47 protein-coding genes (1 of these 47 cut by a window edge) are annotated in these 54230 nt (G+C 65.9%); 37 read left to right on the plus strand and 10 right to left on the minus strand.

The window, feature by feature from the left end; all coding sequences use genetic code 11:
• From H1D44_RS12420 to etfB, 18 genes are all read left to right on the plus strand, one after another.
• Nucleotides 1-392: the end of a molybdopterin molybdotransferase MoeA gene (locus tag H1D44_RS12420; protein WP_181515176.1), read on the plus strand. Its footprint begins 850 nt before the window's first position; 392 of the gene's 1242 nt are visible here — the last part of the coding sequence; the start codon falls outside the window, past its left edge; it ends in the stop codon at nucleotides 390-392.
• The gene (locus tag H1D44_RS12425) at nucleotides 352-1095 is read left to right on the plus strand and encodes a Crp/Fnr family transcriptional regulator (protein ID WP_181515177.1); all 744 of its coding nucleotides are present in this window, start codon (nucleotides 352-354) and stop codon (nucleotides 1093-1095) included. Before H1D44_RS12420 ends, H1D44_RS12425 begins: the two co-directional genes overlap by 41 nt.
• A gap of 43 nt (nucleotides 1096-1138) precedes the next feature.
• On the plus strand, nucleotides 1139-1558 hold the full coding sequence (locus H1D44_RS12430) for a putative zinc-binding protein (RefSeq protein WP_181515178.1): 420 nt from the start codon (nucleotides 1139-1141) through the stop codon (nucleotides 1556-1558).
• Nucleotides 1555-2541: a GTP 3',8-cyclase MoaA gene (moaA, locus tag H1D44_RS12435; RefSeq protein WP_181515179.1), complete on the plus strand. Its 987-nt coding sequence runs from the start codon at nucleotides 1555-1557 to the stop codon at nucleotides 2539-2541. The genes H1D44_RS12430 and moaA overlap by 4 nt, the downstream gene beginning before the upstream one ends.
• Nucleotides 2542-2641: 100 nt before the next feature.
• Complete coding sequence (locus H1D44_RS12440; RefSeq protein WP_181515180.1) at nucleotides 2642-3679, plus strand: GlxA family transcriptional regulator; 1038 nt, start codon at nucleotides 2642-2644, stop codon at nucleotides 3677-3679.
• Nucleotides 3680-3945: 266 nt separating this feature from the next.
• Entirely contained in the window at nucleotides 3946-5247 is a 1302-nt protein-coding gene (gene glyA, locus H1D44_RS12445; RefSeq protein WP_181515181.1) for a serine hydroxymethyltransferase, read from the plus strand.
• Between the two features lie 50 nt (nucleotides 5248-5297).
• On the plus strand, nucleotides 5298-6548 hold the full coding sequence (locus tag H1D44_RS12450) for a sarcosine oxidase subunit beta family protein (protein WP_181515182.1): 1251 nt from the start codon (nucleotides 5298-5300) through the stop codon (nucleotides 6546-6548).
• A gap of 180 nt (nucleotides 6549-6728) precedes the next feature.
• Nucleotides 6729-7121: a sarcosine oxidase subunit delta gene (locus H1D44_RS12455; protein ID WP_181515183.1), complete on the plus strand. Its 393-nt coding sequence runs from the start codon at nucleotides 6729-6731 to the stop codon at nucleotides 7119-7121.
• Nucleotides 7118-10180 (plus strand): sarcosine oxidase subunit alpha family protein, encoded by a 3063-nt coding sequence (locus H1D44_RS12460; RefSeq protein WP_220128074.1) that lies wholly within the window; start codon nucleotides 7118-7120, stop codon nucleotides 10178-10180. Before H1D44_RS12455 ends, H1D44_RS12460 begins: the two co-directional genes overlap by 4 nt.
• The gene (locus tag H1D44_RS12465) at nucleotides 10173-10841 is read left to right on the plus strand and encodes a sarcosine oxidase subunit gamma (RefSeq protein ID WP_181515184.1); all 669 of its coding nucleotides are present in this window, start codon (nucleotides 10173-10175) and stop codon (nucleotides 10839-10841) included. Before H1D44_RS12460 ends, H1D44_RS12465 begins: the two co-directional genes overlap by 8 nt.
• A 46-nt stretch (nucleotides 10842-10887) precedes the next feature.
• Entirely contained in the window at nucleotides 10888-11751 is an 864-nt protein-coding gene (purU, locus tag H1D44_RS12470) for a formyltetrahydrofolate deformylase (protein ID WP_181515185.1), read from the plus strand.
• A 244-nt stretch (nucleotides 11752-11995) separates the two neighbouring features.
• Nucleotides 11996-13153 (plus strand): choline metabolism transcriptional regulator GbdR, encoded by a 1158-nt coding sequence (gene gbdR / locus H1D44_RS12475; RefSeq protein WP_181515186.1) that lies wholly within the window; start codon nucleotides 11996-11998, stop codon nucleotides 13151-13153.
• 181 nt (nucleotides 13154-13334) lie between these two features.
• Complete coding sequence (locus tag H1D44_RS12480) at nucleotides 13335-14312, plus strand: dipeptidase (RefSeq protein ID WP_181515187.1); 978 nt, start codon at nucleotides 13335-13337, stop codon at nucleotides 14310-14312.
• A 208-nt stretch (nucleotides 14313-14520) separates the two neighbouring features.
• Nucleotides 14521-15066 (plus strand): DUF5943 domain-containing protein, encoded by a 546-nt coding sequence (locus H1D44_RS12485; protein ID WP_181515188.1) that lies wholly within the window; start codon nucleotides 14521-14523, stop codon nucleotides 15064-15066.
• A 10-nt stretch (nucleotides 15067-15076) separates the two neighbouring features.
• Nucleotides 15077-17149 (plus strand): dimethylglycine demethylation protein DgcA, encoded by a 2073-nt coding sequence (dgcA, locus tag H1D44_RS12490; protein ID WP_181515189.1) that lies wholly within the window; start codon nucleotides 15077-15079, stop codon nucleotides 17147-17149.
• Between the two features lie 63 nt (nucleotides 17150-17212).
• Entirely contained in the window at nucleotides 17213-19252 is a 2040-nt protein-coding gene (locus tag H1D44_RS12495) for a (Fe-S)-binding protein (protein WP_181515220.1), read from the plus strand.
• The gene (gene etfA / locus H1D44_RS12500) at nucleotides 19249-20535 is read left to right on the plus strand and encodes an electron transfer flavoprotein subunit alpha (protein ID WP_181515190.1); all 1287 of its coding nucleotides are present in this window, start codon (nucleotides 19249-19251) and stop codon (nucleotides 20533-20535) included. Before H1D44_RS12495 ends, etfA begins: the two co-directional genes overlap by 4 nt.
• On the plus strand, nucleotides 20525-21328 hold the full coding sequence (gene etfB, locus H1D44_RS12505; RefSeq protein ID WP_181515191.1) for an electron transfer flavoprotein subunit beta: 804 nt from the start codon (nucleotides 20525-20527) through the stop codon (nucleotides 21326-21328). The genes etfA and etfB overlap by 11 nt, the downstream gene beginning before the upstream one ends.
• Nucleotides 21329-21573: 245 nt before the next feature.
• Here the strand turns inward: etfB and H1D44_RS12510 are convergent, their stop codons facing one another.
• Nucleotides 21574-23148 (minus strand): BCCT family transporter, encoded by a 1575-nt coding sequence (locus H1D44_RS12510; RefSeq protein WP_181515192.1) that lies wholly within the window; start codon nucleotides 23146-23148, stop codon nucleotides 21574-21576.
• Nucleotides 23149-23396: 248 nt separating this feature from the next.
• Between H1D44_RS12510 and fdhA the strand changes: the two genes are divergently transcribed.
• Both fdhA and H1D44_RS12520 read left to right on the plus strand, forming a co-directional pair.
• Nucleotides 23397-24590 carry a formaldehyde dehydrogenase, glutathione-independent gene (fdhA, locus tag H1D44_RS12515; RefSeq protein ID WP_181515193.1) on the plus strand — a complete coding sequence of 398 codons (1194 nt, stop codon included), beginning with the start codon at nucleotides 23397-23399 and terminating at the stop codon, nucleotides 24588-24590.
• A gap of 145 nt (nucleotides 24591-24735) precedes the next feature.
• Nucleotides 24736-24897, plus strand: coding sequence for a hypothetical protein (locus tag H1D44_RS12520; protein ID WP_238984506.1), 162 nt, complete (start codon nucleotides 24736-24738; stop codon nucleotides 24895-24897).
• A 178-nt stretch (nucleotides 24898-25075) separates the two neighbouring features.
• Here H1D44_RS12520 and H1D44_RS12525 read toward each other — a convergent pair whose 3' ends face one another.
• Nucleotides 25076-26359, minus strand: a complete 1284-nt coding sequence (locus tag H1D44_RS12525) for an aromatic ring-hydroxylating oxygenase subunit alpha (RefSeq protein WP_181515194.1) — start codon at nucleotides 26357-26359, stop codon at nucleotides 25076-25078.
• 323 nt (nucleotides 26360-26682) lie between these two features.
• Between H1D44_RS12525 and H1D44_RS12530 the strand changes: the two genes are divergently transcribed.
• Both H1D44_RS12530 and H1D44_RS12535 read left to right on the plus strand, forming a co-directional pair.
• On the plus strand, nucleotides 26683-27789 hold the full coding sequence (locus tag H1D44_RS12530; RefSeq protein WP_181515195.1) for an FAD-binding oxidoreductase: 1107 nt from the start codon (nucleotides 26683-26685) through the stop codon (nucleotides 27787-27789).
• 72 nt (nucleotides 27790-27861) lie between these two features.
• Complete coding sequence (locus tag H1D44_RS12535) at nucleotides 27862-29919, plus strand: prolyl oligopeptidase family serine peptidase (RefSeq protein WP_181515196.1); 2058 nt, start codon at nucleotides 27862-27864, stop codon at nucleotides 29917-29919.
• A gap of 2 nt (nucleotides 29920-29921) precedes the next feature.
• Here H1D44_RS12535 and H1D44_RS12540 read toward each other — a convergent pair whose 3' ends face one another.
• Entirely contained in the window at nucleotides 29922-30383 is a 462-nt protein-coding gene (locus H1D44_RS12540) for a thioesterase family protein (protein ID WP_181515197.1), read from the minus strand.
• Between the two features lie 217 nt (nucleotides 30384-30600).
• Here H1D44_RS12540 and H1D44_RS12545 point away from each other — a divergent pair, with 217 nt between their 5' ends.
• The 6 genes from H1D44_RS12545 to H1D44_RS12570 all read left to right on the plus strand — a co-directional run bounded on the left by H1D44_RS12545 (nucleotide 30601) and on the right by H1D44_RS12570 (nucleotide 37201).
• Nucleotides 30601-32181, plus strand: a complete 1581-nt coding sequence (locus H1D44_RS12545; protein WP_181515198.1) for an ABC transporter substrate-binding protein — start codon at nucleotides 30601-30603, stop codon at nucleotides 32179-32181.
• A 203-nt stretch (nucleotides 32182-32384) separates the two neighbouring features.
• Complete coding sequence (locus H1D44_RS12550) at nucleotides 32385-33365, plus strand: ABC transporter permease (RefSeq protein ID WP_181515199.1); 981 nt, start codon at nucleotides 32385-32387, stop codon at nucleotides 33363-33365.
• The gene (locus H1D44_RS12555) at nucleotides 33362-34330 is read left to right on the plus strand and encodes an ABC transporter permease (protein WP_181515200.1); all 969 of its coding nucleotides are present in this window, start codon (nucleotides 33362-33364) and stop codon (nucleotides 34328-34330) included. Before H1D44_RS12550 ends, H1D44_RS12555 begins: the two co-directional genes overlap by 4 nt.
• Before the next feature lie 52 nt (nucleotides 34331-34382).
• The gene (locus tag H1D44_RS12560; RefSeq protein WP_238984505.1) at nucleotides 34383-35393 is read left to right on the plus strand and encodes an ABC transporter ATP-binding protein; all 1011 of its coding nucleotides are present in this window, start codon (nucleotides 34383-34385) and stop codon (nucleotides 35391-35393) included.
• Complete coding sequence (locus H1D44_RS12565; protein ID WP_220128075.1) at nucleotides 35383-36429, plus strand: ABC transporter ATP-binding protein; 1047 nt, start codon at nucleotides 35383-35385, stop codon at nucleotides 36427-36429. Before H1D44_RS12560 ends, H1D44_RS12565 begins: the two co-directional genes overlap by 11 nt.
• Before the next feature lie 13 nt (nucleotides 36430-36442).
• Nucleotides 36443-37201 (plus strand): sulfite exporter TauE/SafE family protein, encoded by a 759-nt coding sequence (locus H1D44_RS12570; RefSeq protein WP_181515201.1) that lies wholly within the window; start codon nucleotides 36443-36445, stop codon nucleotides 37199-37201.
• Between the two features lie 9 nt (nucleotides 37202-37210).
• Here H1D44_RS12570 and H1D44_RS12575 read toward each other — a convergent pair whose 3' ends face one another.
• Genes H1D44_RS12575 through H1D44_RS12585 form a run of 3 tightly spaced genes read right to left on the minus strand, consistent with a single transcriptional unit; the run spans nucleotide 37211 to nucleotide 39973 of the window.
• Nucleotides 37211-37999, minus strand: coding sequence for a heme ABC transporter ATP-binding protein (locus H1D44_RS12575; RefSeq protein WP_181515202.1), 789 nt, complete (start codon nucleotides 37997-37999; stop codon nucleotides 37211-37213).
• Nucleotides 37992-39050 carry a FecCD family ABC transporter permease gene (locus H1D44_RS12580; protein WP_181515203.1) on the minus strand — a complete coding sequence of 353 codons (1059 nt, stop codon included), beginning with the start codon at nucleotides 39048-39050 and terminating at the stop codon, nucleotides 37992-37994. The genes H1D44_RS12575 and H1D44_RS12580 overlap by 8 nt, the downstream gene beginning before the upstream one ends.
• Entirely contained in the window at nucleotides 39050-39973 is a 924-nt protein-coding gene (locus H1D44_RS12585) for a heme/hemin ABC transporter substrate-binding protein (RefSeq protein ID WP_181515204.1), read from the minus strand. The genes H1D44_RS12580 and H1D44_RS12585 overlap by 1 nt, the downstream gene beginning before the upstream one ends.
• Before the next feature lie 201 nt (nucleotides 39974-40174).
• Between H1D44_RS12585 and H1D44_RS12590 the strand changes: the two genes are divergently transcribed.
• The 5 genes from H1D44_RS12590 to H1D44_RS12610 all read left to right on the plus strand — a co-directional run bounded on the left by H1D44_RS12590 (nucleotide 40175) and on the right by H1D44_RS12610 (nucleotide 45431).
• On the plus strand, nucleotides 40175-42229 hold the full coding sequence (locus H1D44_RS12590; protein ID WP_181515205.1) for a TonB-dependent receptor plug domain-containing protein: 2055 nt from the start codon (nucleotides 40175-40177) through the stop codon (nucleotides 42227-42229).
• 13 nt (nucleotides 42230-42242) lie between these two features.
• Nucleotides 42243-43652, plus strand: a complete 1410-nt coding sequence (gene hutW / locus H1D44_RS12595) for a heme anaerobic degradation radical SAM methyltransferase ChuW/HutW (protein ID WP_181515206.1) — start codon at nucleotides 42243-42245, stop codon at nucleotides 43650-43652.
• Between the two features lie 38 nt (nucleotides 43653-43690).
• Nucleotides 43691-44233, plus strand: coding sequence for a heme utilization cystosolic carrier protein HutX (gene hutX, locus H1D44_RS12600; RefSeq protein WP_181515207.1), 543 nt, complete (start codon nucleotides 43691-43693; stop codon nucleotides 44231-44233).
• Nucleotides 44230-44865 carry an NAD(P)H-binding protein gene (locus tag H1D44_RS12605; RefSeq protein ID WP_181515208.1) on the plus strand — a complete coding sequence of 212 codons (636 nt, stop codon included), beginning with the start codon at nucleotides 44230-44232 and terminating at the stop codon, nucleotides 44863-44865. The genes hutX and H1D44_RS12605 overlap by 4 nt, the downstream gene beginning before the upstream one ends.
• A gap of 146 nt (nucleotides 44866-45011) precedes the next feature.
• Nucleotides 45012-45431 carry a hypothetical protein gene (locus tag H1D44_RS12610; RefSeq protein ID WP_181515209.1) on the plus strand — a complete coding sequence of 140 codons (420 nt, stop codon included), beginning with the start codon at nucleotides 45012-45014 and terminating at the stop codon, nucleotides 45429-45431.
• Between the two features lie 88 nt (nucleotides 45432-45519).
• Here the strand turns inward: H1D44_RS12610 and H1D44_RS12615 are convergent, their stop codons facing one another.
• On the minus strand, nucleotides 45520-47712 hold the full coding sequence (locus H1D44_RS12615) for a TonB-dependent receptor domain-containing protein (RefSeq protein ID WP_181515210.1): 2193 nt from the start codon (nucleotides 47710-47712) through the stop codon (nucleotides 45520-45522).
• Between the two features lie 155 nt (nucleotides 47713-47867).
• Nucleotides 47868-48776: a LysR family transcriptional regulator gene (locus H1D44_RS12620; protein WP_181515211.1), complete on the minus strand. Its 909-nt coding sequence runs from the start codon at nucleotides 48774-48776 to the stop codon at nucleotides 47868-47870.
• 260 nt (nucleotides 48777-49036) lie between these two features.
• On the opposite strand from H1D44_RS12620, the gene H1D44_RS12625 reads away from it, so the two are divergent.
• Genes H1D44_RS12625 through H1D44_RS12640 form a run of 4 tightly spaced genes read left to right on the plus strand, consistent with a single transcriptional unit; the run spans nucleotide 49037 to nucleotide 52888 of the window.
• Entirely contained in the window at nucleotides 49037-49915 is an 879-nt protein-coding gene (locus H1D44_RS12625) for an ABC transporter substrate-binding protein (RefSeq protein WP_220128079.1), read from the plus strand.
• On the plus strand, nucleotides 49915-50937 hold the full coding sequence (locus H1D44_RS12630) for a FecCD family ABC transporter permease (RefSeq protein ID WP_238984504.1): 1023 nt from the start codon (nucleotides 49915-49917) through the stop codon (nucleotides 50935-50937). The genes H1D44_RS12625 and H1D44_RS12630 overlap by 1 nt, the downstream gene beginning before the upstream one ends.
• Before the next feature lie 17 nt (nucleotides 50938-50954).
• The gene (locus H1D44_RS12635) at nucleotides 50955-52100 is read left to right on the plus strand and encodes a FecCD family ABC transporter permease (protein WP_181515213.1); all 1146 of its coding nucleotides are present in this window, start codon (nucleotides 50955-50957) and stop codon (nucleotides 52098-52100) included.
• Nucleotides 52097-52888: an ABC transporter ATP-binding protein gene (locus H1D44_RS12640; protein ID WP_181515214.1), complete on the plus strand. Its 792-nt coding sequence runs from the start codon at nucleotides 52097-52099 to the stop codon at nucleotides 52886-52888. The genes H1D44_RS12635 and H1D44_RS12640 overlap by 4 nt, the downstream gene beginning before the upstream one ends.
• Before the next feature lie 205 nt (nucleotides 52889-53093).
• Here the strand turns inward: H1D44_RS12640 and H1D44_RS21190 are convergent, their stop codons facing one another.
• A complete protein-coding gene (locus tag H1D44_RS21190; RefSeq protein ID WP_275299091.1) occupies nucleotides 53094-53216 on the minus strand; it encodes a hypothetical protein in 123 nt (40 codons plus the stop codon).
• Nucleotides 53217-53282: 66 nt separating this feature from the next.
• The gene (locus tag H1D44_RS12645) at nucleotides 53283-54206 is read right to left on the minus strand and encodes a type VI immunity family protein (RefSeq protein ID WP_181515215.1); all 924 of its coding nucleotides are present in this window, start codon (nucleotides 54204-54206) and stop codon (nucleotides 53283-53285) included.
• Nucleotides 54207-54230 lie beyond the last annotated feature (24 nt).

Here is a 54230-nt window from a genome sequence, read left to right on the forward strand (position 1 = left end):
AGCCGTTCGCTTTCGGCTACCTGGATGACGGTTCACCTGAAGGTGTCCCGCTGATTGGCCTGCCGGGAAATCCGGTGGCCTCTCTGGTGGGTTGGCACATGCTGGCGAGACCCTTCGTCCAGGGCTGCCAGGGCCGCACCGTCGGACCATTACAACAATATCGCGTCCGCGCCGGTTTCTCACGGCGGGGGAGCCCGGGACGGCGTGAGCTGCTGCGCGTCACGCTCGATTGGCAGGGCGACCATCCGGTTGCCATGCTTGCCGGCGGACAGGGCTCTCATATGCTGCATGGGGCGAGCCAGGCGCACGGCTATCTGATGGTGGCCGCCGATACCGAAGTGGAGGAAGGTCATGAATACCCCTATCTACCCGCCGGGCAGTTCGTCGACTGACCTGCTGTTCAAGCCCAAGCAGCTGCGCGAGCTCATCCACGGCGTGCCCTGGCTGGGTGAGCTGGATGAAGACGAGGTCACTGCATTACTGCAGGACTCCGAGCTGCGCTCGCTGAAGACCCGGGAATGGCTGTTTCGCCAGGAGACACCGGCACACTGGCTGTATATCGTCATCAACGGCGCAGTGCGCCTGGCGCGCAGCGCCGGCGACGGCCGCCTGGCCACGATTCGCTGCGTCGAGCGCGGGGGCACCCTGGGCGAGCTGAGCATGGTGTCGAGCGCCGGCGTCTACCTCTACTCCGCCGAGGCACTGCGGCGTACTCATGCGCTGGCGGTCCCGGCCCAGCGCTGTCGCGAGATCATGGATCGCCAGCCGGCCTGCCGCGCCGAATTCATGAGCCGGCTGGCGCTCGAGCTCACCGAGCGCCTCGAGGATCTGGCCCTGCTGACACAGGCCGATGCCATGTCGCGGCTGGTCAGCTACATCCTGCGCCAGCTACCTTCGGGCCGCAGCCGCACGCCGCGAGTGGTGCGGCTGTCGATCCCCAAGCGCTGGCTCGCCGCTCAGCTGGCGATGACGCCGGAGACCCTATCGCGGCTACTGGCCAAGCTGCGTGACGGCGGAGTGATCAGCATCGACCGTCAGCGCCTCACGGTGCTCGACGAGCAGAAACTGCGCGACGCCATGCTGGCCGACGACTGAGGTCATCGGCGCGGGGTCGCGCATTGTACTGAAGGGAGGATGCATGTCCCGAACCGCGAACAAGCCTCGCACCCTGGTCTACTCCTGCTCCGGCTGCTCCGACGTGGCGCAGCTGGCCAACGACGTGGCCGTGCTCCTCGATCACACCGGCGTGGCCGAGATGTCGTGCATCTCGGGGGTGGGCGGCGGTGTGCCCGGCCTGGTGCGGACCGCACGCTCGGGGCGGCCGATCGTCGCCATCGACGGCTGCCAGATGCACTGCGTGACCCACTGCCTGGCCCGGGCCGGGGTGAGCGCCAGCGAACACGTCAAGCTCTACGAGCAGGGCTTTCGCAAGCGTCGTGGCCAGAGCTACGACGACGACACCGTCAACGAGGTGGCCGAACAGGTCGGCGAATTGATCGCCCGCCTGCCGATGAATGCCGAGTCTCACGTAGAAGCCCACGCGGAGAAGACCCCATGAGCCTGATCGACGGCTTCGGCCGCAGCGTGCGCTACGTCCGCCTCTCCGTCACCGACCGCTGCGACTTCCGCTGCGTCTACTGCATGGCCGAGGAGATGACCTTCCTGCCCCGGGCCAAGCTGCTGACGCTGGAGGAGATCGCCACGCTGTCGCGGGCTTTCGTCGAGCTCGGCGTGGAGAAGATCCGCCTCACCGGCGGCGAGCCGCTGGTACGTCGCGGCATCGAGGATTTGGTCAGCAAGCTAGGCGCGCTGCCGGGCCTGCGCGACTTCGGCATGACCACCAACGGCGCCGGCCTGGTCAAGCACGCCCGCGCGCTGTACCAGGGCGGGCTCAAGCGGCTCAACGTCAGCCTCGATTCGCTCGACCCGGCGCGCTTCCGCGCCCTGACCCGCACCGGTGATCTCGCCAGGGTCATCGACGGCATCCGCGCCGCCCGGGATGCCGGCTTTACGCGCATCAAGCTCAACGCGGTGATCCTCAAGGGGCGCAACGACGACGAAGTGCTCGACCTGGTCGAGTTTGCTCGCGCCGAAGGCGTCGACATCAGCTTCATCGAGGAGATGCCGCTGGGCCAGAACATGAGCCACGACCGCGGCGAGACCTTCTGCTCCAGCGACGACGTGCGCGGAGCCATCGAGGCGCGCCACGCCCTGCTGCCCACCACCGAAACCACCCTCGGGCCGTCGCGCTACTATCGCATGACCGACAGCGACTCGCGCATCGGCTTCATCTCGCCCCACAGCCACAATTTCTGCGCCGCCTGCAACCGCGTGCGGGTCACCGCCGAAGGCCGCCTGCTGCTGTGCCTGGGCAATGAGCACTCGGTCGACCTGCGCGCGGTGATGCGCCGCCACCCTGGCGATCTCGAACGGCTCAAGGCCGCCATCGTCGATGCCATGCAGAACAAGCCCGAGCGTCACCACTTCACCACCGACGGCGACGTGCAGGTGGTGCGCTTCATGAACATGACGGGGGGCTGACGGCGGCTTGCCACGTCGCATCGTTCCGCTGACTTGACCGGCACGGGCGTCAGGGGCAATGTCGGGGCAGAGTATCGCATCCTGCCCAAAGGTCGTTCCCATGCTCCCGGTCGCCTCGCACGAGCCCCTCTCGGTCGGCTTCGTCCTGTTGAACCGCTTCACCCTGCTGCCGTTTGCGGCCTTCGTCGACTGCCTGCGCCTGGCGGCTGACGAGGGGGACCGCAGCCGCCAGCTGCGCTGCCACTGGACCTTCATGACCAGCACGGGGGAGCAGGCCACGTCCAGCTGCGGCGCGGCCATCTCGCCCTGCGAGCCTTTCCGCGATCCGGCGAGCTTCGATTACATCGTGGTGATCGGCGGGGTGCAGGACGAGCGCGACCGGGTGGACTCCACGGCGCTGGCCTATCTGCGTCGCTCGGCGGATACCGGGGTGCCGCTGGTCGGGCTGTGCACCGGCGTCTTTGCGCTGATTCAGGCGGGGCTGATGAAGGGGCGCCGCTGCTGCGTGAGCTGGTATCACCACCGCGACATGATCCAGCGCTTTCCTGCCATCGAGCCCGTCGCTGATCGCCTGTTCATCGACGACGGCGACCGCCTCACCTGCGCCGGCGGCGCGGCGGGAGCGGACCTGGCCGCCTATCTGATCGAGCGTCACCTGGGCAAGGCCTGGGCGATGAAGAGCCTGCACATCATGCTGCTTGACGAGGCGCGCACGGGGGGGCATCCCCAGCCTCAGCCGGTGGTGTTCGGCAAGATCGAGGACCGCCTGGTGCGCAAGGCCATTGCGCTGCTCGAGCAGCACCTGGGGGAGATGATCTCCATGGAGGTGCTTGCCGAGCGGGTCGGTACTTCACGGCGCAACCTGGAGCGCCGCTTCAAGGAGACGCTCGGCGTCAGCCCGCAGAAGTTCTCCCGCGACCTGCGCCTGCGCTACGGCGTGTGGCTGCTGCACTACACCGGCAAGAGCATTACCGAAATCGGCGAGCGCTGCGGCTTCGCCGATACGGCCCACTTCTCACGCCACTTTCGTAGCGCCTTCGGCATGACGCCGTCGGAAATGCGCAAGAGCGTAAGCGAGCCGGGAGGCGCCCGGGTCGATCCCTTCTTCCTGCACGTCGAGGGCCGTCCGGCGCTCTGAGCCGGCCTGCTCCACCCGTCCGCTTCATGCGGCTTTGAGCTCTCTTCCCTGGCGCGCTTCATCAGCTCGAATCAATATGCCTGGGCTGCCGGCTCGACTCGGACATTCAGCAAGCCTGTCGCATTCGTTCAATCTTTCCTGCTTCCGGTTGCCTTTAATCCATGCATAAGGATTTCAAATTTTTCACCGGGTCAGGTAGCCGATAGATTCGAGGCAATACCTGCCGATACCCGACAACAGATACCAGACAACAACAGGAGTCAGTCATGAATCAGGTTGGTCTCGCCGCATTCGATTCTCAGGTTGCCGCCGCCATTGCCGACGAAGTGTCCCGCCAGGAGGCCCATGTCGAGCTGATTGCCTCCGAGAACTACGCCAGCCGGGCGGTGATGGAGGCCCAGGGCACCCAGCTGACCAACAAGTACGCCGAGGGCTACCCGGGCAAGCGCTACTACGGTGGCTGCGAGCACGTCGACGTGGTCGAGAAGCTGGCCATCGACCGCGCCTGTGACCTGTTCGGCGCCGACTACGCCAACGTCCAGCCCCACTCCGGCGCCCAGGCCAATGCCGCGGCCTTCATGGCCCTGGTCAAACCGGGCGATACCGTGCTGGGCATGAGCCTGGCCCACGGCGGCCACCTGACCCACGGGGCGGCGCCCAACTTCTCCGGCAAGCACTACCACGCCGTGCAGTACGGCTTGAATCCGGAGACCGGCGAGATCGACTACGAGGAGGTCGAGCGGCTGGCGCGCAGCCACAAGCCCAAGCTGATCATCGCCGGCTTCTCCGCCTACGCCCGCGTCGTCGACTGGCGCCGCTTCCGTGACATTGCCGACGAGGTGGGTGCCTGGTTCATGGTCGACATGGCCCACGTGGCCGGCCTGATCGCCGCCGGCCTCTACCCGAGCCCGCTGCCCCACGCCCACGTGGTCACCACCACCACGCACAAGACCCTGCGCGGCCCCCGCGGCGGCCTGATCCTCTCCGCTCACGGCGACGCTGACCTTTACAAGAAGCTCAACGGCGCGGTCTTCCCCGGCCAGCAGGGGGGGCCGCTGATGCACGTGATCGCGGCCAAGGCGGTGGCCTTCAAGGAGGCCATGAGCCAGGCCTTCGTTCGGTATCAGCAGCGGGTGATCGACAACGCCCGGGCCATGGCCGGTGTGTTTATTGAGCGCGGCTATGACGTGGTCTCCGGCGGCACCGACGATCACCTTTTCCTGGTCTCGCTGATCAAGCAGGGCGTGACCGGTAAGGACGCTGATGCGGCGCTGGGCCGCGCTCATATCACCGTCAACAAGAACGCCGTGCCCAACGATCCCCAGAGCCCCTTCGTCACCTCCGGCCTGCGCATCGGCACTCCGGCGGTGACCTCCCGCGGCTTCGATGCGACCGAGTGCGCCGAGCTGGCGGGCTGGATCTGCGACATCCTCGATGTGCTGGCCGAGCAGCGCAATACCGACGCCGTGGAGGCCGAGGTGCGCGAGAAGGTCGCCGCGCTCTGCGAGCGCCATCCGGTGTACGGGGTCGCCACCGCCGCCCCGGCCCACGAAACCGCCACCGCCTGAACGCCTAGGGTAACGGCCCCGCCCGCCGGGGCCGGTCGAGGAGAGACGAGATGCAACGCTATTCAGGATTCGGGCTGGCCAAGCACGCGCTCAGCCACCACGAGAACTGGGAGCGCCAGTGGCGCAACCCCACGCCCAAGAAGCAGTACGACGTGATCATCGTCGGCGGCGGCGGCCACGGCCTGGCCACCGCCTACTACCTGGCCAAGGAGCACGGCATCACCAACGTGGCGGTGGTGGAGAAGGGCTGGCTGGGTGGCGGCAATACCGCCCGCAACACCACCATCGTACGCTCCAACTACCTGTGGGACGAAGCCGCGGCTCTCTATGAGCACGCCATGAAACTGTGGGAAGGGCTCTCCCAGGACCTCAACTACAACGTCATGTTCTCCCAGCGGGGCGTCATGAACCTGGCCCACACCCTGCAGGACATGCGCGACGTCCAGCGCCGGGTCAACGCCAACCGCCTGAACGGCATCGACAGCGTGGTGCTCACCCCCGAGGAGATCCAGGAGATCGTGCCGATCATGGACTGCTCGAAGAACGCCCGCTACCCGATCCTCGGTGCCTCCTGGCAGCCGCGGGCGGGCGTGGCGCGCCACGACGCCGTGGCCTGGGGCTATGCCCGGGCCGCCGACGCACTCGGCGTCGACCTGCTGCAGAACACCGAGGTCACCGGCTTCAAGATTCGCGACGGCCGCGTCTACGGCGTGCACACCAACCGCGGCGACATCGAGGCCAAGACCGTGGGCTGCGTGGCGGCGGGCAACTCCGGCGTGCTGGCCAAGATGGCCGGTTTCCGCCTCCCGCTGGAGTCCCACCCGCTGCAGGCGCTGGTCTCCGAGCCGCTCAAGCCGGTGCTCGATACGGTGGTGATGTCCAACCACGTGCACGGCTACATCAGCCAGACCGACAAGGGCGACCTGGTGATCGGCGCCGGCATCGACGGCTACAACGGCTACGGCCAGCGCGGCAGCTACCCCACCGTGGAGCACACCCTGCAGGCCATCGTCGAGATGTTCCCGATCTTCTCGCGGGTACGCATGAACCGCCAGTGGGGCGGCATCGTCGACACCTGCCCGGACGCCTGCCCGATCCTCTCCGCCACGCCGGTGAAGGGGCTCTTCTTCAACTGCGGCTGGGGCACCGGCGGCTTCAAGGCCACCCCGGGGTCGGGCCACGTGTTCGCCTGGACCCTGGCCAAGAATCAGGCCCATCCTCTCGCGGCCCCGTTCTCCATCGACCGTTTCCATACCGGGGCACTGGTCGACGAGCACGGCGCGGCCGGCGTGGCGCATTGATAACTCAGTGAGGACAGGCGCTTCGCGATGAGCGCCGGGGACAAGGCGAAGCGAGGGTTTTTTGCCATGGATGGCAAAAATAGCGCCCAGGGATGGGTTCACAGCGCCCTCGCGCAGGCTTGTCGCCGGAGAAGCTCATCGGATGCCGGATTGTGAAAGTCTCTCCAAGGGAGAACCACCATGTTTCTTATCTACTGCCCCCACTGCGAGGAGCTCCGCGAGGAAGAGGAGTTCCACCCCAAGGGCCAGGCGCATATCGTACGCCCCGCGGATCCCGAGGCCTGCTCCGACGAGGAGTGGGGCGACTACCTCTTCTTCCGTGACAACCCCCGCGGCATCCACCACGAACTGTGGGTGCACGCCGTCGGCTGTCGCAAGTTCTTCAACGTCACGCGCAATACCGTGAGCTACGAGATCCTCGAAACCTACAAGATCGGCGAGCCGCCCCGCATCACCGCCGAGAGCCTGGCGAGTGACGAAGTCCAGGGTAAGGTGCAGGTCGCCAGCAGCGGACAACAGACCGTGGGCGCCACCAATGCCACGGTAGAAACGGTCAAGGGGGAGAAGGCATGAGCAAGTCCGTGACACAGCCGAATCGTCTCCAAGAGGGCGGGCGTATCGATCGCTCGCGCAAGCTCGGCTTCACCTTCAACGGCCAGCACTATCAGGGCCATGCCGGCGACACCCTGGCCTCGGCGCTGCTGGCCAACGGCGTGGATATCGTCAACCGCAGCTTCAAGTACTCGCGCCCGCGCGGCATCGTCGCCGCCGGCGCCGAGGAGCCCAATGCGCTGGTTCAGCTGGGCAGCACCGAGGCGGCCCAGGTGCCCAACGTGCGCGCCACCCAGCAGGCGCTGTTCGACGGGCTCGTCGCGCGCAGCACCAACGGCTGGCCCAACGTGCAGCGCGACGTCATGAGTTTGGTGGGCAAGCTGGGCGGTCGCTTCATGCCGCCGGGCTTCTACTACAAGACCTTCATGGCGCCGGCCTCCATGTGGATGACCTACGAGAAGTACATCCGCAAGGGCGCAGGGCTCGGCCGTAGCCCCATGGAGCGCGACCCGGACAGCTACGATCATCTCAACCAGCACTGCGACCTGCTGGTGATCGGCGCCGGCCCCGCCGGCCTGGCGGCGGCGCTGACCGCGGCCCGCAGCGGCGCCCGGGTGATCCTGGCCGACGAGCAGGAGGAGATGGGCGGTTCGCTGCTCGACAGTCGCGAACTGCTCGACAGCCAGCCCGCCGCCCAGTGGGCCGAGCAGGTGCTGGCGGAGCTCGCCGGGCTCGACAACGTCACTCTGCTGGCCCGCACCACCGCCAACGGCTATCACGACCACCACTTCGTGACCTTGCACGAGCGGCGTACCGAGCATCTCGGCGAGACCTCGCCGAGCGTGGACGGCTACCGCCCCTCCCGCTCGCGCATGCACCGTGCGCGTGCCGGTCAGGTGCTGCTGGCCACCGGCGCCCACGAGCGGCCGCTGGTCTACGCCGGCAACGACGTGCCGGGCAACCTGTTGGCCGGCGCGGTGTCCACCTACATTCGCCGCTACGGCGTGGTGCCGGGCAACAAGCTGGTGCTCTCCACTACCAACGACCACGCCTACCGCGCCGCCCTGGACTGGGACGACGCCGGCCGCGAAGTGGTGGCCATCGTCGATGCGCGTCAGGCGCCGGACGGCGAGCTGGTGGAGCAGGCCCGCGCCCGCGGGTTCCGCATCATCGAAGGCGCGGCGGTGATCGAGGCCAAGGGGGGCTCTCGCGTCAGCGGCGCTCGCGTGGCCAGCATCGATGCCCAAGCGTTCAAGGTAACCGGCCAGGCCGAGACCCTGGCCTGCGACACCATCGCCAGCTCCGGCGGCTACAGCCCGGTGATCCATCTGGCCTCCCACACCGGCGCCCGGCCCACCTGGAACGACGAGATCCTCGGCTTCGTGCCCAGCCTGGTGAAGGGCGTGCACGCCGCCGGCAGCGCCCGGGGGATCCATGATACGGCCGAAGGTCTGGCCGACGGCGTGGCCGCGGCGACGAAGGCGCTGACCGCGCTGGGCCGCACGCCTCAGGCCGTCGAGCTGCCCCAGGTCGACGCCCGCCGCGAGGGCAAGGCCTGTGCGCTCTATCAGGTGCCTCACGAAAAGCCCACCCTGCGCGCACCCAAGCAGTTCGTCGACCTGCAAAACGACGTCACCGCGGCGGCCATCGAACTGGCCACCCGCGAGGGCTTCGAGTCCATCGAGCACGTCAAGCGCTATACCGCCATGGGCTTCGGCACCGACCAGGGCAAGCTCGGCAACATCAACGGCATGGCCATCGCCGCGCGCTGCCTGAACAAGTCGATCCCCGAGGTGGGGACCACGGTGTTCCGGCCCAACTACACGCCGGTGACCTTCGGCGCCATCGTTGGCCGCCACTGCCGTGAGCTGTTCGACCCCAAGCGCTACACCGCCCTGCACCAGTGGCACGTGGAGAACGGCGCCGAGTTCGAGGACGTGGGCCAGTGGAAGCGCCCCTGGTACTTTCCACAAGTACGCCCCGACGCCGCGAACGGCGAACGCGAGAGCATGGCGGAGGCGGTGGCCCGCGAGTGCCTGGCGGTGCGCGAGAAGGTCGGCATCCTCGATGCCTCGACCTTGGGCAAGATCGACATCCAGGGCCCCGATGCCCGCGAGTTCCTCAACCGCATCTACACCAACAAGTGGGCCAAGCTCGCCGTCGGTCGCGCCCGCTACGGGCTGATGTGCAAGGACGACGGTATGCTGATGGACGACGGCACCACCAGCTGCCTGGGCGAGAACCACTTCCTCATGACCACCACCACCGGCGGTGCCGCCGGGGTCATGGAGTGGCTGGAGCTGTGGCACCAGACCGAGTGGCCCGAGCTCAACGTGACCTTCACCTCGGTGACCGACCACTGGGCGACCATGACGATCACCGGCCCCGAGGCGCGTAATCTGCTGGCGGAAGTGACCGACATAGACTTGGCCAAGGAGAGCTTCAAGTTTATGGACTGGCGCGAGGGCAAGGTGGCCGAGGTGCCGGCGCGGGTCTTCCGCATCTCCTTCACCGGCGAGCTCGCCTACGAGATCAACGTCCAGGCCAACTATGCCCTGCACGTGTGGAAGACGCTGTTCAAGCACGGCGAGAAGTACGGCCTGACGCCCTACGGCACCGAGACGATGCATGTATTGAGGGCGGAGAAGGGGTTCATCATCGCCGGCCAGGACAGCGACGGCTCGGTAACCCCGGAGGATCTCGGCATGCAGTGGGCGGTCGGCTACGACAAGCCCTACTCCTGGGTGGGCAAGCGCTCGCTGTCGCGCTCCGATACCCGACGCGTCGACCGCAAGCAGCTGGTGGGCCTCAAGCCGAAGGACCCGGCGGTGGTGCTGGAGGAGGGCGCCCAGATCGTCTTCGATCCGGATCACGCCATCCCCATGCCCATGGTGGGCCACGTGACCTCCAGCTACTACAGCCCGACCCTGGGCAGCGGTTTCGCCCTGGCCGTGGTCAAGGGCGGCCACTCGCGAATGGGCGAGACGGTCTACCTGCCCATGGCCGACGGCAAGACCCATGCCGCCGAAATCGTCAGCCCGATCTTTGTCGATCCCAAGGGAGAGCGTCAGAATGTCTGAGCAAACTGCCACCTGGTTCAACCACTACGACGTCCGCCCCCAGTCCGAGGTGCCGGCGGAGTCCCCGCTGGCCTGGTCCTACCGCAAGACCGGCCGCCCGGCCGTCAGCCAGCAGAGCCGCGTGGTGCTGCGCGAGCGCGCGATGCTGGGCCACCTGATCCTGCGCGGCGGCGCCATCGTCCTCGACGAGGCGGTGCGCCGGGTTCTCGGCTTCGGTCTGCCGGGGCGTCCCAACACCCTGACCCAGGATGACGATGGTCAGCGCTCGATCCAGTGGCTCTCCCCCGACGAGTGGCTGGTGATCGTCCCCGGCGGCGAGGAGTTCGCGCTGGAGGGCCGGCTGCGCGAGGCGCTGGGCGACGCCCGCGATACCGCTGTCAAAAACTATGCCATCGTCAACGTCAGCGGCGGTCAGACCCTGATAGAGCTCGAGGGCGAGTGCGCCCGGGAACTCCTGATGAAGTCGACGCCCTACGACGTGCATCCGGAGGCCTTTCCGGTGGGCAAGGGCGTGACGACGGTGTTCGCCAAGGCCAACCTGATCCTGCGCCGACCCAGTGAGCAGCGCTGGGAGCTGGTGCTGCGGCGCAGCTTCGCCGACTACTGCTATCGTTGGATTCTGGATGCGGGCGCGGAGTACGCCATCGGCGTCGACGCGTGAGGAGTACGGGGTCGGCAGTCGCCGGCCCCGTTTTGGGAGAGATGACATGGCAGACAACAATCGCTGGATCCTCGCGGCCCAGTGCCCGAGCCGGCTCGGCACTGTGGACGTGGTCACGCGCTTTCTCAAGGAGCGCCGCTGCTATATCACCGAGCAGCACTCCTTTGATGACCGCCTGAGCGGGCGCTTCTTCATCCGCACCGAGTTTCGCCCCGAGGAGGATGGATTCGACCAGGCGGCGTTCGAGGCCGAGTTCGCGGGTCGGGCCACCGAGTTCGACATGGCTTTCGAGCTCACCGCCCCGGGCAAGCGCGTGCCGGTGGTGATCATGGTCTCCAAGGCCGATCACTGCCTCAACGACCTGCTCTATCGCTACCGCATCGGCCAGCTGCCCATCGACATTCGCGCCATCGTCTCCAACCACCCGGACCTGGCCTCCCTGGCGGAGTGGCACGGCATCCCCTATCATCACTTTGCCATCACGCCGGACACCAAGCCCGAGCAGGAGGGGAGGGTGTGGGCGGTGGTCGAGGAGACAGGCGCCGAGCTGGTGATCCTGGCCCGCTACATGCAAGTGCTCTCCAGCGAGCTGTGCGCGAAGCTCAGCGGCCGGGCGATCAACATCCACCACTCCCTGCTGCCGGGCTTCAAGGGCGCCAAACCCTATCACCAGGCCTACGACAAGGGGGTGAAGCTGGTCGGCGCCACCGCCCATTACATCAACGACGACCTGGACGAGGGGCCGATCATCACCCAGGGCGTCGAACCGGTGAGCCACGCCGACTACCCGGAGGACCTCGTCGCCAAGGGCCGCGACATCGAGTGCCTGACCCTGGCCCGGGCCGTGGCCCTGCACGTGGAGCGCCGCGTCTTCCTTCACGCCAAGCGCACCGTTGTTTTCGATCGGTAGCCTTCCCACTTGCCTGGAGACGACCCGCAGCAACCTCGTTCGCGACATGCGCCGACCGTCGGGATGGCGGTCATGGCCTACATGAACGATTTTACGTATCCGAGAGCGACAACATCGAATATCTTGGCAGGCAGGCTTGCCTGATTGCGACGTCTGTCATTGGCGTATCCCCGACCCTGAGCACAGCACCCTGACGGTTAATATTGCCGATAATTACAACGATATGCGGCATCGGAGTATGACCATGTCAACACTGCCCCCGACCTCGTTCACCTCCCACGCCCTGCGCAAGGAGCCGGCGCCGCAAACGCTGGGGTTCCTGCTGCTGGAAAACTTCACCCTGTTCTCACTGGCTTCGGCCATCGAGCCGCTGCGCATGGCCAACCAGTTGGCCGGACGCGAACTGTATCGCTGGTTCACACTGAGCGTGGACGGCGGGCCGATCGCGGCCAGCGACGGGCTGCGGGTCACGCCGGATGGCGCCATTACCATGCCGCTGGCGCTGGACATGATCATCGTCTGCGGCGGCGTGGGGCCAGCCCGTAGCGTACAACGCGAGCACGTGACGTGGCTGCAGTCCCAGGCGCGCCTGTCGCGTCGGCTGGGTGGCATCTGCACCGGCAGTTGGGCGCTGGCCAAGGCCGGGCTGCTGGATGGCTACGAGACCAGCGTGCACTGGGAGTGTCTGGCGGCGATGCGCGAGTCGTTCCCCCGCGCGGTGCTGACCACCCGGCTGTTCACCATCGACCGCGACCGCGCCACCGCTTCAGGCGGCACCGCTCCGCTCGACATGATGCTGACCCTGATCGAGCGCGAACACGGGCGCGAGCTCTCGGCGGGCATTTCAGAGATGTTCATCTGCGACCGGGTGCGCGGCGAGAACGACCATCAGCGCGTGCCGCTCAAGCACGTGCTGGGCACCACCCAGCCCAAGCTGCTGGAGATCGTGGCGCTGATGGAGGCCAACCTGGAGGAGCCCATCGAGCTCGCCGAGTTGGCCGACTACGTCGGCGTCTCCCGCCGACAGCTCGAGCGGCTGTTCCAGAAGTACCTGCACTGCTCGCCGTCGCGCTACTACCTCAAGCTGCGTTTGACCCGGGCCCGCCAGCTGCTCAAGCAGACCTCGATGCCGATCATCGAGGTGGCCTCGGCCTGCGGCTTCGTCTCTACGCCTCACTTCTCCAAGTGCTACCGGGAATTCTTCGGCCTGCCGCCACGGGAGGAACGGCTGGGCATGAGCCCGCTGCGTCAGTCGCCGCTGCCCGAGCCGCCGGCCGAGAGCCTGCTGCTGCAGCCGGTCGCCCTCGAGCCCATGGCCGAGCAGCCCGTCTCGGCGGCGCTGATGGCGCTCGACAACGCCCGCGGCGAGCCCACCTACGCCAGCGTGCGGCTCAAGCACTGAGGTGGCAGGCGGGAGACGTCATGGCGTCTGCGTGCGCTGCGGGATGTGGCATTTGAGCCGTTCGTCGCAGTCGCGACAGAGGTGACGTTTTTGGAATTCTCGCCGTCGCTTCCAGAAGTCGGGACTCACCGTGCCGGCGCTATGCTCCCTTCAAGTCAAACCAATCGGGAGCACGCCCCTCATGACGCCCCAAGACCTGCACGACGATGCCATCGTCATCGACGGCCTGATCATCGCCAAGTGGAACCGCGAACTGTTCGAGGACATGCGTCGCGGCGGACTCACGGCCGCCAACTGCACCGTCTCGGTGTGGGAGGGCTTCCAGGCCACCGTCGACAACATCGTCAAGTCGAACCAGCTGATGGCCGAGTGCAGCGACCTGGTGCGCCCGGTGCGCACCACTGCCGACATCACCCGGGCCAAGGAGGAGGGCAAGACGGGCATTATCTACGGTTTCCAGAACGCCCACGCCTTCGAGGACCAGATCGGCTACGTCGAGGTCTTCAAGCAGCTCGGCGTGGGCATCGTGCAGATGTGCTACAACACCCAGAACCTGGTGGGCACCGGCTGCTACGAGCGCGACGGCGGGCTCTCCGGCTTCGGTCGTGAGATCGTCACCGAGATGAACCGTGTCGGCATCATGTGCGACCTCTCCCACGTCGGTTCGAAGACCTCCGAAGAGGTGATTCTCGAATCGAAGAAGCCGGTCTGCTACTCCCACTGCCTGCCGTCCGGGCTCAAGGAGCACCCACGCAACAAGTCCGACGAGGAGCTGCGCTTCATCGCCGAGCACGGCGGCTTCGTCGGCGTGACCATGTTCACTCCCTTCCTGCGCGCCGGGGTCGACGCCACCGTCGACGACTACGTCGAGGCCATCGAGTACGTGATGAACATCGTCGGCGAGGATGCCATCGGCATCGGCACCGACTTCACCCAGGGCCACGGCAAGGACTTCTTCGAGTGGCTGACCCACGACAAGGGCTACGCCCGTCGCCTGACCAGCTTCGGCAAGATCATCAATCCCGAGGGCATCCGCACCATCGGTGAGTTCCCCAACCTGACCGAGGCGCTGCTGCGCCGCGGCTTCAGCGAGACCCAGGTGCGCAAGATCATGGGCGAAAACTGGGTACGCATATTGAAAGACGTTTGGGGCGCCTGACGATAGCGGCTGAGGCGACTCCTCAGCGAGGAGCGCCGGGGGCAGGCCGAAGAGGAGGTCCGATTCCAGGGATGGAATCGGTAGCGTACAGGGAAGTATTCACAGCGCCTCCTCGCAGGCCTGCCGCCGGACCAGCTCCGAGCGGTGCTGCCAAAGACGATGCTCTTGCCCGCAATGCCATAACAAACAAGATTTGAGGAAACCAACCGTGACCAAGATGGCCCCCGAACTGCCCATCGAGGTGGATAGCGAAACCGGCGTGTGGACCACCGACGCCCTGCCGATGCTGTACGTACCGCGGCACTTCTTTATCAACAACCACACGGCCGTCGCCGAAGCGCTGGGTGTGGATAAGTATGCTGAGATTCTCTACCGCGCCGGCTACAAGAGCGCCTGGCACTGGTGCGAGAAGGAGGCCGAACTGCACGGCCTGGTGGGCGTCGAGGTGTTCGAGCACTACATGCTGCGTCTCTCCCAGCGCGGCTGGGGCAAGTTCGTCACCGAGGCCATCGATCTCGATGCCGGTACCGCCCGCGTGCGCCTGGAGCACAGCGCCTTCGTCTATCAGCTGGGCAAGACGGGGCAGAAGGAGGAGTACATGTTCACCGGCTGGTTCGCCGGCGCCATGGACCAGATCCTCGCCGCCCGCGGCAGCAGCCTGCGCACCGTCGCCGAACAGACCCAGAGTGCGGCCGAGCCCGGCTGCGAGGTGGGCATCTTCACCGTCCAGCCGCTTACCGACGCCCAGGGCTGAGGAGGTTTCCATGGCATTCGACGCGATCTTCGAGCCGATCCAGATCGGCAAGCTGACCATCCGCAACCGCGTGGTCAGCACCGCCCACGCCGAGGTGCATGCCACCGACGGCGGCATGACCACCGCACGCTACGTCAAGTACTACGAGGAGAAGGCCAAGGGCGGCTGCGGCCTGGCCATCTGTGGCGGCTCCTCGGTGGTCTCCATCGACAGCCCCCAGGGCTGGTGGAGCTCGGTGAACCTCTCCACCGACCGCATCATTCCACACTTCCAGAATCTCGCTGATGCCGTGCACAAGCACGGCGGCAAGATCATGATCCAGATTACCCACATGGGACGGCGCTCGCGCTGGGACGGCTTCGACTGGCCGACCCTGGTGTCGCCCTCGGGCATTCGCGAGCCGGTGCACCGCTCCACCTGCAAGACCATCGAGGAGGAGGAGATCTGGCGCATCGTCGGCGACTTCGCCCAGGCCGCGCGGCGAGCCAAGGAGGGCGGACTTGATGGCGTCGAGCTTTCCGCCGTGCACCAGCACCTGATCGACCAGTTCTGGAGCCCGCGGGTCAACAAGCGTACCGACCAATGGGGCGGCAGCTTCGAGAACCGCATGCGCTTCGGCATGGAGGTGCTCAAGGCGGTGCGTGCCGAGGTGGGTGACGACTTCGTCGTCGGCATGCGCATCTGCGGCGACGAGTTCCATCCGGACGGCCTGACCCACGAGGACATGAAGCAGATCGCCGCCTACTACGACGCCACCGGCCAAGTGGATTTCTTCGGCGTGATCGGCTCCGGCTGCGATACCCACAACACCCTGGCCAACGTCATTCCCAACATGTCCTTCCCGCCGGAGCCCTTCCTGCACCTGGCGGCGGGCATCAAGGAAGTGGTCAAGGTGCCGGTGATCCACGCCCAGAATATCAAGGATCCCAACCAGGCCCAGCGTATCCTCGAAGGGGGCTACGTCGACCTGGTGGGCATGACCCGGGCGCACATCGCCGACCCGCACCTGATCGCCAAGATCAAGATGGGCCAGATCGACCAGATCAAGCAGTGCGTGGGCGCCAACTATTGCATCGACCGCCAGTATCAGGGCCTCGACGTGCTGTGCATCCAGAACGCCGCGACCTCGCGGGAGTACATGGGCCTGCCGCACATCATCGAGAAGTCCGAGGGGCCGAAGCGCAAGGTGGTGGTGGTGGGCGGCGGCCCCGGCGGCATGGAGGCGGCCAAGGTGGCGGCCGAGCGTGGCCACGACGTGACCCTGTTCGAAGCCGCGGACCAGCTCGGCGGCCAGATCACCATCGCCGCCCAGGCGCCGCAGCGCGACCAGATTGCCGGTATCACGCGCTGGTACCAGCTGGAGCTGGCGCGTCTCAAGGTGGACCTGCGCCTCGGCACCCGCGCCGACGAGGCCACCATCGAGGACCTGCGCCCGGACGTCGTGGTACTGGCCACCGGCGGCCAGCCCTTCCTCAGCCAGTACCCGGAGTGGGGCTACTCGGAGAACCCCGAGGAGAGCCTGGTGGTCAGCACCTGGGACGTGCTCTCCGGCAAGGTGGCGCCGGGCAAGAACGTGCTGATCTATGACGCCATCTGCGAGTTCTCCGGCGTCTCGGCGGCGGATTATCTGGCCGACAAGGGTGCCAAGGTCGAGATCGTCACCGACGACATCAAGCCCGGCGCGGCGGTGGGCGGCACCACCTTCCCGACCTACTACCGCAGTCTCTACGAGAAGGAGGTGATCATGACCTCCGACCTGATGCTGCACAAGGTCTACCGCGAGGGCGACGCCCTGGTGGCGGTGCTCGAGAACGAGTACACCGGGGCCATGGAGGAGCGGGTGGTCGATCAGGTGGTGGTGGAGAACGGCGTACGCCCGGACGAAGCGCTCTATTACGCGCTGAAGGAGCGCTCACGCAACCGTGGTCAGGTGGATCTTGAGGCGCTCTACGCTGCCGCGGCGCAGCCCTCTTTGAGTGAGCAGGGCGAGGGTTACCTGCTGTTCCGCCTGGGCGACTGCACCGCGCCGCGCAATACCCATGCGGCCATCTATGACGCCCTGCGGTTATGCAAAGACCTTTGAAAGCTATTGCGCTCGGCCAGCCCTGATACCAAAGCCAACGGCTTATGAGACGAGGTGAGCGAGATGCTCGAGAGCCTGCTGCCAATACTAATCTTCTCCGCCCTGGCGCTGGCCGTGATCGGTGCCGTGCGGCGCATTCGCCTGTGGCGTCAGGGTCGACCCGCCCGGGTCGATCTGCTGCGCGGGCTCGCTGCCATGCCGCGGCGCTATCTGGTCGATCTGCACCACGTGGTGGCGCGTGACAAGGTCATGTCCAACACCCACGTGGCCACCGCCGGCGGTTTCGTCGCGGCGGCCGTGCTGATGATCCTGGTACATGGCCTGGGGCTCGGCTCTTCAGAAAGAATGGGGCCAATCCTCGGCGGGCTGTTGCTGCTGGCCAGCGCCGCCATGTTCGTCGGTAGCCTGTTCGTCGCCAAACGGCGGCGCGACCCGCCGGCGCGGCTCTCCAAGGGCCCCTGGATGCGACTGCCGAAGAGCCTGATGGCGTTCTCGGCGAGCGTGTTCCTGCTCACCCTGCCGACGCTGGGCATCCTGCCTGCCGGAACGGGCAGCGTGATCCTCGCCCTGGCGCTGGCCGCGGCGCTGGTGTGGGGCCTGGGCGAGATGTTCTTCGGCATGACCTGGGGCGGGCCGATGAAGCACGCCTTCGCCGGCGCCCTGCATCTGGCCTTCCATCGCCGACCCGAGCGTTTTTCCACGAAGGGGGGCGAGGGCAACCGCTCCACCGGGCTCAAGGCGCTGAACCTGGACGATGCCAAGGCGCCCCTGGGCGTCGAGACGCCCAGCGACTTCACCTGGAACCAGCTGCTCGGCTTCGATGCCTGCGTGCAGTGTGGACGCTGCGAGGCGATGTGTCCGGCCTTTGCCGCCGGTCAGCCGCTCAACCCCAAGAAGCTGATTCAGGACATGGTCGTGGGCATGGCCGGCGGCAGCGATGCCGGCTATGCCGGAAGACCCTACCCCGGCAAGCCGATCGGTGAGCATGCGGGTTCTCCCCATGGGCCCATCGTGGCGCGCGAAGGCACCGCCCTGGTCGATGCCGAGACGCTGTGGTCCTGTACCACCTGCCGTGCCTGCGTCGAGGAGTGCCCGATGATGATCGAGCACGTCGATGCCATCGTCGACATGCGTCGCTTCCTGACCCTGGAGCAGGGCAATACCCCGGGCAAGGGCGCCGAGGTGCTCGACAACCTGATCGCCACCGACAACCCCGGCGGCTTCGACCCCGGCTCGCGCATGCACTGGGCGGCGGACCTCGACCTGCCGCTGATGCGCGACCTGGGGCAGGTCGACGTGCTGCTGTGGCTGGGCGACGGGGTCTTCGACATGCGCAATCAGCGCACGCTCAGGGCGCTGGTGAAGGTGCTGCGTGCGGCCGGCGTCGACTTCGCCGTGCTCGGCAACGAGGAGCGCGACAGCGGCGACGTGGCGCGCCGCCTGGGCGACGAGGCGACCTTCCAGTCGCTGGCCAAGCGCAATATCGCCACGCTGTCGCAGTACCGCTTCCAGTGCATCGTCACCTGCGACCCGCACAGTTTCCATGTCCTCAAGAACGAATACGGCGAGCTGGGCGGCCCCGATGTCAATGCAAACTGGGAAGTGCGCCACCACAGTACCTACATCGCCGAGCTGTTCGAGGCGGGCCGGCTGCACTTCCTGCCCTGGAAGGGTGGCAGCGTCACCTATCACGACCCCTGCTACCTGGGTCGCTACAACGGCGAATACGAAGCCCCGCGCAACGTGCTCAAGGCACTGGGCATCGAGGTGGCCGAGATGCAGCGTTCGGGGTTCCGCTCGCGCTGCTGCGGCGGTGGCGGCGGCGCGCCAATCATCGACATCCCCGGCAAGCAGCGGATTCCCGACATGCGCATGAATGACGTCAAGGAGGCCGGCGCCGAGTTGGTGGCGGTGGGCTGTCCGCAGTGCACCGCCATGCTCGAGGGGGTGGTCGACACTACCGCCGAGGTGCGCGACATCGCCGAGCTGGTGGCCGATGCCCTGGTGGAGCCCCCCGCTGACGCAGGCAGCGGCCGAGATGGCGACCGCGCTTCCCAACCTGCCGCCGAGGCTCGGCCCGTGGCGAAGGAGGTCACCTCATGAGCGAGAACATCCGCCGCGATCCACGCCGCGAGTGGATCGCCCGCAATCGCCTGCATCCCGATCACCAGAGCGTGCTGGCAGAGCTTGGCGAGGGCTCGTCCGCCGCGACGGAGTGGATGGGCCCCAACGGCGTGATCCGCAAGAACCCCCATGCGGTCGGCTTCATCGGACCCAACGGCATCAGGCGCATCGACCGCAGCGGTGCCCAGCAGGCTGCCGCGGCGGGACGTGGCGCCGGTGCCGGTCGCCAGGCCGCCGCCGACCAGCGGCGGCAGGTCACCATCGAGGCCCCGGCCTTCCTGGTTGCGGTGGTGCCCGACATGCCCGGCGGGCGTCTCTCCAGCCACGACCGCGACCTGCTGGGCCTGGCCCGGCAGCTGGCCGATGCCGACCCGGAGCGCCCCGGCGCCGTGTTGAGCGTGGTGTTCGGCGAGCACCGGGAGGACGCCTTCGGCGAGGCGGGCATCGACCGCCTGCTGCATCTCGAGGGTGACGCCTACGCCGGCTTCGCCCCGGAGGCGTGCCTGGCGGCACTCACCGTCGTCGAAGGCGAGTTCGCCCCGCGCCACTGGCTGCTGCCCGACTCCAGGCTGGGCGGCGCCGACCTGGGGCGGCGCCTGGCGGCGCGCCTGGGCGAACGGCCTGCCGCTGGCATCTGGCAGGTCGAGCCTGACGTTGCCTGTACGCTGGGCTGGCGCTGTACCGGGCGCGGTGCCGCCGGCACCCAGGATATCCAGCGCCCCCTGCCGCATGTGGCGCTGGCGCTGGCCGAGTGCGCCGAACCCGTCTCCGAGACTTGTCATGCGGCGCGTCCGTCGGCCTTGTCGCAGTCGCTGCCGCCCCTGCTGGGGCGTATCGAGGACCTGGGCCAGGTGGCCGTCGACCCGGCCGGGCTAGCGCTCTCCGAGGCCGAGTTCATTCTTTCCGCCGGCAACGGCGTCAAGGACTGGGAGGGCTTCCACCAGGCCGCCGAGGTGCTGGGCGCAACCGAGGGCGCCTCGCGGGTCGCGGTGGACGATGGCTACATGCCACGTGACCGGCAGGTGGGCGCCACCGGCACCTGGGTCACCGCGCGGGTCTACGTGGCGGTGGGCATCAGCGGTGCCATCCAGCACCTGCAGGGCATCCAGAGCTGCGACAAGGTGGTGGCCATCAACCTCGACCCGGGATGCGACATGATCAAGCGCGCCGACCTGGCGGTAATCGGCGACTCGGCGAGCATTCTCGCCGCGCTGGTCGAGATGGTCCAACGGCAACGAGAGGAGAAGCGCGATGCGGCCTGAAGCGCAAAGAGAGTCGGTGCTCGATGTGGCGGTGCTGCTCTCCGTGGGCCGCCACCCCGTGACCGGGCGCGCCCGGCGCGCCGATCAGGACGCCCGTGGCGTGGAGCTGGCCCTGGCCCTCGACAGGGCGCACCTCACCCTGCTGCATGCGGGGCCGCGTGACGAGGAGAGCGAGGGCGCCCTGCGCGGCTATCTGGGCATGGGCATCCCCGCCTTGACCCTGATCGAGCAGCCGCCTGGCGCCGATGTGATCCCCGCCCTGGCCGCCAGGCTGAATGAAGCAGGGGCGCAGCTGGTGATCGCCGGCGAGCGCGCCGAGCAGGGCGAGGGCTCTGGCATGCTGCCCTACCTGCTGGCCGAGCGCCTTGGCTGGCCGCTGGTCGGCGGTCTGGCCGCCGTGGAGAAGGTCGAGAACGGCGTGGCCACGCTGCTCCAGGCCCTGCCGCGCGGCCAGCGCCGCCGACTGCAGGTACGGCTGCCGGCCATCGTCACCGTCGACGCCGCCGCTGCAGCGGCCCGCCAGAGCGCCTTCGGCCCAGCCCGGCGAGGCGAGATCGAGGCCGAGTCGGCAGTGGTCGAGTGGGACGAGGTTCAGGCGGAGTGGAGCGTGGCCCCGGCCCGCAAGCGCCCCAAGCGGCTCAAGATCGTCAAGGCGGCTTCGGCCCGGGACCGCTTCAAGGCCGCCGCGGCCAAGGCCGAGGGCGGCAGCGGTCAGGTGTTGAACGACGTGACCCCGGAGCAGGGCGCCGAGGCGATCTTCAAGCTGCTCAAGGATGAGGGCGTCCTGCGCTGAGAAAAACCTGATTTATTGCTGCGCTCGGGCTCTTTTGAAAACAGCTGGCCGCCGGCGGTCCCGATACGTCGGACCGTCGCTATCCTCATGTAGCAGGCTACACTCCGGTAGCTCCGCTCCGGCGACGGCCAGCCTCTCATCGCTCGCGACATAAATCAGTGTTTTTCTAGCTGGTTGCATTCCCCTAACAGAGAAGACCCCGGCCTTGGCCGGGGTCGTTGCGTTGGAGGGAAGAAGCTTGTCGGTCAGGCCAGCTTGGGAATCGCCAGCCCGCGCTGTTCTTCGCGCAGCCCCTTGACCAGGCTGAAGGCCATCACCAGCAGCACCAGGGTGAAGGGCAGGCCAGTGGCCACGGCGCCGGCCTGCAGCGCGCCCAGCGCGGTGCTGCCGCCGCCGTAGAGCAGCACGCCGGCGATCACCCCCACCAGGGTGGCCCAGAACACCCGCTGGCCTTTGGGCGCGTCGATCTTGCCGCCGGCGGTGATCTTGTCGATCACCAGCGAGCCCGAATCCGAGGAGGTGATGAAGAAGATCAGCACCAGCAGGATCGCCAGGCTGGAGGTCAGGGTGGTCAGCGGCAGATGCTCGAGCATCTGGAACATCGCCAGCGAGACGTCACCGATGCCGTCGGCCAAAGCGCCGACACCGGCCGCCGACTGCGACAGGGCGGTACCGCCGAAGGCGCTCATCCACACCAGCGTGACCAGGGTCGGCACCAGCAGCACGGCGATCAGGAACTCGCGCACCGTGCGTCCGTAGGAGACCCGTGCGATGAACATGCCGACGAAAGGCGACCAGGAGATCCACCAGGCCCAGTAGAACACGGTCCAGCCGTGGTACCAGGTGGTGTCGTCACGCCCGACCCAGTTGGAGAGCGGCACGATGTGGCTGGCATAGGCCAGGGTGGTGTGCCACAGGTTGTTGACGAACAGCAGCACGCCACCGGTTGTCACGATGAAGGTCAGCAGGCCCAGGGCGAGCATCATGTTGATCTTGGAAAACAGCTTCACCCCGCCGTCGATGCCGCGCCACACCGAGAACAGTGCCACGGAGGTGACCAGCACGATGATCGCGATCTGGGTGCCCAGCGTATTGGGAATATCGAACAGGTAGGCCAGGCCGCCGGCCGCCTGGGAGGCACCGAAGCCCAGCGAGGTGGCCAGGCCGAAGATGGTGGCCAGCACCGCCAGGATGTCGATGGTATGGCCGATCCAGCCGCGGGTACGTTCACCCAGCAGGGGCGTGAAGGCCGAGCGCAGGGTCAGCGGCAGGCCGCGGTTGTAGGCGAAGAAGGCCAGGGCCAGCCCCACCACGCCGTAGATCGCCCAGGGGTGCAGGCCCCAGTGGAACATGGTGGCGCCGATGGCCGCGCTGGCCCCGGCCGGTGTGTGCGCCTCGACGTTGAGTGGGGTGCCGTACCAGTCGGTGTAGTAGGCCACCGGTTCGGCCACGCTCCAGAACATCAGGCCAATGCCCATGCCCGCGGCGAACAGCATGGTGAACCAGGAGGTGGTCGAGTACTCCGGGCGAGCCCGGTAGCCACCCAGGCGGATACGTCCCAGCGGCATGGCGATCAGCGCCAGGCACAGCAGCACGAAGAGGTTGCCGGCGATCATGAACAGCCAGTCGAAGTGCTCGATGGAGAAACCGCGGGCCGCACTGAGGTGATCGTTGGCGATATCAGGGTAGATCAGGGCGTAGAGGATGAAGGCCAGGATGGCCAGGGCCGAGAGGGGAAAGACAGGATGGTGAAAGTCCATCCCCAGCACCCGGGTATTGTCCTGCCCGGGTTTGAGGATGGGGGCGTCGTCATGCTTCATGGGGATTCCTCGTGTGTTGTTATTGGCCTCCGCAAGCGCCAGGCGCTCCCGGGCGAACCATTGTTGGGTCAGGTTGGCGAGGGGAATGTCGTGAAAGCGACCTCCAGCTATCCGCTGGCTCTCAGCCGTGGCGCCATGTCTCGGGCAGGCAAGTGGAGGTCTCTATGGGGCAAGTGCCATCCGTTGGAGGGCATAGGCTGAAGCGGCGGCATGTGCCGCCCCATGACAACAACGCACAGGAGCCAGCCATGAGCCAAGCCAACCGAGGCGTCGTCTACCAGGGCCCGGGCAAGGTCGAGGTAAAGCCCATCCCCTATCCGGAACTCGCCCTGGGTGATCGCAAATGCGACCACGGCGTGATCCTCAAGGTGGTCACCACCAACATCTGCGGCAGCGACCAGCACATGGTGCGCGGCCGTACCACCGCTCCCGCCGGCCTGGTGCTGGGCCACGAGATCACCGGCCTGGTGGTCGAGTGCGGTCGCGACGTCGAGTTCATTCTGCCGGGCGATCTGGTCTCGGTGCCCTTCAACATCGCCTGCGGGCGCTGCCGCAACTGCAAGGAGGGCCAGACCGGCATCTGTCTCAACGTCAACCCGGCGCGACCCGGCGCCGCCTACGGCTACGTCGACATGGGTGGCTGGGGCGGCGGCCAGACCGAATACGTCATGGTGCCCTACGCTGACTTCAACCTGCTGAAGTTCCCCGACAGCGACCAGGCTATGGAGAAGATCCGCGACCTGACCCTGCTCTCCGACATCTTCCCCACCGGCTTCCACGGCTGCGTGACGGCCGGCGTCGGACCGGGCAGCACCGTCTATATCGCCGGGGCCGGCCCGGTGGGGCTGGCGGCGGCGGCGTCGGCCCAGCTGCTGGGAGCGGCCTGCGTGATCGTCGGCGACATGATCGAGGAGCGCCTGGCCCAGGCCCGCAGCTTCGGCTGCGAAACCATCGACCTGACCCAGGAGGGCGAGATGGCCGACCGGCTCGAGGCGATCCTCGGCGAGCGCGAGGTCGACTGCTTCGTCGACTGCGTCGGCTTCGAGGCCCACGCCTGCGGCTGCAACCATGGCCAGGAAGCGCCGGCCACCGTGCTCAACTCGGCCATGCAGATGACCCGGGCCGGCGGCCAGATCGGCATCCCGGGCCTCTACGTGACCGAGGACCCGGGCGCCGTCGACGAGGCCGCCAAGCAGGGCGCGCTGAGCATGCGCTTCGGCCTCGGTTGGGCCAAGTCCCACTCGTTTCACACCGGCCAGTGCCCGGTGATGAAGTACCACCGTCCGCTAATGCAGGCGATCCTGTTCGACAAGATCCGCATTGCCGATGCGGTCAACGTGCAGATGATCTCGCTGGACCAAGCGCCCCAGGGCTACGCCGATTTCGATGGCGGTGCCGCCAAGAAATTCGTCATCGACCCCCATGGCAGCGTGGCTGCATAAGTAGGGGATGAGCCCGAGCTGGCCGACGCTGCACCTTGAAAGCGGCGCGGCCAGCTATTTCATGGTTCGACTCATATGCCAGCGTGGTCGCCTGACGGCCGAGAGGGTAATCTGGTGGCAAACGACGGCTGCGGAGGGAAGAGCGATGATGTATGCCGACTTGATCGATGCGGAGGACTTCCGCCAGCGCTTGGTGGCGCTGGGTATCGAGCTGCCCGCCGATGCCGACCCCGACACCTGCGCCCGGCATGCCGCCCGCCAGCAGGCCGAGGCGGGGGTGCCCGGCTTGCCGGCGCTGGTTGCCTAGCTGGAGGCCCAGGCGGGGGTCATGCTGCCCGAGGTGCGCCAGGCGCTGGCGAACCACCTGCGCCCGGCCGTCGACTAGTCGCGCCACGGCCCGAGTCTTTCTTCCCGAGTCAAACGCATCACCCCCAGCCTTGGCCGGGGGCGATGTCTTTGGTCACGAGGTCAATAGCGGATGACGTCTAGCCCTTCACCACCTGCAGGTGAGGCGCGCTGTGGCCCAGGTTCTCCTGCATCCGCTCGCTGTACCAGTCGATGAAGTCGATCACGCCGAACTCGTAGGTCTCCGAGTAGGGGCCCGGCTCGTAGGCCCGGGAGTTGATGCCGCGCTGGTTCTCCTCGGCCAGGCGCTTGTCCTGGGCGTTGGTGGCGTCCCACACCCGGCGCATCTCCTCCGGGTGGTAGTCGACGCCCTCCACGGCATCCTTGTGCACCAGCCACTTGGTGGTGACCAGAGTCTCCTGCGGGCCCAGCGGCAGCACGCGGAATACCAGGGCGTGGTCGCCCATGAAGTGATTCCAGGAGTTGGGCAGGTGCAGGATGCGCAGCGAGCCCATATCGGGGCTGGTCAGACGCCCCATCAGCTTGCGGCAGGCCGGCTTGCCGTCCAGGGTCATCGAGACCACGCCATCCAGCAGCGGCGTGCGCGTCAGCCGGTTGCGCTTGCCGAAGCGCTTGAGCTGCCAGGGGATCTGCTGCTCGTCCCAGTCCGACTGCTTCTTGGCTACCAGCGACTTGTAGGCGGGTGTGGCACGGGGGTCGTCGGTGTCGTCGAACTCCTGCAGCGAGTTGAGCAGCTCCGGGTGGGAGCCATTGCAGTGATAGCACTCGCGGTTGTTCTCTAGCACCAGTTTCCAGTTGGCCTGCTCGACGATGTTGGACTCCACCGCGACCTTGAGGTTGCCCATCTCGTAGGGCTCGAGATAGTGCTCCAGGGTGAGCAGGAAGTCGTCGATGGCGGGGGGATGCTCGGCCAGGCTGATGAAAATGAAGCCGCCGCCGGTGCGTACCTGGACCGGCTTGAGGCCGTAGGCGGAAAGATCGAAGTTCTCGCCCATGTCGCTGCCGGCGAACAGCAGGCGGCCGTCGAGCTCGTAGGTCCACTGATGGTAGGGACAGACCAGCTTGGCCACCTTGCCCTTGTCGCTGACGCACAGCCGCGAGCCGCGGTGGCGGCAGACGTTATGGAAAGCATGGATGGCCCCCCCCTCGCCGCGCACGACGATCACCGGATTGTCGCCGACCTGCAGGGTCATGTAGTTGCCCTTGGCGGGAATCTCGCAGGTCATGCCGACGAACAGCCACTCCTTGCCGAAGATCTCCTGCATGTCCAGAGCGAACAGCCGGGCATCGTTGTAGAACGGCTGGGGCAGCGAGAAGTTGCGGGCGCGCTCGGCGAGCATCGTGGCCACGGCTTCGCGCGCCGGGTCCAGGGGATCGTCCAGTGCGGTAGAGATCGGATCCATGAAAACACGTCCTCTTGCTGGCCGCTTCGCGGCATCGGTCGGGTTGTTGCTGTCGTCAGAGGTGTTGCGTCGTGATCGCCAGCTGATGGCGGGAACACGGCGAGTGTGGATCAGCGGCAGCTCCCTCAGTTGTCTGCCGACGACGCACTTGAACGCAGCCGCGACCAGCAATGCCACAAAGCCTGCTGCAGGTGGATGCCAGGGGCACGTTCATGTCGCTGTCAGGCAAGTGGGAGGCTTGCCGTGTGGCGCAGAATTCGTTCAGCGCCAGGCGAAAGCCGCGGTCGAAGCAACCCATTGCTGATACATCCAGGCGACTCGACATGACCATGAACTTCTTCAATCCAGTCACGACCCAGACCTGGACCAACGGCCGTCACACGGTGCGCTGCGTCAAGGTGATCCAGGAGACCTGGGACGTTCGCACCTTCTGCTTCATGGCCGATCAGCCGGTGCTGTTCTTCTTCAAGCCGGGGCAGTTCGTCACGCTGGAGCTGGAGATCGACGGCGAGCCCATCATGCGCTCCTACACCATCTCCAGCTCGCCATCGATCCCCTACAGCTTCTCGATCACCGTCAAGCGGGTCGTGGGCGGCAGGGTATCCAACTGGCTGCACGACAACCTGAAGGTCGGCGACGAATTGGCGGTGCATGGTCCGGTGGGCAATTTCAATTCGATCGACTTTCCCGCCGAGAAAGTGCTGTTCCTCTCCGGCGGCGTGGGCATCACGCCGCTGATGTCGATGACCCGCTGGTTCTTCGATACCAATGCCAGCGTCGACGTCGAGTTCATTCACAGTGCACGCGCACCGCGCGATGTCATCTTCCATCGCGAGCTGGTACACATGTTCTCGCGCCTGCCCGAGTTCAAGCTGCATATCGTCTGCGAAAGCAAGGACGACATCGGCGAGGCCTGGGCCGGCTATCGAGGCTACCTGACCCAGCCGATGCTCGAGCTGATGGCGCCGGATTTCCTCGAGCGCGAAATCTTCTGCTGCGGCCCTACGCCCTACATGGACGCGATCAAGCGCATCCTGCGTGAGAACGGCTTCGACATGAGCCACTATCATGAGGAGTCCTTCGGCGCCACGCCGCTGGACGTGCGCGAAGACGTGCTGGAGCTGGCCGAGCAAGCCGAGGCCGAGGCTGAGGAGATCGACTACTCCGAGATGCTCAGCGTCGAGTTCGTCGGCTCGGGCAAGAGCGTGCGCATCCAGCCGGGCGAGACGGTACACGCGGCCGCCGCCAAGCTCGGGCTGCACATTCCCAAGGCCTGCGGCATGGGAATTTGCGGCACCTGTCGGGTACCGTTGGCCTCCGGCCAGGTCGAGATGGAGCACAATGGTGGCATCACCGAAGAGGACATTGAGGCAGGTTACATTCTCTCCTGCTGCAGCAAGCCGCTCGACAACGTGGTGGTCGAGTTCTGACCGAGGCATTGAGTGCGTGGCCGGGGCGGGCTAGCTTGGTGGGCAAATAACGCCCACCATCAGGAGATCCTCATGGCAGCCCCCATGGACGAGCACGACCCTTACCTGTGGCTGGAGGAGGTCGAAGGCGAACGCGCCCTGGTCTGGGTCGAGCAGCGCAATGCCGAGAGCCAGGCCAGGCTCGCCGATGCGCCGGGCTTCACCGCGCTGCGCGACGACCTGCAGGCGATACTGGAGGCCGACGACCGCATCCCCTTCGTGGTCAAGCGCGGCGAGCACTTCTACAACTTCTGGCAGGACCGCGACCACCCCCGTGGGCTGTGGCGACGCACCACGCTCGAGGAGTACCGCAAGGCGCGGCCCGAGTGGGAGGTGCTGATCGACCTCGACGCGCTCAACGCCGAGGAGGGCGAGAACTGGGTATGGCACGGCGCCCACTGCCTGCGGCCTGAATCGCCCGATCAACCCTGGCGCCACTGCCTGATCTCGCTCTCCCGCGGCGGCGCCGATGCCGACGTGACCCGCGAGTTCGACCTGGTGGAGAAGCGCTGGGTCGAGCAGGGCTTCTACCGCCCCGAGGCCAAGGGCGGCCTGGGCTGGATCGACCGCGACACGGTCTACGTCCAGAGCGACTTCGGCGCAGGTTCGATGACCAGCTCCGGCTACCCGCGCATCGTCAAGCAGTGGCGGCGGGGCACCCCGATGAACGACGCCGAGACGATCTTCGAGGCCGAGCCTGACGACATGGCGGTGGGTGCCATGCATGATTCGACGCCGGGCTTCGAGCGTGACTTCGTCAGCCGCGCCCGGGCCTTTTATGACAACGAGCTTTACCTGCGCCAGGCCGACGGCCGCCTTGCCCGCATCGAGGTGCCCAATTCGGCCCACAAGCAGGTGCACCGCGAATGGCTGTTGGTGGAGCTGCGCGAGCCGTGGGAGGTGGCGGGTACCACTCATCCCGCCGGCGCGCTGCTGATCGCCGACTTCGACGCCTTCATGAGCGGTGAGCGCGAGCTGCGCGTACTGTTCACCCCTACCGAGCGCACCTCGCTCTCCGACGTCACCTGGACCCGCCGCCACCTGATCCTCAACGTGCTCGACGACGTCAAGCACCGGCTCTACGTGCTCACGCCGAGCGAAGGACAATGGCAGCCCGACCCGCTGGCCGGCGTGCCGACGCTGGGCAGTGTCAGCGTGAGCGCAGTGGACGACGAGGAGAGCGACGAAGTGTTCGTCATCGTCAGCGACTACCTGACGCCGACCACGCTGCTGCACGGTCGGGTCGGCGAGGAACTCGAGACGCTCAAGCAGGCCCCGGCGCTGTTCGATGCCGAAGGGCTCGAGGTGACCCAGCATTTCGCCACCAGCCCGGACGGCACGCCGATTCCCTACTTCCAGGTGGCGCGGCGCGACCTCGAGCCAAGCGGCGAGCATCCGACCCTGCTCTACGGCTACGGCGGCTTCGAGGTACCGCTGCTACCCGGCTACAGCCCCGGGGTGGGGCGCGCCTGGCTCAGTCAGGGAGGCGTCTACGTGGTGGCCAACATCCGCGGCGGCGGCGAGTACGGCCCGCGCTGGCACCAGGCGGCACTGCGAGAGAAGCGCCACAAGGCCTTCGAGGACTTCGCCGCCGTGGCCGAAGACCTGATCGAACGCGGCGTCACCTCTCCGCAGCGGCTGGGCATTCAGGGTGGCTCCAACGGCGGCCTGCTGGTGGGCAACATGCTCACCCGCTACCCGCAGCTGCTCGGCGCCGTGGTGTGCCAGGTACCGCTGCTCGACATGCGCCGCTACCACAAGCTGCTGGCCGGTGCCTCGTGGATGGCCGAGTACGGCGATCCCGAGAGCGACGACTGGCAGTTCCTGCGCGATGTCTCGCCCTACCACAACCTCGAGCCCGGGGCCCAGTACCCGCCCATGCTGCTGATGACCAGTACCCGCGACGACCGCGTCCACCCCGGCCACGCGCGCAAGATGATGGCGCGCATGAGCGAGCAGGGGCATGCGGCGCTCTACTACGAAAACATCGAAGGCGGCCACGGCGGCGCGGCCGACAGCCGCCAGCGCGCCCACATGCAGGCGCTGGCGTTCACTTTTCTTTGCCAGCAACTGTTTGGTGATAAGGGCTGAGCTCAGCGCCGTGGAATGCCGATACGCCGACCCACGGCATCCGGCCAGTCGCCGGGCTCGGCCTGCGGCAGCGCATCGATGGCTTCGAGCACGCCAGTCGGGAATGGCGCGGGGCGGTGGTTCTCCGTGTCGATGCCCATCAGCATCTGCTCGCTGGTGGCCAGCGTCTCACCGGTATCGTCGCTCATCGTGAAAAACACATGCAGGCGCTTGGCGTCGCGGTCGAGCAGCAGCACCTCGACGGCCAGTGCCTGTCCCTGGTGGGCTTCGCGCCGGTAGCAGAGGTGGGTTTCCAGGGTGAACAGCGTGTAAGCGAGGCGCTCGCGCCCCTCGGCATCGAGGCCGATCCGCTCCATCAGGGTGTCTACCGCCAGCGAGAAGACGCGGGCGTACTCGGCATCGTTCATGTGGCCGTTGTAGTCGACCCACGCCGGGGCGACTCGAGCTGTCAGCAGTTTTTGCATCGCTTTCGCTCCGAATTGTTTCTCTTCGTAACGCTTTTTCCGCTCGATGCCGAGCGGTTTCCCAAGGATCATCCCCGCCACGGGAAAAGCAACTGTAGATAGTCGAATTACCGCTGAAAAAGTTTACTGAGGTTGTGCTGGCATTCTTGGCTAAGGTATGGGAGAAACCTCTACCAGGGCACCTGCCCATCGAACGCTTGATTGAGGAAATAACAAGATGCTACCCAAGAAGACTCTACTGGCCACCGCCGTGATCGGCGCCATGCTGGCCACCGCCGCAAATGCCGAGACCCTGCGCTGGACCCGCTCCGCGGACAGCCTGACCATGGACCCCCACTCCCAGAACGAGGGGCCGACCCACTCGGTCAACCACCAGATCTTCGACACCCTGCTTTATCAGGACATGGACGTGGAGTATCAGCCGGGCCTGGCCACCGAGTGGCACGTGAAGGACGACGATCCCACCGTCTGGGTGTTCAAGATCCGTGAGGGGGTGACCTTCCACGAGGGCCAGTCGTTGACCGCCGACGACGTGGTCTTCTCGCTCAACCGTGCCCGCCACGAGCATGCCGACATGCGCGGCCTGCTCACCTCCATCAAGGAGGTGCGCGCCGAGGATGACTACACCGTGCACGTGGAGACCCACGAGCCCAACCCGCTGCTGCCCAACAACCTCACCAACCTGTTCATCATGAGCCGCGAGTGGGCCGAGGAGCACGGCGTCGAGGAGCCGCAGAATTACGCCGCCGGCGAAGAGACCCACGCGGTGCGCAACGCCAACGGCACCGGCCCGTTCCGCGTCGAAAGCCGTGAGCCCGACGTGCGCACCGTGTTCGTGCGCAACGACGACTACTGGGGCATCGACGACTACCCCATGGAGATCTCCCGCCTGGTGTTCACGCCGATCGAGTCGGCTTCCACCCGCGTGGCGGCACTGCTCTCCGGTGAGGTCGACCTGCTTCAGGAGACTCCGGTACAGGACATCGAGCGCCTGGCCAACGCCGACGGCATCAAGAACGAGCAGGGCGCCGAGAACCGCACCATCTTCCTCGGCATGGACCTGGGCTCCGCCGAACTGCGTGCCGGCGATGCCGAGGGCAACCCCTTCGCCGACCGCCGCGTGCGCGAGGCGGTCAACCTGGCGGTGGACGCCTACACCATCCAGCGTGCCGTCATGCGTGGCAACTCCGAGCCGGCCGGGATGATCGCACCGCCCTTCGTCAACGGCTACACCGAGGAGATGGACGAGGTCCTCGAGGCAGATACCGATCGTGCCATGGAGCTGATGGAAGAGGCCGGCTACGGCGACGGGTTCCGCGTCACCATGCACTGCCCCAACGACCGCTACGTCAACGACGAGCAGATCTGTCAGGCGGTGGTCAGCATGCTGGCGCGCATCGGCATCACCGTGGACCTGGTGGCCCAGACCCGTTCGCTGCACTTCGCCGAGCTGGCGCGCGGCGAGTACGACTTCTACATGCTGGGCTGGGGCGTGCCCACCATGGACTCCGAGTACGTCTTCAACTACCTCTACCACACCAAGGAAGACGACCGCGGCACCTGGAACTTCACCGGCTTCTCCGACGAGCGGGTAGACGAGTTGACCGTGGCCATGGGTCAGGAGGTCGACGAGGAGGCGCGCAACGAGATGATCGCCGAGGCGTGGCAGATCGTGCACGACGAGATCATCTACATTCCGATCCATCACCAGATGCTGACCTGGTCGATGCGTGACGACATCGAGTTCCAGGTGCAAAGCGAGAATACACCGCACTTTAAGTATCTGCGCTTCAACTAAGGAGACGCTGATTTATTGCTGCGCTCGCAATCCTGGCCGCCGGCGGGGCTCGGAATCCTCATGTAGCAGGCTACATTCCGGTTCCTGCGCTCCGGCGGCGACCAGCCTGGCGTCGCTCGCGACATAAATCCGCGCCCCCTTGAAATTTATGTGAGCTCCCTCTTGCCATAAGCAGGTGGGAGCCTCGTTGCAGTGGTAATCCCATGCTAGCGTTTCTGATCCAGCGCGTACTGCAGGCCATCTTCGTGATGTTCGTGGTCGCGCTTATCTCGTTCTCGCTGTTCCACTACGTCGGCGACCCGGTGCTCAACATGCTCGGGCAGGAGGCCACCGAGGCCGACCGCGCCGCGCTGCGGGCCCAGCTCGGCCTCGACCAGCCGGTGGTGGTGCAGTTCTGGAATTTCGTCGTCAATGCCGCTCAGTTCGAGTTCGGCATCTCCTATCGTTCGGCCCGTCCGGTCACCGACATGATCCTCGAGCGGCTGCCGGCGACCCTGGAGCTGGCCATCATCTCGGCCATCTTCGCCGTGGTCATGGGCATCCTGCTGGGGATCTATACCGCCCTGCGGCGTCGCAGCTGGCTGGCCAACTTCATCATGACCGCTTCGCTGATCGGCGTGTCGCTGCCCACCTTCCTGATCGGTGTGCTGCTGATCTACGTCTTTGCCGTGGAGCTTGGCTGGCTGCCGGCCTTCGGCCGTGGGGAAACGGTGCGTCTCGGCGACTGGTGGAGCACCGGCCTGCTTACCGCCAGCGGCTTGCGCTCGCTGATCCTGCCGGCGATCACCCTGGGGCTGTTTCAGCTCACCTTGATCATGCGCCTGGTGCGGGCCGAGATGCTCGAGGTGCTCAGCACCGACTACATCAAGTTTGCTCGTGCGCGAGGGCTCTCCAAGCGGGTGGTGCACCTGCGTCATGCGCTGAAGAACACCATGATCCCGGTCATCACCATCATCGGTCTGCAGCTCGGCACCATCATCGCCTTCGCCATCATCACCGAGACGGTGTTCCAGTGGCCCGGCGTGGGCGCGCTGTTCATCACCGCCGTGCGCTTCGTCGACGTGCCGGTCATGGCCGCCTACCTGATGATGATCGCGCTGGTGTTCGTGGTGATCAATCTGGTGGTGGACCTGCTCTACTACGCCGTCGACCCGCGGCTGCGTGCCCAGGGAGGTGGCAAATGAGCCAGCAGAACCAAGCCCCACAGAGCGCGGCGCCGGTCGCTCCACCCAAGCCGAGCAAGTGGCGTACCTTCCTCGACAGCGACATCGTCTACTCGTGGAAGCGCCAGCCGGTGGTGATACTCGCCACTCTGGTGACGCTGATCATGTTCGCCGCAGCGCTGTTCGCGCCGTGGATTGCGCCGCAGAATCCCTTCGATCCGCGTCAGCTGGAGCTGATCGACGCCTTCACGCCGCCGATGACTACCTCGGACTTCACCGGAAACTTCTACCTGCTGGGCAGCGACAGCCAGGGCCGTGACGTCTTCTCGGCGATTCTCTACGGCTCGCGCATCTCGCTGCTGGTGGGCTTCGCCGCGGTGATCTTCGCCCTGGTGATGGGCACCGCTTTGGGCCTGTTGGCGGGCTTTCGCGGCGGCTGGCGCGACGCGCTGATCATGCGCATCGCCGACGTCCAGCTCACTTTTCCATCGATCCTGATGGCGCTGCTGATCTTCGGCGTGATCCGCGGCTTCCTGCCGCGCTCACTGCATGCCGAGGTGGCCATCATCGTGCTGATCATCGCCATCGGCCTCTCCGACTGGGTGCAGTACGCCCGGGCGGTGCGCGGCGCCACCATGGTGGAGAAGAGCAAGGAGTACGTGCAGGCGGCGCGAGTGATCGGCCTGCCGGCGCGCAAGATCCTGTTCCAGCACATCCTGCCCAACGTGATGCGGCCGGTGTTGGTGATCGGCACCATCGGGTTGGCGCTGGCGATCATCGCCGAGGCCACGCTGTCGTTCCTGGGGGTTGGCATGCCAGCCACCCAGCCGAGCCTGGGCACCCTTATCCGGGTGGGCCAGGATTACATGTTCTCGGGAGAGTGGTGGATCCTGCTCTTCCCCGGACTGGCGCTGCTGATACTGGCGCTCTCCGTCAACTTGCTGGGAGACTGGTTGCGTGATGTCCTCAACCCCAAGCTCCGCTAACGATCTCGCTGTAGAGGCAGGCCACGAGCCAGCCACAGCAGGACAGGAACCCGTGCTCTCCGTGCGTCATCTGCGGGTGGAGTTCCCTACCCGCCACGGCACCCTGGTGGCGCTGGATGACGTTTCCTTCGATATCGCCCCCGGCGAGGTGCTGGGCGTGGTGGGCGAGTCCGGCGCCGGCAAGTCGATGACCGGCAACGCCGTGATTCGGCTGCTGGAGCCGCCCGGCCATATTGCTGCCGGCGAGGTGCTGCTCTCGGGCAAGCGCATCGATGACCTGCCGGAAGAGCACTTCGTGCCGCTGCGTGGTCGCCATATCGGCATGATCTTCCAGGATCCGCTGACCAGCCTCAATCCGCTGTTCTCGGTGGGCGACCAGCTGGTGGAGACGATCCGTGCACACCTGCCGATGAGCGAGAAGCAGGCCCGCGAGGAGGCGCTCAGACTGCTGCGCGAGGTAGGCATTCCCGCCCCCGAGACTCGCCTCGACAGCTACCCCCACCAGTTCTCCGGTGGCATGCGTCAGCGCGTGGTGATCGCCCTGGCACTGGCGGCGCGTCCCGAGTTCATCATTGCCGATGAGCCCACCACGGCGCTCGACGTCTCGGTGCAGGCGCAGATCCTAGCGCTGCTCAAGCGCCTGTGCGCCGACCACGGCACCGCGGTGATGCTGGTGACCCACGACATGGGCGTGATCGCCGAGACCGCCGACCGCGTGGCGGTGATGTACGCCGGGCGGCTGATCGAGATCGGGCCGGTGGACGAAGTGATCCGCAACCCGCAGCACCCCTACACCAAGGGGCTGATGGCCTCGATCCCCGGTATCGCCAAACGCCTCGAGCGGCTCTACCAGATCGAGGGCTCGATGCCGCGGCTGGCGGCGATTCCCGAGGGCTGCGCCTTCAATCCGCGCTGCCCCCATGCCCAGCAGCGCTGCCGCGCCGAGCGACCGGACCTGATGCCGGCTGGCGGCAGCCAGGCGGCGTGCTGGCTGCATGACCCGGTCGATCCGCTGCCGCTGCGGCAGGACCTGGCAGGTGAGGAGGTGAGCCATGTGCGCTGATACGGCAGTCAAGAAGAGCATGGCGACGCAGGGCGAAGTACTGCTCGAGGCGCAGGACCTGGCGCGCCACTTCGATGTCTCCAAGCCTTGGCTCAATCGGGTGATCGAGCGCCGCGAGAAGCTCACGCTGAAGGCGGTAGACGGGGTGAGCTTCTCCATTCGTCGCGGCGAGACCCTCTCGCTGGTGGGCGAGTCGGGCTGTGGTAAGTCCACCGTGGCACGGCTGGTGGTGGGGCTCTATGGCCTCACCCGCGGCAAGCTGGCATTTGACGGCGAGGACATCAGCAACTTGGCCGGCCGCACCGGGCGCCAGGCCGCCAGCGTGCGCAAGCGCTTCCAGATGATCTTCCAGGATCCCTACGCCAGCCTCAACCCGCTGTGGCGGGTGGGCACCATCATCGGCGAGCCGCTGCGCTTCTTCCGCCCCGAGATGAACAGCGCCGACCGCCGTCGGCGGGTGGGCGAGCTGCTCGAGCATGTGGGCCTGTCGGCCATGGACGCCAACCGCTACCCGCATGAGTTCTCCGGCGGTCAGCGTCAGCGCATCTCGATTGCCCGGGCGCTGGCCAACGAGCCGGAGTTCATGATCTGCGACGAGCCGACCTCGGCGCTGGACGTCTCGGTGCAGGCGCAGATCCTCAACCTGATGCGCGACCTGCAGGACGAGTACGGGCTCACCTACCTGTTCATCAGCCACGACATGGCGGTGGTCAAGCACATGTCGGACCGCATCGCGGTGATGTACCTGGGGCGTATTGCCGAGATCGCCCCGGCCGACCAGCTCTTCGAGAACCCGCACCATCCCTACTCGAAGATGCTGCTGGCCGCGGTGCCGTCGCTGGAGGGCGTGGGCAAGGAGCGCACCGTGATCCAGGGCGAGGTGCCCAACCCGGTACATCCGCCTACCGGCTGCGCCTTCCACCCGCGCTGCCCGCATGCCAACGAGCGCTGCAAGGCCGAGGTGCCGCGGCTGATCGCCCGCAGCGACGGCAGCGAGGTGGCGTGTCACGGCGTCGAGGAGGGCAGGCTGCCGTGAGGCGTGCGGCCTGATGCTGGAGTGGCTCTCACCGCTGTCGGCCGGGGTCAACCTGGGGCTGGTACTGCTTTCGGTGCTGACCTCGGCGCTCTCCGCGGCAGCCGGCATCGGTGGGGGCACGCTGTTGATCATTGCCATGGCCCAGGTGATGCCGGCCACGGCGCTGATTCCGGTTCACGGCATGGTGCAGCTCGGCTCCAACGGCGGCCGGGCGGTGATGACCTGGCGACACGTGCGCCGCGACATCGTCGCGGCCTTCCTGCCCGGCGTCATCCTCGGAGCACTGGCGGCGGCCTGGTTGCTGATTCGCCTGCCCTACGGCGTACTCGAGCTGTGCATTGCCGCCTTCGTGCTCTACTCCTGCTGGGGGCCGGGCCTGCCCCAGCGGGCGGTAGGGCGTACCGGCACCGTGATCGCCGGTGCGCTCACCACGCTGCTCTCCAGTTTCGTCGGCGCCAGCGGCCCCATGGTCGCCTCATTCATCAAGCTCGGTATGAGCGAGCGGCTGCCGCGGGTGGCCACCTTCGCCACCTGCATGTCCTTCCAGCACGCCACCAAGGCGTTCATCTTCGGCTTTGCCGGTTTCGTCTTCCGCGACTGGCTGGGGCTGATGCTGGTCATGATCGCGGCGGGCTTCGCCGGCACCTGGCTGGGCCTTCGCCTGCTGCACCGGGTCACCGATCACCGCTTCGACTTTCTCTTCAAGTGGGTCCTCACCCTGCTGGCGCTGCGCCTGATCTGGCTGGGCGTGGAGCGGCTGGGTGCCGGATAGGCTGGCCGTTCAAGCCGCGGCCCAGCATCTTGCATAGTCCGGGGTAACGGTCAGCACGTCGCCTGTCTCAACCCTCACGGGCAGGCCGTACAGGGCCTCCAGGCGCTGGCGCGTCAGCACTTCCTGCGGCCGGCCGTCGGCGATCACCCGTCCATCCTTGAGCAGCAGGATGCGGTGCGCCACGCTTGCGGCCAGGGTCAGGTCATGCAGGATCGCCAGCACGCCGCACCCCTGGGCAGCGGCCTGGCGTGCCGCGCGCAGCACCGTGATCTGATGCTGCAGGTCGAGGCTCGAGGTGGGCTCGTCGATCAGCAGATAGCGCCCTCCGCCCAGCCGCTGGCCGGCCCACAGCTGGACCATCACCCTGGCCATGTGGGTTCTATGCTGCTCGCCGCCCGATAGGTAGGGCACGCAGCGGTATCTCAGTGCGCCCAGGCTGAGCAGAGCGATGGCCTGCTCGCTTAGTTCTGCTACCTCGTTGGCCGGCAGGGCACGCGGCGCGCCCAGCTGGATCAGCTCCTCCACGCTGAAGGGGGCGCTGATGCGTGGCGTCTGCTCCAGTACGGCGCGCTGTCGCGCCAGGCTGGCGGCGTCCAGGGCGGCGGGGGTGTGGCCGTCCATGACCACCTGGCCGCAGATGTCGCGTTCGGCACCGCTGAGGCAGTTCATCAGCGATGACTTGCCGGCGCCATTGGGGCCGAGCACGGCGAGTAGCTCGCCGGGCCTGAGGCACAGGTCGATGTTCGAAAGCAGCGTCTTGCCGCCTTTGCTGAGGGAGAGCGCCTTGGCTTCAAGCATGAGAGGAACTCCTGAGTCGTCGCGTCAGCAGCCACAGGAAGAAGGGGCCGCCGATGAGGCTGGTGGCGATGCCGATGGGAGGCTCCTGGGGCGCAATCGCCAGGCGCACGGCGAGGTCGGCGGCGAGTACCAGGCTGACACCGAGCAGCGCCGATGCCGGCAACACCCAGCGGTGAGCATGCCCTACCAGCAGCCTGGCGAGATGGGGTGCCACCAGCCCGATGAAGCCGATGGGACCTGCGGCTGCGGTAACGGCCCCCACGCTGAGTGCGGCGGCAAAAGCCAGGGTGCGCTTGCTGCTTTCGACGTTCAGTCCGGTATGGAACGCCTGGCGCTCGCCTAATTGAAACAGGTCGAGTCCACGCGCCTGACGCCAGAACAGCGGGGCCATTGCCAGTGCCAGGCCCAGAGCCATGATCACCACTGGCCAGCCCGCATGGCCGAGTCCGCCCATGCTCCAGAAGGTGAGGTCGCGCAACGCCTGGTCGTCGGCCACATAGACCAGCACGCCGATGAGAGCGCCAGCGATGGTATTGATGGCGATGCCGATCAGGATCAGCATCGCCACGGAGGTTTCACCGCCTCGGCGGGAAAGGGTGAAGACACACGCCATGACCAGCGTGGCGCCGACGAAAGCGGCCAGGGGCAGCAGCGCGGTCTGCAGCAGAACCGGCAGCTCCGGCGCGATCAGGCGACCCAGCACAATGGCGCTGACTGCACCGATGGAGGCGCCAGCGGTAATGCCGATCAGGCCCGGGTCTGCCAGAGGGTTGCGCAGCATGCCCTGCAAGGCGGTCCCGGCCAGCGCCAGCGCCATGCCGACGGCTATGCCCAGTGTCAGCCGGGGCAGGCGAATCTGCCAGATGATGTTGATGTCCAGAAAATCGCCGCTGCCCGTGAGGCCGCCCCAGAGCTGTGCGCTACTCATCTTGACCGGCCCGAGAGCCAACTCCGCCAGGGCCAGGCTCAGTGCCAGGATGCCAAGACCGACGACGACCAACTGCTGCCGGCGGCTGCCGTGGCGCTCGAGCTCCAGACCGACGCTTGCCATCAGTTCGGTTCCATCCCTTTCGCCATGGCGCGATGCAAGGATCGGTTCAGCTCACGTATCGCCTCGGGCGTGCGCGGGCCAAAGCCCAGCAGCAGCATGCCATCCATGGCAATCAGCCGACCGTGCCGCCCGGCCGGCGTGGCCGCCAGGTCCGAGCGCAGCAGCACGCGCTCGTGAGGAATGGACGCCAACTGTTCTTCCATCATCACGATCACGTCGGGCGCCAACGCCATGACGCTTTCCATTGCCAGCGGTCGATAGCCCTGAACGTTGCCGGTGACCGGCTCGCCGCCAGCCAGGGCGATCATCTGTTCCGCTACGGTTCCCTTGCCACCGACGACCAGGGGGCCGCTCTCTGCCGAGAGCACGAACAGGGTGCGGGGTGGCCAACCCGAGCTGGGGTGCAGCGATTCGACTTCCCGGATGGTGCTGTCCAGTTCGGCATGGAAGATTTCTATCAGATTCGTGGCGGCAGCTTCACGGTCGAGCACTTCACCAACGAAGCGAATCTTGGCGGCCACATCGGAATGAGCGTTGCCCTCCGGTGCGGGCGCCCGGAAGACCCGCACGCCGGCATCGTTAAGACGTAACAGGGAGGTTTCCGGGCCGGCGAAATGACTGACGAGCACGCTCTCAGGTCGAAGCGAAAGGACGCCTTCAGGGGACAGGGCGCGTACATAGCCGATGTTGGGTAGGTCGACCGCCTCGGCGGGGTAGGTGGCGGTGGTATCCACGCCGACCACCCGTTGCCCCTCGCCCAAGGCAAAGACGATTTCGGTCAGATCTCCGCCAGCGATGACGATCCGTTCGGCGGCACCCGCCTCCACGGAAGCCGAGCAGAGGGAAATCACGAGACCGACCAATAGTCGGCGTCTCAATGCACGGCGTGCTCGCTTCTGCTTGGTGTGTCGTGAATTCGACATGATGCTCCCTCGTCGCCTCAAATGGGAATGGTGATCATTGTCTTTAGTGTCGGTCAAGCTTTCCCAAACGAGAAAAGCGATGGTTCGTGCACGAGTCGAAGAAAACCTGATCTGAGTCATAAACGCAAGAAAAGAGGTGTTACAAATGATTATTATTAAGTCATAGATTTTGTGGTCTGTACCAATCATTGGGGAATGGACATGGAACTACCTACCAAGGGCGGCGGATTAGGTGTGCTGATGGCGCCGCTATTTGCCGTGGCCGCGATACCTGCTGCTGTCGCCGACACCGTTCCATCGGCAGAGTCGCGTCCTGGCGCTCTGGAGACGATGGTCGTGCTGGGCACCGGGACCCAGACCTCGATCTTCGAGAATCCCGCCTCGATTACGGCCCTTGAGGCCCATGAGCTGCGGCGCACGCCGACCACCAGCGTGGCTGAGCTGCTGCGAGACGTACCCGGTGTGAGGCTGTTCGACGACGGCACGGCCGGTATGAAGCGAATCAGCATTCGCGGTGAGACGTCGCGGCGGGTCACCATCAAGGTCGATGGCCATGCATTGACCGATCATTCGCCCTATGGGACGCCGCTATTACTCGACCCCGCCATCATCGAACGTATCGAAGTGGTGCGCGGGCCTTCGTCCGTGCTCAGCGGTTCCAACGCCATCGGCGGGGTGGTCAACATCATCACTCGCCGAGGCGGCGAGAGGCCGCTGGAGGGCAGCGTCAGTGCGACGGGTTTCTCGGCCACACGGGGTTATCACTCCAGTGCCACCCTGCAGGGGGCGAGTGGGGCAGTGGATTGGCGGGTGACCGGCAGCCTGGCCGATGAGGGGGATCGCCGCACGCCCGAAGGCAGGCTGTCGCCCTCCGGCTTCGAGCAGGACCAGCTCTCGACCCACTTCGGCTTTCGCCAAGGCGACCACTATGTCGCATTGAAGGCCGAGCAGTACCGCCTCGAGGCCGATGTCTACAACCCGCTGCCTGAAGGTTTCACCGACTTCTCTATCAGGCTACCGCAGCGCGATCTGCGCAAGGTAGGCCTGTTCTATGAGGGGGAGCCGTCGTTGCCGGCCGTGAACCGGGTGGAAGCGAGTCTATATCATCAGACGGTGGATCGGCTGTTCGAGAACCAGGCTGCCATGACCAGCGGCATGACGGTCGGCACCACCAGCGACGATCGCCAGACCACCTATGGCGCCGATATGCAGCTGGAGCTGACAGTGACCGGGCTCGGCAGCAGCGTGCTGGGGCTGGAGTACGAGAACGACGCCCTGGCCACGGACAAGACGTCGGATGTGTTCATGCCGTTTCCGCCGCCTGCCGGGCAGCGTAGTTATACCACCACGTCCGATGAGGCGCGCATCCAGACCTTGTCGGGCTACGCCCAGCAGGCCTGGGAACTGAACGACGATACCACCGCCTATTTCGGTGGGCGGGTCTATGCCGTCGAGGCCGAACTGGAAGCCAGCAGCGACAAGGCACTGGAGCGCAATACCGATACCCGGGCATTGGGCTCGCTGGGCCTGGTATATACGCCCGGTGACAGCTGGTCGCTGCGCGCCAATCTGGCCCAGGGCTACTCCTACCCGACGCTGCAGCAGCTGTTCCTGACCACCACGGCAGGGGGCCAGACTACCGTGGGCAACCCTGAGCTTTTGCCGGAAAAAGCCAATACCGTGGAGCTCGGCGCTCGCTACCGCGATGGCCGATTGACGCTTGATGCCACGCTTTTCCACGCCCGGGCAGAGGACTACATCGGCCAGGAAGTGGACAACACTTCCGGCCCGCAGCCGATCCGCCGTTACGTCAACATTCATCAGGCGACGACTACCGGGCTCGAACTCTTCGGAGAGCATCGCCTGACGGCGACGGACACGGCGTTTTACCTGAACGGCAGCGTGCTGCGCCGTGAGTACGACTTCGGCGAGTCGCAAACCTACGATAGCGGTACGCCGCGGCTTGCGGGGCGCTTGGGGGTGCGCCAGGAGTGGATGCCTGCTTCTGCCATGCGCCTGGAGGGCGATCTGTTCCTGCGCGGAGAAAGCGAGGTACGTGAGCGCAATGCCGCGGGCGAGCTGACCTCTCGCACGGCCGGTTTCGGCACGCTCAATGCCTACCTGGGCTTGCAGTATGCCGACCGGCTCGACGTGGGGCTGAGCCTCGACAACCTGCTCGACAAGCGCTACCGCTCCTTCGGCGAACTCACCGGTGAAGAGCGCAGCGTCACCTTGACCACCACTCTGCACTTCTGAGCGAGGGGCCGACATGACGTTGATTGCCTCGACCCGCAGCAAGCGGCGACCGGCGGCGCCGCCTCAGCCGCCACGACTCGATGCCGACTTGCCCAGGGTCAGTTCAGACCCTATAGCGGAAGCCTTCACTTCCCGCGTGCCATTGATGCCTTGGCTGGACAAGCGGCCGGTACCGCGTGTGGAAATCGCGGATGTCTGGCGCGGATTGTGCGATTCGTCACCGGACTCCGGCAAGCGGCTGGCGTATGTGCACGTACCCTTCTGTGCCAATCATTGCCTGTTCTGCGGCTTCTACCGCAACAAGTATCGGTACCAAGAGTCGGCGCGCTACGTTCAAGCGCTGATCGACGAGGTGCGCCGCGATGCTGATATGCAATGTGTAGGCAAGGCGCCGATCCATGCGCTCTACTTGGGCGGTGGCACGCCCACGGCGCTGGAGACCGTCGACCTGGTGCGCCTCATCGAAGTGCTGCGCAGCGAACTGCCATTGGCGGCGGACTGTGAGCTGACGCTGGAGGGGCGCATTCTCCACTTCGACGATGAAAAGGTCGACGCTTGCCTGGAGGCCGGCATCAATCGCATCTCCATCGGTGTGCAGAGCTTCGATACCAAGGTGCGGCAACAGCAGGGAAGACGTGCCAGTGGTCCCGAGGCGGAGCGTTTCATCGCTGACTTGATCGCACGCGATAGTGCCGCCGTGGTCATCGATCTGATGTATGGCCTGCCCGACCAGGACCAGGCCGTCTGGTCTCGCGATATCGATACCGCGCTCTCACTTGGGCCCGATGGGCTCGATATCTACTGTCTGGCCATGTTCCCGGGCACGCCGCTACATCGAGCGGTGACCAACGGCAAGCTTGCGCCGCCCGCTTCCCTTGCCGAGCAGGCGCGCCTGTACGAACGGGCCTGCGAGCGTCTGGCCGGGGCCGGCTGGCACCAGGTCAGCAACAGCCACTGGGCAAGCTGCACCCGCGAACGCAATCTCTACAACCTGCTGATCAAGGCTGGAGCCGAGACACTCGCCTTCGGCTCGGGTGCCGGAGGCAGTCTGGGCGATTACAGCTATAGCGTCGACGCCGACCTGCCGGGCTATCTGCAGGCGGGTCGTGAGGGGCGCAAGGCGATCACGGGCATGCTGAGAAGCGATGAGCATCAGCCGCTGAGGGACTGGGTGACCGGCATGCTGGAAACGGCACGGCTCGACATCGCTGAGTTGCTGCGGCGCTGGTCTGGCCTGAATGCTCGCCGCGCGGGCCTGGAGGCACTGCTCAGCAGTTGGCAGCAGGCCGGCCTGGCGGAGTATCACGGCGAAATCGTCACCCTGACCACTGCGGGCCGGTTCTGGAGTACCAATCTCATTGCAGGTCTCAAGCAGGAACTTACCCACTCGATAGGCGCCCCAACCGTGCCTGATGTCACCTGAAACGAAGCGGTACGATTACCAACCTCAAGGAGAGAAGCATGTCGACCGAACTGTTGTCCGCCAAGACCGAACGTCTGGAAAAGCTGCGTCTGCAACTGGCGGAAAGCCAGGATGGCATTCTGGAAGCCATGGCGCTGCAGCATGACGTGACCCTGCTCGACGTCGTGCGCTGCCTGCCCGATGCGTGCTGGCAACGTATCGATGGCAGCCACTTCGTCAACGTGATGCAGGAGCTTGCCGAGTGGGGTGAGCTTACCACCATCGTGCATACCAACGGGGTGATCCTCGAATTCACCGGTCCGCTGCCTGGCGGCGAGCTGGGTCGTGGTTTCTACAACCTCAAGGGCGGTTCGGGCCTGAGTGGCCATCTCAAGCCAGACTGTTGCAGCGATCTCATCTTCCTCAGGCGTCCTTTCATGGGTACACCCACAGCCTCGGTGCAGTTCTTCAGTGCTGACGGCAACAGCATGTTCAAGGTTTACATCGGGCGTGATGCATCGCGTCAGCTGCGCCCCGATCAGTTGGAGCGCTTCGAATCCCTGGTCCTGCGATTGACCCGGCAACGCGGGTACGCGGCATGAGTGCGACACTCATCTTCGGTGCCACGCGAGGTGCTGGCCTAGAGGTGGCGCGAATCCTGCGAGAGCGAGACCGGCGGGTCATCGCTCTCGTGCGTCCGACCAGCGACGAAACGCCCTTGGTGTCACTGGGTGTCGAGTGCGTCATGGGCGATGCGCTCAGCAGCCATGACGTACGTAAGGCCTTTCGCAAGCTCGGAGAGGGCGGTCGTATCGTCTCGACTCTCTCGGGGCTGGCGCCGGATGGTGGCTACACCGATGAGCTGGGGAACCGGCTCATCATTGAGGCCGCGCACGACTACCTGCCGGAGCGCATCGTGCTGGTGACCTCGATCGGCTGCGGTGAAATGGCATCTCATCGCTCGGCGCGTGCCATCGAGGCCTTTGGGCAAGTCGTGGATGCCAAGACGCGTGCCGAGGATAATCTGCGCGCAAGCGGGCTGCCTTTCACCATCCTGCGACCTGGTGGCCTCAAGAGCGAGCCCGCCACAGGTAGAGGGATACTGAGCACAGACCCTGCCATGCATGGCTTCATCCATCGGGCTGATCTGGCCAAGCTGATCGCTGCCGTGCTGGATGATGCGGCGACTATGGACGGTATCTACGCCGTGGTGGATCTCGACCAAGCCCGCTGAGACAACCCCATCGAGCCTGTCGCGATTAAGGCGGGAGGAGGCTGCCGAAGGCATTGCAAGGTTGCGCCGTGCCTGATCTGGCTGGGCGTGGAACGACAATTGGGAGTAGGCTGAAGGTAACTCCGCGCGAAGGAATGGAGACCGCCATGCGCCGCTACGCCGCTGTTCTATTCTCGATCCTGTTGCTTTTGACGGGCTGTGCCGGCACCAGCGATCCGCGCGACCACGCCATCCCGCTAACGCCCGACCGCCCCTTCGAGGTCATGTCGACGGGAATGCGCCACTTCACCTTCTCGCTGCAGGAACCGGCCCGCGTGGTGCTGGAGAGCGAGACCTTTCCCTGGGACTCGGCCATGGCGGCGCCCTCGGGCGAACTGCTCGATGCCGACGGAGAGGTCGTCGCGCGGGACTGGCACAGCGGTATCGACGGCAACTTCCGCATCGAGCGTGAACTCGAAGCCGGCGTCTGGTACCTGCGGGTGACCACCCCTCATGCAGGCTCCTCCGTCGGGCTGCTGGATCGTGATTACCGCTACACGGTGATACTGCGCGTGGCGGAAGAGTGACGCCCAGTGCCCAAGAACCAGTGCCCAAGAAAAAGCCCCGGCAGAGCCGGGGCCAAGGTAACGATGCGAAACGGTAGGCAGGTGCCGGTCAGAACTCGTAGGTGGCGGAGAGCCAGAAGCTGCGGCCGTCCAGTGCCACGCCATCGGTGGCGCGTCCCGTCTGGGTGTAGCGATAGGCCTGATAGGTGTCGCCCTGCCACTCGTAGCTGTCGGCCGTGCTGAAGTCCTTGTCGAGCAAGTTGTAGATCGTGCCGGTCAGGCGGACCTGGTCGGTGAAGCGGTAGGTCGTGCGCAGGTGAAACAGCTCGTAGCCATCCAGCTTGTTGCCTACCTGCTCATACATTGCCAGGTTTTGTCCGCTCTCCGGTATGCCGTCGGTGAATCGCTCCCGTGAGGAGTAATACTCACCTTCGAGGGTGGCGTTGAGCCTGTCCGTCACGTCCCAGCCCAGGCTGGCGGTGAGCTTGTGCTTGGGTGTGTTGCTGAGCAGCATGCCCTCCTGCTCGCCGGAGGTGATCTCGGTGTCGGTATAGGTATAGCCGCCGCGCACCTCCCAGGCGGGAGCGAGGCGATAGCGCGCCTCCAACTCGATGCCCCGGGTTTTCGCTTCGTCGATATTGATCAACTGAGAAAAGCCGGTCTGCTGGGAGAAGTCGCCAACGGTGATACAGCCGGGCACGTTGCCGTCCGGGTGCAGGCAGTTGGGAATTTCCGCCCCATCGGCGATGCGGTCGGTAAAGCGGTTGTAGAAGGCCGTACCGCTGACGGTGAGCCCATCCAGGCTGTCATAAATGGCACCGAGTTCGTAGTTGGTGCTCTTCTCGGGTTCGAGATCGGGGGAGCCGATGGTGATCGTCTCTCCCTGATTGGTAAAGCCGGTGATGCCGTCATGCAACTGGTTGAGCGTCGGCGTCTTGTAGCCGCGGCTCACGCCGCCCTTGAGCGTCCAGTGGTCGGTGGTGTTCCACACCAGGTAGCCGCGAGGGCTGAAGTGACCGCCGAAGGCGTCGTGATGCTCGTAGCGACCGCCCAGAGTGAGCGCCAGGTCGTCACGCAGCCACCACTCGTCCTCGGCGAACAGCGCCCAGCTCTGTTGCTCGAACGCCTGGTCGCCTGCTGCGCCATCTTCCAGACGGGCATCGATGTACTGGCCGCCCACCGTCACCATGTGGCGATCGATCGGCAGGGTGAACTTGGTATCGAAGACGATATCGCGGTTCTCCAGCAGCCGCGGCTCGCCTCCCTCGGCCTCGTAGCCGTAGGCCGGTGCACTGCCGGCCGGCAGGGTGCGGCCCAGGGTTTCGGTGGTGTTATGGGTGACGCTGCTTTCCAGCGTACCAGCAGCGAAACGCCCGGTATGACCGATGGCAAGCTGGTCGCGATTGAAACGCAACTCGTCCTCGTAACCCCAGATCTGTCCTGGCTGGGGGGCACAAGTCGCACGATTGGTGCCGTCCAAAGTGCCGAGGCGACAATCGTCGTTGGCGTAGGTCTGACGAGCGCGTTCGGCATCCAGCCAGACCGAGTTGGCCTCATTGGCACGCAGCGTAAGGCGTCCTCCCAGTGAGTAGATACGGGCCTCGGTCGGGCGCGGGTCGCGAGCGGCACTGTCGGGAATCATGCGCTCGGAGGCGTCGCGATCGAACAGCCGGCCACGCAGCTGCAGGCCGAGGAGGTCATCGACCAAGGGGCCGGAGGTATAGAGGTTGATACCTTGAGAATTTCCCGCATCACGATCCTGCTGGAAGGTTGTGTCCACCGAGACGCTGCCTGTCCAGGTATCGTTGACAGGACGGGTGATGATGTTGATCACGCCGCCCATGGCGTCGGAGCCGTACAGGGTCGACATCGGGCCACGAATGACCTCGATACGTTCGATGGCCGACATCGGTGGCATGAAGCTGGTCGCGGTCTCGCCGAAGCCGTTGGGAGTGACGCTGCCGGAGGTGTTCTGACGCCGCCCATCGATCAGGATCAGAGTATAGTCGCTCGGCATGCCGCGAATGCTGACGTTGAGGCCACCGGTCTTTCCCACACCGGAGCGAACGTCGACGCCGGGAATGTCGGCTATCGCCTCGGCGATATTGGAGAAGCGGCGTTGCTCAAGCTCCTCGCGGGTGACGACGGAGATACTGGCGGGCGCATCCTGCAGCGCCTGCTCGAAACCTGCAGCGGTCACCACGATGCTGTCGAGGCGGGCGCTGTCCTGCGCCTGGACTGTGAAGGCCAACGGCGCGCTGGCGATGGCAACGGCCAGAGCGGTGCGACGTGAGTGGAGCATGAGATCACCTGCTGAATATGAAAAATTATCAAATGATATTAATTATCAAGCGCAGATGATTCTAATGCGGAAAGTTCCCTTTGATCAGTGAGAAGACCGGCAACGTTGCGTTGCGCAGCTGGCAACACCTTCGTTATCAGCTACGACCGCCAGCTCTAACTGAGGGCTCGTTGCCATGCGTCTGGCAACGACTGACGCAGAAAGGCGAGCAGGGCGCTCAGCCGGCGAGGGCGAGCGCCATAGGGGTAAAGCAGTGTCACCGGTACGGAGGCCGCGCACCATGCTGGAAGGCAGCGCTCCAGGGAGCCGGGGTGAGCACGCTCGCGCGCTCCGGCCAGCCAATCGGGCATGATTCCCAGCCCGTGTCCGCCGGCAATCGCATCACCATGCAGCATCTGCTGATCGACGCGAAAGCGCGAGTCGGGCGGCTGGAAGTGAAACTCACCCAGCTCCGAGTGCTGCAGTGCCAGCCCCTGCTCGGTCTCGCCCAGCAGGTCGATCCAGGTGTGCTGGGCTAGCTCGCGAGGGTGTCGTGGCTTGCCCCGGCGGGCAAGATAGTCGGGGTGGCCATAGAGGCTTCGGCTCAACCAGCCGAGGACTTCCTGGCGCAGCTCGCTGTCGGGTACTTCGCCCAGCCAGACGGTCAAAGCCTGGCTCTCCGCGGAGAGGGGCGGGGCCGTACAGGTCTGCAGGGTCAGTCGCACACCTGGGTGGTTTTCCATGAACCGCGCCAGACGAGTGGCCAGCCAGCTTCGCGCCAGGGCGTTGTGAGTGGCCACGTGCAGCTCGCCCGTGATCTCCTCGCTCAGCTCCTCCAGCGCCTGTCGGCCCTGTTCAGCCAGTGCCAGTATCTGGTGGCAGTAGGCATGGAACGTATGCCCGGCCTCGGTGGGCAGCAGCCGGTTGGACTGACGCCTCAGCAGCGGCTGCCCCAACTGGCGCTCGAGCTGCGATATGCGTCGGCTCAGTGTCGACTTGGCCAGGTCGAGGTCACGGGCGCTGCGAGTCAAGCTGCCAGAGCGCATGACATGGTCGAAGGCGAGCAGTTCATCGAGGTTGTACATCGCAATTCCCCGCCATCGGCAAGCGTTGCAGCAAGTGGAACAGGCAGTTTACCCTTTCATGTCGTGAATGAAAACGATTATAGTTAAGCTTTGCTTCCTTTGATGGTGTTGCCCATGTCGCAACCCCTTGTTGCATAGAGGCTTGAGGAAAATGTTTGTGATAATCATTCGTATGGCTTCTCATTTCAACGCTGGGAGCACCGATGGCTAAACAACGCTACCTCACGAAGTCAAAGCGGTATTCCCTACCCGTGGTGACAATGCTGGCGCTGTTGCCGTTTTTTGCCTGGGCCGAGCGCCACGTGGAGACCGCTTTTGGTTCGGTAGCGGTACCGAATGAACCGCAGCGCGTAGTCACGCTGCACGAGGGCGCGCTAGATGTCGCGGTGGCAGCCGGGGTCAAGCCGTTGGGTGCTGTCACCACGCGTGGCGGTGACAGTGTGGCGCGCTACCTCATGCCGTACTTCGATGACATCGCTATCGTCGGGGTGGTCCGTGAGATCAACCTCGAGGCCGTGCTGGCTCTGGAGCCGGACCTGATCCTGGCGCCGCCGCAGCTACCCGAGGCTCAGTACCGGCTGCTCTCGCGCATGGCGCCGACCGTGGTGCCGCTCTCCGAAGGGCTCGACCCCGACCTGTGGCGCGATGAGACCCGCCTGTTCGCCCAGGCCCTGGGGCGCGAGGAGCAGGCCGAAGCGGTGCTTGCGCAAGTGGACGAACGGGCCGCCGATATTGCCGCGCGTATCGCTGACGACGAAGCCCCCAACGCCGTACTGGTGCGCTGGATGCCGCAGGGCCCCATGGTGATGTCGGACCAGCTCTTTACCGCCGGGTTGCTGAGTTCGGCCGGGGTGGCGATTCATGACGCTGGCCTGGTGCGTGAAGGGGTGCCCCACAGCGACCCGCTTAGCCTCGAGAATCTCTCCCGGGTCGATGCCGAGTGGCTGTTCCTGGCCACGCTCAACGAAGAGGGGCAGGAAGCGCTCGAGGCAGCCAGGCAGTCGCCCGCCTTCTCGCGCCTCGACGTCGTCATCCGTGATCAGGTCGTGCCGGTAGACGGACAGCTGTGGTCGAGTGCTACCGGTCCGCTAGCGGCGCTGGCGATTCTTGACGAGCTCGACGCCGCGCTGACGCCCTGATGGATGCCGTTACGTTCGCAGGCACCCCCTTGGCCCGCCATCTCACCCTCAGGCTGGCGGGCCTGCTGGCGTTGCTGGCCCTGGTCTGCCTGGCCAGCTTGCTATGGGGAGCCGGCGACGTCGGCCCGGCTCGGGCATGGTCGGTCCTCATGGGGCAGGGCGATCCGGAGGCCCGCTTCGTGGTCGGCTCGCTGCGCCTGCCGCGTACCTTGATCGGCCTGATGGTAGGGGTGGCGCTCGGTGTGGCGGGAGCGCTGCTGCAAGCGGTCACACGCAACCCCCTGGCTGAGCCGGGACTGCTCGGGGTCAGCGCCGGTGCGGCTTTCGCCGTGGCCCTGGCCCTGGTGTTCGGTGCCACAGCCACCACCATGCGTGTCGGCGTGGCGCAGCTGGGCGCCATGGCCGGCTGTCTTTGCGTGCTGGGCGTGGCCCGCTTCAGCGGTGCCGGCAACGATCCCGTGCGTCTGGTGCTGGCGGGCGCCGCCCTTACCGGCCTGTTGCTCTCGCTCACCTCGTTGCTGCTGCTGTTCGACCAGCGCGCTGCCGATGAAATCCGCTTCTGGATCGTCGGCAGCCTGTCAGGCCGTCGCCTCGATCACCTGCTTTCCCTCCTGCCCAGCCTGCTGCTTGCCGGCGTCATCGTGCTTGCGGTGGCACGCCCGCTCGCTGCCCTGGCGCTGGGTGAGCGGGTCGCCAGCGGCCTGGGGCATCGCCCGGGGTTGATCCGGCTGCTGGTGATCGTGGCCGTGGCCCTGCTGGTAGGGGCAGCAACCGCGACAGCCGGCCCCATCGTCTTCATCGGGCTTGTCGTCCCGTTCGCCGCCCGTGCGCTCGCCGGCCCGGACATTCGCCGGACCCTTTGGCTGTGCCTGCCGCTGGGGCCGCTGATGGTCATCACGGCCGACATCGTCTCGCGCCTGCTGGTGGCGCCCTCCGAGCTACCGCTGGGGGTGCTCACGGCGCTGTGCGGTGCGCCCGTGCTGGTGGCCGTGGTGCGAGCACGCCGGCTGCCAACGCTATGACGCGAGTACTGAGAGTCATGCATAGCAGTATTCCCGCCGAAAGCGGGACTCGACAGCCCGATGCCAACCCGTTGCGCTCGCGCCGCGAGGATAGGAGCCGCAGGGTCATCGCACCGGCCGGCCATTGGCGCCTGGCGTGGCAGGCCTCCAACGGCAGTGGCGGCTACAGCCTGTTGATCGACCGGCGTAGCTTCGTGGCTGCGCTGCTGCTGACAATAGCGCTGATGGCGGCATCGCTCGCCTACCTGGCCATGGGCAGCAGCTCGCTGGCGCTGGGAGCGGTGCTGCCGGCACTGGTCGGGCGCGGCGACTTGATGGCGGTATTCCTTATCCAGGAGCTGCGGCTGCCGCGGCTGGCCGCTGCTTGCCTCACCGGTGCTGCCTTCGGCGTGGCGGGTTGTCTGATGCAGACCCTGGCCCGTAACCGCCTGGCCACGCCGGGCATCATCGGCATCGACAACGGCGCCACGGCCTTTGCCGTGGCGTCGGTGGTCGGCCTTGGCGTCTCCCTGGCGCCACCCGCCATGGCGCTGGTGGGCGCCACGACCGCCGCCGCCCTGACCTTTGGCCTGGCCGCCGGCGGCGGCACCCGGGGCTATCGCTTCATCGTCGCCGGCATCGGCGTCGGCGCCGTGTTCGGAGCCATCACCCAGCTGCTGTTGGCGAAGGTCTCCATCGATATCGCCAACGCCGCCTACCCCTGGACCGTGGGCACGCTCAATGCCCGCCCCGCCGGTGCCGTCACGCTACTGGCCATCGGCCTGGCATTTGGCCTGATCGCTGCGCTGTGGCTCACCCGGGCGCTCAGCCTGATGCGTTTCTCGGATGCGGTGGCCGCCGGTCTCGGCCTGCACGTCGCTCGCAGGCGCTGGCAGGTACTGTCGGTCTCGGTGCTGCTGACGGGCCTTGCCGTTGCCGTGGCCGGGCCGGTGGGGCTGATCGGCCTGATTGGCCCCGAGATCGCCCGCTCGCTCTCTTCGTCGCGGGGTGTGCCGATCATGGCCTCAGCGCTGGCGGGCGCCTTGGTGATGGTGCTGGCCGACCTGGCGGGAAGGGTGTTGCTCTCGCCCATCGAGATCCCGGTGGGCATCGTCACCGCCGTGGTGGGCGGCCCCTGGCTGCTGTGGATACTGCTGCGTCCGGCTTCGAGGAACCTGGCATGACCCGACACGAACTCGCCACCCGCAACCTGACCCTGCGCTACGGTCGCGCCACCATCATCGACGAGCTGGCCCTGTCGCTGCCGGCGGGCCAGGTCACCGCCATCGTCGGCCCCAACGGCTGCGGCAAGTCGACCCTGCTGGCCGGCTTGGCTCGCCTGCACGCGCCCAGCCAGGGTGCCGTGCTGCTCGACGGCAACGATATCCAGCAGCTCCCTGCGCGGGAACTGGCCCGACGCCTGGCGCTGCTGCCCCAGGAGGCCATCGCCCCGGAGGGGCTGACCGTGGCCGAGCTGGTGCGCTTCGGCCGCCAGCCGCACCAGGGCTGGCTGCGGCAGTGGTCGTCGGAAGATCAGCAGGTTGTCCACAGGGCGTTGGCCGCGGCCGATGTGGACGAATTGGCGGATCGCTCCCTCGATACCCTCTCCGGCGGCCAGCGTCAGCGCGCTTGGATCGCCATGACTATCGCTCAGCAGACACCGCTGCTGCTGCTCGATGAACCCACCTCGGCGCTCGACCTCGGCCACCAGATCGAAGTCTTCGAGCTGGTGCGCCGGCTGGCCACCGACGGCCGCACCGTGGTGATGGTGCTGCATGACCTGGCCAGCGCGTGCCGCTACGCCGACCACCTGCTGGCGCTGCGCAATGGCCAACTGGTCGCGGCAGGGCCGCCAGGTGACGTGGTGACTACCGACCTGGTCCGCCGGCTCTACGACATCGACTGCACGTTGATCCCCGACCCCGCCACCGGCAGCCTGCTGCTGGCCAACGTGAGGCGGGTGGGGCGGTGAGGGAAGCCTGGATAGCTTCGTAGCGTTTTACTTGTCACTACAGTCGCGCAGGCTTACCGTTGCTGGCGTAATAGCGGTTATATCAACTCTAGTAAAATAATAGCGGCGCCAAGAATCATGCCGAGAGGAAATACAAGATATCGCCCCATTTTTACGGCTCTTTTTTGTGGTTCTATAGCTTCCTTCGACTGCCTTTCTAGTTCTTTTAATTCGACTTTGTTGGCATGAATTGCCTCATCTCCACCCGCTCCAGTTCGATATCGGGGAAGAGCTGCTTGGGGAACCACTCCAGGGCAAACGTTTCGCCGCTCGCTGTTGGCTCGCTCATGGCTGACCTCCCTGCGGGCTGAAGCGTGCCAGCCAGGCCTGGTATTTCTGGGCATCGAAGCGTTTCTCATGGCGAGCATCGCCGAACAAGCGCGGATGAATACCCTGATGATCCTCTTGATACGAATGGGCTCGATAATGGCGGCGACACGGCGATAGTCGGCCCGAGATCCGGGTTGTCGTTATCGCCGAGCTGCGGCATGGGGCCGGCGCGCAGAATGGCGCCGCCGTCATAGTCCAGCACCGGCAGGCCATCCATCTCGGCCTTGACATGCTCAAGGCCGCCCAGGCGTTCCAACCAGGAATCGGAGAGAATGGTCAGCCAGTCGACGCCTTTGGGGCCGCGATGCAGGTTTAACGAGTGCGTTGAGAAACCATTGATTTGAAGGCCGGGGAAGCGCTGACCGAACTTGTGTTCGAGAATGACGACTTCATCACTATCTCTATAACCATAGGGCTGGCCCAACCAAAAGCCGGCATAGCCATGCTCGGGCTTTAACCAGTCGCACCACTGCTGCACCAAGGCGGGTAGCTTCTGTTCGCGCTCGATAAAGAAATCGATAGGGAACTGGCAGTATAAGTAGCTGACGTCTCCTCGTTCATCGGCACTTGGCCGCTTGCCAAGTACAATAAAGGCATGGTTGTCAGCATCGCTATGCCGCTTGCCGCCATGATAGACAAACTCCCATTCGCCGCGTCCATAGGTGGGCAGCCAGTTGAAGGGGGTGATATAGCTATCGAAGCCCTTGAGCTTTTTCCACTTGCCGGTAGTGGGGTTGGTGGTCCAGGTGAGCTGGTCGCCGACCAGATCGCGGTAGTCGGCCAGAATGCCCAGCACCGCCTGACGCTTCTCTTGCTGCTGAGAGCCGGTGTAGAACAGTGCCACGCCCAGGCAAATCTTGAACAGCACGCCATTATCCGTTTCGACGGTGAGCAGCTGGTCGAGAGGTGCGTTGATTACGTCAGGCATCCCTGCCATGGCGGTCTCCATGCGTCAGGCCTCGTCGGCCTGCCA

It is taken from the genome of Billgrantia kenyensis (assembly GCF_013697085.1).
In the GTDB taxonomy this organism is placed as follows: Bacteria; Pseudomonadota; Gammaproteobacteria; order Pseudomonadales; family Halomonadaceae; genus Halomonas; species Halomonas kenyensis.

Coding starts and splice junctions, on each gene's coding strand:
- H1D44_RS12570 (WP_181515201.1), top strand. CDS start 36,443: ATGCTGGAGTGGCTCTCACCGCTGTCGGCCGGGGTCAACCTGGGGCTG.
- H1D44_RS12460 (WP_220128074.1), top strand. CDS start 7,118: ATGAGCAAGTCCGTGACACAGCCGAATCGTCTCCAAGAGGGCGGGCGT.
- H1D44_RS12625 (WP_220128079.1), top strand. CDS start 49,037: ATGCTGGCGCTGTTGCCGTTTTTTGCCTGGGCCGAGCGCCACGTGGAG.
- glyA (WP_181515181.1), top strand. CDS start 3,946: ATGAATCAGGTTGGTCTCGCCGCATTCGATTCTCAGGTTGCCGCCGCC.
- etfA (WP_181515190.1), top strand. CDS start 19,249: ATGAGCGAGAACATCCGCCGCGATCCACGCCGCGAGTGGATCGCCCGC.
- H1D44_RS12565 (WP_220128075.1), top strand. CDS start 35,383: ATGTGCGCTGATACGGCAGTCAAGAAGAGCATGGCGACGCAGGGCGAA.
- hutX (WP_181515207.1), top strand. CDS start 43,691: ATGTCGACCGAACTGTTGTCCGCCAAGACCGAACGTCTGGAAAAGCTG.
- H1D44_RS12525 (WP_181515194.1), bottom strand. CDS start 26,359: ATGGATCCGATCTCTACCGCACTGGACGATCCCCTGGACCCGGCGCGC.
- H1D44_RS12430 (WP_181515178.1), top strand. CDS start 1,139: ATGTCCCGAACCGCGAACAAGCCTCGCACCCTGGTCTACTCCTGCTCC.
- H1D44_RS21190 (WP_275299091.1), bottom strand. CDS start 53,216: ATGAGCGAGCCAACAGCGAGCGGCGAAACGTTTGCCCTGGAGTGGTTC.
- H1D44_RS12555 (WP_181515200.1), top strand. CDS start 33,362: ATGAGCCAGCAGAACCAAGCCCCACAGAGCGCGGCGCCGGTCGCTCCA.
- etfB (WP_181515191.1), top strand. CDS start 20,525: ATGCGGCCTGAAGCGCAAAGAGAGTCGGTGCTCGATGTGGCGGTGCTG.
- H1D44_RS12530 (WP_181515195.1), top strand. CDS start 26,683: ATGACCATGAACTTCTTCAATCCAGTCACGACCCAGACCTGGACCAAC.
- H1D44_RS12635 (WP_181515213.1), top strand. CDS start 50,955: ATGCATAGCAGTATTCCCGCCGAAAGCGGGACTCGACAGCCCGATGCC.
- H1D44_RS12580 (WP_181515203.1), bottom strand. CDS start 39,050: ATGGCAAGCGTCGGTCTGGAGCTCGAGCGCCACGGCAGCCGCCGGCAG.
- H1D44_RS12520 (WP_238984506.1), top strand. CDS start 24,736: ATGATGTATGCCGACTTGATCGATGCGGAGGACTTCCGCCAGCGCTTG.
- H1D44_RS12620 (WP_181515211.1), bottom strand. CDS start 48,776: ATGTACAACCTCGATGAACTGCTCGCCTTCGACCATGTCATGCGCTCT.
- H1D44_RS12630 (WP_238984504.1), top strand. CDS start 49,915: ATGGATGCCGTTACGTTCGCAGGCACCCCCTTGGCCCGCCATCTCACC.
- H1D44_RS12590 (WP_181515205.1), top strand. CDS start 40,175: ATGGAACTACCTACCAAGGGCGGCGGATTAGGTGTGCTGATGGCGCCG.
- purU (WP_181515185.1), top strand. CDS start 10,888: ATGGCAGACAACAATCGCTGGATCCTCGCGGCCCAGTGCCCGAGCCGG.
- H1D44_RS12455 (WP_181515183.1), top strand. CDS start 6,729: ATGTTTCTTATCTACTGCCCCCACTGCGAGGAGCTCCGCGAGGAAGAG.
- H1D44_RS12605 (WP_181515208.1), top strand. CDS start 44,230: ATGAGTGCGACACTCATCTTCGGTGCCACGCGAGGTGCTGGCCTAGAG.
- H1D44_RS12465 (WP_181515184.1), top strand. CDS start 10,173: ATGTCTGAGCAAACTGCCACCTGGTTCAACCACTACGACGTCCGCCCC.
- fdhA (WP_181515193.1), top strand. CDS start 23,397: ATGAGCCAAGCCAACCGAGGCGTCGTCTACCAGGGCCCGGGCAAGGTC.
- H1D44_RS12425 (WP_181515177.1), top strand. CDS start 352: ATGAATACCCCTATCTACCCGCCGGGCAGTTCGTCGACTGACCTGCTG.
- dgcA (WP_181515189.1), top strand. CDS start 15,077: ATGGCATTCGACGCGATCTTCGAGCCGATCCAGATCGGCAAGCTGACC.
- H1D44_RS12535 (WP_181515196.1), top strand. CDS start 27,862: ATGGCAGCCCCCATGGACGAGCACGACCCTTACCTGTGGCTGGAGGAG.
- H1D44_RS12480 (WP_181515187.1), top strand. CDS start 13,335: ATGACGCCCCAAGACCTGCACGACGATGCCATCGTCATCGACGGCCTG.
- H1D44_RS12440 (WP_181515180.1), top strand. CDS start 2,642: ATGCTCCCGGTCGCCTCGCACGAGCCCCTCTCGGTCGGCTTCGTCCTG.
- H1D44_RS12585 (WP_181515204.1), bottom strand. CDS start 39,973: ATGTCGAATTCACGACACACCAAGCAGAAGCGAGCACGCCGTGCATTG.
- H1D44_RS12450 (WP_181515182.1), top strand. CDS start 5,298: ATGCAACGCTATTCAGGATTCGGGCTGGCCAAGCACGCGCTCAGCCAC.
- H1D44_RS12615 (WP_181515210.1), bottom strand. CDS start 47,712: ATGCTCCACTCACGTCGCACCGCTCTGGCCGTTGCCATCGCCAGCGCG.
- gbdR (WP_181515186.1), top strand. CDS start 11,996: ATGTCAACACTGCCCCCGACCTCGTTCACCTCCCACGCCCTGCGCAAG.
- H1D44_RS12545 (WP_181515198.1), top strand. CDS start 30,601: ATGCTACCCAAGAAGACTCTACTGGCCACCGCCGTGATCGGCGCCATG.
- H1D44_RS12645 (WP_181515215.1), bottom strand. CDS start 54,206: ATGGAGACCGCCATGGCAGGGATGCCTGACGTAATCAACGCACCTCTC.
- moaA (WP_181515179.1), top strand. CDS start 1,555: ATGAGCCTGATCGACGGCTTCGGCCGCAGCGTGCGCTACGTCCGCCTC.
- H1D44_RS12575 (WP_181515202.1), bottom strand. CDS start 37,999: ATGCTTGAAGCCAAGGCGCTCTCCCTCAGCAAAGGCGGCAAGACGCTG.
- H1D44_RS12495 (WP_181515220.1), top strand. CDS start 17,213: ATGCTCGAGAGCCTGCTGCCAATACTAATCTTCTCCGCCCTGGCGCTG.
- H1D44_RS12510 (WP_181515192.1), bottom strand. CDS start 23,148: ATGAAGCATGACGACGCCCCCATCCTCAAACCCGGGCAGGACAATACC.
- H1D44_RS12610 (WP_181515209.1), top strand. CDS start 45,012: ATGCGCCGCTACGCCGCTGTTCTATTCTCGATCCTGTTGCTTTTGACG.
- H1D44_RS12540 (WP_181515197.1), bottom strand. CDS start 30,383: ATGCAAAAACTGCTGACAGCTCGAGTCGCCCCGGCGTGGGTCGACTAC.
- hutW (WP_181515206.1), top strand. CDS start 42,243: ATGACGTTGATTGCCTCGACCCGCAGCAAGCGGCGACCGGCGGCGCCG.
- H1D44_RS12550 (WP_181515199.1), top strand. CDS start 32,385: ATGCTAGCGTTTCTGATCCAGCGCGTACTGCAGGCCATCTTCGTGATG.
- H1D44_RS12640 (WP_181515214.1), top strand. CDS start 52,097: ATGACCCGACACGAACTCGCCACCCGCAACCTGACCCTGCGCTACGGT.